At 49.7% G+C, this 46,830-nt stretch carries 41 protein-coding genes and 1 pseudogene (1 of these 42 only partly in view); 25 read left to right on the top strand and 17 right to left on the bottom strand.

Features of this window, described 5'->3' with window-relative positions:
* On the top strand, nucleotides 1-1,384 hold a 1,384-nt coding region (locus H6750_14240; GenBank protein ID MCB9775467.1), incomplete at its 5' end, for an amidohydrolase family protein.
* Nucleotides 1,385-1,388: 4 nt separating this feature from the next.
* Here H6750_14240 and H6750_14235 read toward each other — a convergent pair.
* On the bottom strand, nucleotides 1,389-1,760 hold the full coding sequence (locus H6750_14235; GenBank protein MCB9775466.1) for a hypothetical protein: 372 nt from the start codon (nucleotides 1,758-1,760) through the stop codon (nucleotides 1,389-1,391).
* A 170-nt stretch (nucleotides 1,761-1,930) separates the two neighbouring features.
* Here H6750_14235 and H6750_14230 point away from each other — a divergent pair, with 170 nt between their 5' ends.
* A complete protein-coding gene (locus H6750_14230; GenBank protein MCB9775465.1) occupies nucleotides 1,931-3,103 on the top strand; it encodes an ISL3 family transposase in 1,173 nt (390 codons plus the stop codon).
* Between the two features lie 184 nt (nucleotides 3,104-3,287).
* Here H6750_14230 and H6750_14225 read toward each other — a convergent pair whose 3' ends face one another.
* Nucleotides 3,288-4,574 carry an AAA family ATPase gene (locus H6750_14225; GenBank protein MCB9775464.1) on the bottom strand — a complete coding sequence of 429 codons (1,287 nt, stop codon included), beginning with the start codon at nucleotides 4,572-4,574 and terminating at the stop codon, nucleotides 3,288-3,290.
* A 620-nt stretch (nucleotides 4,575-5,194) separates the two neighbouring features.
* Here H6750_14225 and H6750_14220 point away from each other — a divergent pair.
* On the top strand, nucleotides 5,195-5,641 hold the full coding sequence (locus H6750_14220; protein MCB9775463.1) for a hypothetical protein: 447 nt from the start codon (nucleotides 5,195-5,197) through the stop codon (nucleotides 5,639-5,641).
* A 759-nt stretch (nucleotides 5,642-6,400) separates the two neighbouring features.
* Here the strand turns inward: H6750_14220 and H6750_14215 are convergent.
* The 5 genes from H6750_14215 to H6750_14195 all read right to left on the bottom strand — a co-directional run bounded on the left by H6750_14215 (nucleotide 6,401) and on the right by H6750_14195 (nucleotide 13,232).
* Nucleotides 6,401-7,372: a DUF2971 domain-containing protein gene (locus tag H6750_14215; GenBank protein ID MCB9775462.1), complete on the bottom strand. Its 972-nt coding sequence runs from the start codon at nucleotides 7,370-7,372 to the stop codon at nucleotides 6,401-6,403.
* 252 nt (nucleotides 7,373-7,624) lie between these two features.
* Nucleotides 7,625-8,062: a DUF5069 domain-containing protein gene (locus tag H6750_14210; protein MCB9775461.1), complete on the bottom strand. Its 438-nt coding sequence runs from the start codon at nucleotides 8,060-8,062 to the stop codon at nucleotides 7,625-7,627.
* 343 nt (nucleotides 8,063-8,405) lie between these two features.
* On the bottom strand, nucleotides 8,406-10,610 hold the full coding sequence (locus tag H6750_14205; protein ID MCB9775460.1) for a radical SAM protein: 2,205 nt from the start codon (nucleotides 10,608-10,610) through the stop codon (nucleotides 8,406-8,408).
* 195 nt (nucleotides 10,611-10,805) lie between these two features.
* Entirely contained in the window at nucleotides 10,806-11,795 is a 990-nt protein-coding gene (locus tag H6750_14200) for an alpha-E domain-containing protein (GenBank protein ID MCB9775459.1), read from the bottom strand.
* Nucleotides 11,796-11,798: 3 nt separating this feature from the next.
* Entirely contained in the window at nucleotides 11,799-13,232 is a 1,434-nt protein-coding gene (locus H6750_14195) for a circularly permuted type 2 ATP-grasp protein (GenBank protein MCB9775458.1), read from the bottom strand.
* Nucleotides 13,233-13,559: 327 nt separating this feature from the next.
* On the opposite strand from H6750_14195, the gene H6750_14190 reads away from it, so the two are divergent.
* From H6750_14190 to H6750_14180, 3 genes are all read left to right on the top strand, one after another.
* Nucleotides 13,560-16,892 (top strand): transglutaminase family protein, encoded by a 3,333-nt coding sequence (locus H6750_14190; GenBank protein MCB9775457.1) that lies wholly within the window; start codon nucleotides 13,560-13,562, stop codon nucleotides 16,890-16,892.
* Between the two features lie 283 nt (nucleotides 16,893-17,175).
* Complete coding sequence (locus H6750_14185; protein ID MCB9775456.1) at nucleotides 17,176-19,761, top strand: circularly permuted type 2 ATP-grasp protein; 2,586 nt, start codon at nucleotides 17,176-17,178, stop codon at nucleotides 19,759-19,761.
* The gene (locus H6750_14180; GenBank protein ID MCB9775455.1) at nucleotides 19,758-20,648 is read left to right on the top strand and encodes a transglutaminase family protein; all 891 of its coding nucleotides are present in this window, start codon (nucleotides 19,758-19,760) and stop codon (nucleotides 20,646-20,648) included. Before H6750_14185 ends, H6750_14180 begins: the two co-directional genes overlap by 4 nt.
* 290 nt (nucleotides 20,649-20,938) lie before the next feature.
* On the opposite strand, the gene H6750_14175 is transcribed toward H6750_14180, so the two are convergent.
* A complete protein-coding gene (locus tag H6750_14175; protein MCB9775454.1) occupies nucleotides 20,939-21,985 on the bottom strand; it encodes a phosphate ABC transporter substrate-binding protein in 1,047 nt (348 codons plus the stop codon).
* 376 nt (nucleotides 21,986-22,361) lie between these two features.
* Here H6750_14175 and H6750_14170 point away from each other — a divergent pair, with 376 nt between their 5' ends.
* The 8 genes from H6750_14170 (at nucleotide 22,362) to H6750_14135 (ending at nucleotide 29,875) form a co-directional block, all read left to right on the top strand.
* A complete protein-coding gene (locus H6750_14170) occupies nucleotides 22,362-22,661 on the top strand; it encodes a winged helix-turn-helix transcriptional regulator (protein MCB9775453.1) in 300 nt (99 codons plus the stop codon).
* Between the two features lie 45 nt (nucleotides 22,662-22,706).
* Nucleotides 22,707-23,534, top strand: coding sequence for a phosphate ABC transporter substrate-binding protein (locus H6750_14165; GenBank protein ID MCB9775452.1), 828 nt, complete (start codon nucleotides 22,707-22,709; stop codon nucleotides 23,532-23,534).
* Nucleotides 23,491-24,378, top strand: coding sequence for a phosphate ABC transporter permease subunit PstC (pstC, locus tag H6750_14160; GenBank protein MCB9775451.1), 888 nt, complete (start codon nucleotides 23,491-23,493; stop codon nucleotides 24,376-24,378). Before H6750_14165 ends, pstC begins: the two co-directional genes overlap by 44 nt.
* Nucleotides 24,362-25,216: a phosphate ABC transporter permease PstA gene (gene pstA / locus H6750_14155; protein ID MCB9775450.1), complete on the top strand. Its 855-nt coding sequence runs from the start codon at nucleotides 24,362-24,364 to the stop codon at nucleotides 25,214-25,216. Before pstC ends, pstA begins: the two co-directional genes overlap by 17 nt.
* Nucleotides 25,213-26,055 carry a phosphate ABC transporter ATP-binding protein gene (locus H6750_14150; protein ID MCB9775449.1) on the top strand — a complete coding sequence of 281 codons (843 nt, stop codon included), beginning with the start codon at nucleotides 25,213-25,215 and terminating at the stop codon, nucleotides 26,053-26,055. Before pstA ends, H6750_14150 begins: the two co-directional genes overlap by 4 nt.
* 85 nt (nucleotides 26,056-26,140) lie before the next feature.
* Nucleotides 26,141-27,523 carry a porin gene (locus H6750_14145; GenBank protein MCB9775448.1) on the top strand — a complete coding sequence of 461 codons (1,383 nt, stop codon included), beginning with the start codon at nucleotides 26,141-26,143 and terminating at the stop codon, nucleotides 27,521-27,523.
* Nucleotides 27,524-27,824: 301 nt separating this feature from the next.
* Nucleotides 27,825-29,171, top strand: coding sequence for a porin (locus H6750_14140; protein ID MCB9775447.1), 1,347 nt, complete (start codon nucleotides 27,825-27,827; stop codon nucleotides 29,169-29,171).
* 353 nt (nucleotides 29,172-29,524) lie between these two features.
* Nucleotides 29,525-29,875, top strand: coding sequence for a hypothetical protein (locus H6750_14135; protein ID MCB9775446.1), 351 nt, complete (start codon nucleotides 29,525-29,527; stop codon nucleotides 29,873-29,875).
* A 112-nt stretch (nucleotides 29,876-29,987) separates the two neighbouring features.
* Here the strand turns inward: H6750_14135 and H6750_14130 are convergent, their stop codons facing one another.
* Complete coding sequence (locus H6750_14130) at nucleotides 29,988-30,704, bottom strand: hypothetical protein (protein MCB9775445.1); 717 nt, start codon at nucleotides 30,702-30,704, stop codon at nucleotides 29,988-29,990.
* A 185-nt stretch (nucleotides 30,705-30,889) separates the two neighbouring features.
* Between H6750_14130 and H6750_14125 the strand changes: the two genes are divergently transcribed.
* From H6750_14125 to H6750_14110, 4 genes are all read left to right on the top strand, one after another.
* A complete protein-coding gene (locus H6750_14125) occupies nucleotides 30,890-31,273 on the top strand; it encodes a CBS domain-containing protein (GenBank protein ID MCB9775444.1) in 384 nt (127 codons plus the stop codon).
* 4 nt (nucleotides 31,274-31,277) lie between these two features.
* Nucleotides 31,278-31,805, top strand: a complete 528-nt coding sequence (locus tag H6750_14120; protein ID MCB9775443.1) for a phosphate-starvation-inducible PsiE family protein — start codon at nucleotides 31,278-31,280, stop codon at nucleotides 31,803-31,805.
* Nucleotides 31,806-32,280: 475 nt separating this feature from the next.
* A complete protein-coding gene (locus tag H6750_14115; protein MCB9775442.1) occupies nucleotides 32,281-32,436 on the top strand; it encodes a hypothetical protein in 156 nt (51 codons plus the stop codon).
* A gap of 73 nt (nucleotides 32,437-32,509) precedes the next feature.
* Nucleotides 32,510-32,893 (top strand): CBS domain-containing protein, encoded by a 384-nt coding sequence (locus tag H6750_14110; GenBank protein ID MCB9775441.1) that lies wholly within the window; start codon nucleotides 32,510-32,512, stop codon nucleotides 32,891-32,893.
* A gap of 582 nt (nucleotides 32,894-33,475) precedes the next feature.
* Here H6750_14110 and H6750_14105 read toward each other — a convergent pair.
* Together H6750_14105 and H6750_14100 are read right to left on the bottom strand one after the other, a co-directional pair.
* The gene (locus H6750_14105; protein ID MCB9775440.1) at nucleotides 33,476-33,793 is read right to left on the bottom strand and encodes a YtxH domain-containing protein; all 318 of its coding nucleotides are present in this window, start codon (nucleotides 33,791-33,793) and stop codon (nucleotides 33,476-33,478) included.
* Nucleotides 33,794-34,007: 214 nt separating this feature from the next.
* Entirely contained in the window at nucleotides 34,008-34,964 is a 957-nt protein-coding gene (locus H6750_14100) for a CHAD domain-containing protein (protein ID MCB9775439.1), read from the bottom strand.
* 490 nt (nucleotides 34,965-35,454) lie between these two features.
* Between H6750_14100 and H6750_14095 the strand changes: the two genes are divergently transcribed.
* Nucleotides 35,455-35,760, top strand: a complete 306-nt coding sequence (locus tag H6750_14095) for a hypothetical protein (GenBank protein MCB9775438.1) — start codon at nucleotides 35,455-35,457, stop codon at nucleotides 35,758-35,760.
* 116 nt (nucleotides 35,761-35,876) lie between these two features.
* Here the strand turns inward: H6750_14095 and H6750_14090 are convergent, their stop codons facing one another.
* Both H6750_14090 and H6750_14085 read right to left on the bottom strand, forming a co-directional pair.
* Nucleotides 35,877-36,278 carry a TraR/DksA family transcriptional regulator gene (locus H6750_14090; protein MCB9775437.1) on the bottom strand — a complete coding sequence of 134 codons (402 nt, stop codon included), beginning with the start codon at nucleotides 36,276-36,278 and terminating at the stop codon, nucleotides 35,877-35,879.
* 366 nt (nucleotides 36,279-36,644) lie between these two features.
* Nucleotides 36,645-38,443: pseudogene (locus H6750_14085) on the bottom strand (glycoside hydrolase family 15 protein).
* 507 nt (nucleotides 38,444-38,950) lie between these two features.
* Between H6750_14085 and H6750_14080 the strand changes: the two are divergent.
* Together H6750_14080 and H6750_14075 are read left to right on the top strand one after the other, a co-directional pair.
* Nucleotides 38,951-39,193, top strand: coding sequence for a hypothetical protein (locus H6750_14080; protein ID MCB9775436.1), 243 nt, complete (start codon nucleotides 38,951-38,953; stop codon nucleotides 39,191-39,193).
* Between the two features lie 559 nt (nucleotides 39,194-39,752).
* Nucleotides 39,753-40,016: a hypothetical protein gene (locus H6750_14075; GenBank protein ID MCB9775435.1), complete on the top strand. Its 264-nt coding sequence runs from the start codon at nucleotides 39,753-39,755 to the stop codon at nucleotides 40,014-40,016.
* Between the two features lie 900 nt (nucleotides 40,017-40,916).
* On the opposite strand, the gene H6750_14070 is transcribed toward H6750_14075, so the two are convergent.
* Entirely contained in the window at nucleotides 40,917-41,252 is a 336-nt protein-coding gene (locus H6750_14070) for a hypothetical protein (protein ID MCB9775434.1), read from the bottom strand.
* A gap of 377 nt (nucleotides 41,253-41,629) precedes the next feature.
* Here H6750_14070 and H6750_14065 point away from each other — a divergent pair, with 377 nt between their 5' ends.
* A complete protein-coding gene (locus H6750_14065) occupies nucleotides 41,630-41,926 on the top strand; it encodes a PepSY domain-containing protein (GenBank protein ID MCB9775433.1) in 297 nt (98 codons plus the stop codon).
* Nucleotides 41,927-42,383: 457 nt separating this feature from the next.
* Complete coding sequence (locus H6750_14060) at nucleotides 42,384-43,043, top strand: response regulator transcription factor (protein MCB9775432.1); 660 nt, start codon at nucleotides 42,384-42,386, stop codon at nucleotides 43,041-43,043.
* Between the two features lie 99 nt (nucleotides 43,044-43,142).
* Here the strand turns inward: H6750_14060 and H6750_14055 are convergent, their stop codons facing one another.
* Together H6750_14055 and H6750_14050 are read right to left on the bottom strand one after the other, a co-directional pair.
* Nucleotides 43,143-43,796 (bottom strand): response regulator transcription factor, encoded by a 654-nt coding sequence (locus H6750_14055; GenBank protein ID MCB9775431.1) that lies wholly within the window; start codon nucleotides 43,794-43,796, stop codon nucleotides 43,143-43,145.
* 407 nt (nucleotides 43,797-44,203) lie between these two features.
* Nucleotides 44,204-44,815: a superoxide dismutase gene (locus H6750_14050; protein ID MCB9775430.1), complete on the bottom strand. Its 612-nt coding sequence runs from the start codon at nucleotides 44,813-44,815 to the stop codon at nucleotides 44,204-44,206.
* A 234-nt stretch (nucleotides 44,816-45,049) separates the two neighbouring features.
* Between H6750_14050 and H6750_14045 the strand changes: the two genes are divergently transcribed.
* Together H6750_14045 and H6750_14040 are read left to right on the top strand one after the other, a co-directional pair.
* Nucleotides 45,050-45,544, top strand: coding sequence for a hypothetical protein (locus H6750_14045; GenBank protein MCB9775429.1), 495 nt, complete (start codon nucleotides 45,050-45,052; stop codon nucleotides 45,542-45,544).
* Nucleotides 45,545-45,878: 334 nt separating this feature from the next.
* Nucleotides 45,879-46,454, top strand: coding sequence for a BON domain-containing protein (locus H6750_14040; protein ID MCB9775428.1), 576 nt, complete (start codon nucleotides 45,879-45,881; stop codon nucleotides 46,452-46,454).
* A 177-nt stretch (nucleotides 46,455-46,631) separates the two neighbouring features.
* Here the strand turns inward: H6750_14040 and H6750_14035 are convergent, their stop codons facing one another.
* Nucleotides 46,632-46,830: the end of a hypothetical protein gene (locus tag H6750_14035; GenBank protein ID MCB9775427.1), read on the bottom strand. 200 nt of this gene lie beyond the right edge of the window; the window shows 199 of its 399 coding nt (coding positions 201-399); its start codon lies beyond the right edge, outside the window; it ends in the stop codon at nucleotides 46,632-46,634.

The following is a 46,830-nucleotide window of genomic DNA, read 5'->3' as shown; positions in this document are numbered from 1 at the left end:
TTCCAGCGAAGAATTTCTACCGCCCCCACAATCCATCAAACAAAGCCAGGTCGAGTGGCTGATCCACCAAAGCAGCAACCGGCTGAGCAGCCGCCTCGGCATGAACCGGCGGGATTTCCTCAAAACCACCGGTGGAATGGCACTGGCTTTTTTGGCCATGAATCAGGTGTTTGGAAAATTTTTCGATGTGCTTGACGTTGAAGCGGCGGAACCCCAAGCGGTTCAGGCACGCAAAGGGAACGTCCCGTTCATCTTCGATGTACAAACGCACTACGTCAGTTCCTCCTTCAACCAGCCGGGCTGGAAAGAAGGACTCCTGGGCCTGCGACGGCGGGCAAAAGAGATGGGCCTGAATCCCAAGGTCTCCGGCGATCGTGGAACGATGGAAGACCTGAGCCTGGAAAACTACATCAAAGAAGTCTTTCTGGACAGCGACACTTCCATCGGGCTCATCAGCACCCCGCCTGGACCCTATCCATGGGAAGCCGTCGTCCCGCCCAAAGAAATGACGCACATCCGTGATGAAATCAATCGTCTCACCGCTTCCCAACGCATGCTCGCCCATGGGCTTGTCATGCCCCAGTTAGGCAAGGTCGACCTTGATTACATGGATCAGCAAGCGGAGACGTTCAAGGTCGATGCCTGGAAATGTTATACCGGCTCGCCGCCGAAAGGCTTCGAGCACGGCTGGTGGCTGAGCGATGAAAAGATCGCCTACCCCATGCTGGAAAAAGCGAAGGCCCTCAACATCACCAACGTTTGCGCGCACAAAGGTCTGCCGCTCGGCCCGGTTCCCGATTACAACCATCCACGCGACATCCTGCAGGCTGCGAAAGATTTCCCCAAACTGAATTTCCTGATCTATCATTCCGGATTTCTAGGCACATCCCGCATTAATCTTGACGAAGCCAAAAAAGGTGAGATTCCCTGGACCAGCGAATTGTGCCGTTTAAAACAGAAGCAACCGAAACTCAACAATGTGTATATGGAACTGGGCTCGACCTTCGGGCAACTCGTCATCACCGAACCCGTCGTCTGCGCCCACCTGCTCGGACAGATTCTTTTGGCATTCGGACAAGATCATCTTCTCTGGGGAACGGATTCCATTTGGTATGGCACGCCCCAATGGCAGATCGAAGCCTTCCGGCGGTTTCAAATTCCAGAAGAACTCCAGGAAAAATTCCACTACCCTGCCTTAACCAAGGATCTCAAAGCGAAAGTCTTTGGGCTCAATGCGGCGAAATTATTTAAGGTGGATATCGACGCGAATCGGAAAGATGTGCCGGCGGATTATCTCAGCCATATTAAAATGGCCTATCAGGATGAAGGCCCATCCCCCAGCCACCACGCGTATGGATGGGTTACGAAATCAATTAAAGTTTAAAATTTCAATCCAACCTCTGCATTACATATCTAAAAGAGGCATTTCTTTTCATTGCCTCACTGTAAGAATACCCATCCAATATTTCCTTCATTGAAGTTAATCTGGTTTGATTTTTCCGCAAAATTTTCCTGTTAAATTCTTCTTTTCCAATGCACTCTGTATTTTCCATTGGCTTGATGCCAAACCCTTTGCTCCTTCTATCAGTGAGACCAGCTAAATACCAACTTTCAATCTCCTTTTTAACGATCAATATGCACTTTCTATCGATAAAGGGATACTTTTTAAAAATAAGGTTTTTTTTGCTTGAGATACAAGGCATCTCATCCAGGTCTGCCGAAAAATAGAATTCTGCCCCGATTTGCTTAATCGAACGCACATATCTTTTCAGGGTCTTCTCCCAAACGAGTGGGTAAAAGTTAGACCGTAGCGGCTGGGAAAGGCGAGTAGGGCAAGGGGATACAGTGTTTTAAACACGAGAAAAATCTGTCATGATCACCGGATGTCAACGAGCAAGAGCCTGCTGGACACATACCGTTTCCCTGGGTTTTGTCCAAGAGCCACGATCAAGGGAATATTCGGCGATCCGCAGGCCCGGATTATTCGGCTGGGGCGGCGTCAAAAAAAACCGCGTGTGGATGTTGTGGGACCCTCCATCGGAGTTTCTACGATCGCAGGGTCCGGCACATTCGGGACCTGTCCTGTGGGGAGCTGCGCATCTACCTGGAAGTGGAGGTCCGCCGGGTTCGATGTCGCCGGTGTGGCAAGGTGAAGCAGGAAACGTTTCCCTGGCTGGCGACCAACCCGTTTTACACGAAGCGATTTGCCTGGTATGTGGGGCGCCGCTGTCGGGAAACGGCCGTCAAGGACGTGGCCAGGGAGCTCAAGCTCGATTGGAAGACCGTGAAGAGCTTGGAGAAGGAGTATATGCAGGAGCAGCTCCGGCGCACAGGGACGCCGGGCCCCAAGGCCATTGGCATTGACGAGCTCTCCATCAAAAAGGGGCAGACCTACCGGATTGTGGTCAGCGATCTGGTGAGGCGGCGGCCGATCTGGTTCGGAGGCGTCGATCGCTCCGAAGAGAGCCTGGATCGGTTCTACGAGGGGTTGGAAGCCAAGAAAGTGGCTGGCATTCAGTTGGCGGTGATGGATATGTGGCGGGCCTTCGAGAGTTCGACCGTGAAGCATGCGCCTCAGGCCGCGATCTTGTATGACAAATTTCACGTGATGCGGCATCTCGGTCAGGCGCTCGATACGGTGCGCAAACAGGAATACAAGCGGCTGACGGAGAGGGACCGGTCGTTTATCAAGGGGCAAAAGTATACCCTCCTGTCACGAAAGGAGAATCTGACCCTTGAGGGACGACAGGCGCTGAAAAAGCTCCTCGATGCGAACAAGCGACTCCACACGGCCTATGTGCTGAAGGAATCCTTCGGCCAGTTATGGGAGTACCAGACCGAAGGCTGGGCGCGGAGGTTTTTCGAGAACTGGAAAGCCGCATTGAAGAGGCAGCGCCTGAAACCCTTCGAAGACTTTGCGGAGATGATCGAGCGGCACTGGGATGGGATTGCCGCCTATGCCAAGGCTGAGAATAAAGTTTCGCTTGGGTTCGTGGAGGGACTCAACAATAAGATCCGGGTGATTCAACGCCGGGCGTATGGGTTACGCGATGAGGAGTATCTCCGCCTGAAAGTCTTGACCTGTATGCTCAAGCCCATCTGAAAAACAACCCAAAATCACCCACTCACTTTGGAGAAGAGCCTCTTTTCATTTTACTATTATTCAGATGTGCATATGAGCGAATTTCTACAATTCTAGGTTCCAACTTCGGCTTTATTATTTTCTCAAAGAACCTTTCGTCATCTGCCCCTTCAACAAATATTACTATACGGCTCCTATTCATTTTTTAAAAACTCAAAAGATTTTGGACAAACAATTCATCTACACCAATTTGGTTTTTCAGAAAAACCTTTACATCTCTATCATCCTTCGGTCTATTTACAAGAGAAAACCCGCTTTCGTCTCGTGAGATGAGGTATAAGTTTTCAATGCCAGCATGCTTAACTATTTCTGGATTATGAGTGGAAACAATGATTTGCTTCCGAGAGGATGAGTCTCGCATAAGTTCAACAACTTTGGACATAAGATAAGGGTGTATGTTTCTTTCAGGCTCTTCAATGATCAAAAGATTTGAATCTTCAAAATACAATGCAATTATTAAAGCAATTACATTAATAGTGCCGTCAGATATTAATGAAGCCGGCAAATAGTGCTTTTTTGAATACGCCTCACGCAATTTAAATAAAATAGATTTATCTGCATATTTTTCTACACATACATCCTTAATCAACGGAATCAAGTCTTCCAATAAACTCAAAAACTTTTTCTTTTTCACACCATCTTCAATGATATTTTGAACGACGATGGCTAAATTACCACCGTCTTCTTCGAGGTCAGACTTTCCAGTTATAGGGGAAGCTTTTTTGGGCAATTTAGGATCAAAATCATAAATAGATATGGAGGAAAATTGCTTTCCAATTACAGGAGAGAAAATGGGAAACGCTAAAACACTAAAACTTTCGGGAAGTTCCAGATTTTGAAAAAAGTCAGGAACAAAATCTTGTAGCTCAAGATCGAAGCTGCCTTCTTTTTCGAATCCAAAGTCTGGTTTTCCTTCCTTTCTTGATTGCACTACAGAAACCTGGCCTAATTGTTCTTTTTCTTTGAAATTACCCTCACCACCGCTTTTTACCCTGGCTTTTTTTTGCCCCTTTGTCCTCTCTAATCGATATACCAATCCATGATGTTTCAATTCCTCCTTCATTATTGTGTACCCATTCCGACTTTTTTTAAATTTAATTACAAGATTATAACCCCCACTAGAAAATCGAATTCCAAATAGCTGCTCCTTCTTCTTAAGTAAGATACCCTTATTTGCGAGATCAAACTCAACCTTCAGGCATAACTCCTCACAATTCGATTGGTTGATGTTTCGAAGATACTGAACTCCTCCTTGCAAAGAAATTGCATTATTAATATCTTTAGTAGCTATATCTTTTAGAAATTGAAAGATTTGCAAAAAATTTGATTTTCCCGAAGCATTGGCTCCAACAATGACATTGAAATTTCCTAGCCTTAGATTTAACTCTTTAAAGCTTCTAAAATTGCTAGCTTCAATAATATTAATCGCCATTTAATTCCTCGAGTATTATCCTAAAAGTATTTTTTCGACTAAAACAATAAAGAAGTTGTAAGCTGTCCCAACTATAAGCATTCGCTTTGGTAGAATTTCTTTTGTTTTAAGGAGAATAACATTTAATCATGATTAAGCGAACCAGAAGCCCTTTTCATATGGTTAAATTCCTGGAATGCGATTAATTCCCCCTTCTTTCCCATTTTGGTCAGGCAAATCATTCATTGTTTTTTGCCATCCTGATTTTTAAGAGGTCAACTTTTCTGATCAATCCTTCTAATACCATACATCCGGTCTTCGCCGTGTTCGATGAGATAGAGCCAAGCTCTCATCATATTGAGAAGCTGATCGACTGACACACCCCGATTTTTGACAACCTCAGCATTATAGCCATTATATACTTTCTGCACCTATTCATTGTTGGGACCAATGGTGACCACTCCTTCGTTCTATCCCTCAAGCAATCATGAGTGCTAATTTTAGGATGCCCTGGTTCTTGCGAACGTTTCACATTCCAACTCAAGCCAACCATAAAATTCCGGCATTTGTGAATCATCTCTGCTTATGATTAAATTAAACAGTCGGAGATGTCATTCTTCCTCTCACCTGTGAGGTTACCCATGACGACACGACGCTTCTCACCATTTGCTGGTCTCCTTCCCTTAAGCTTTGCCGCCTGCCTGGGATTGGGATTGACGGCTGGCATCGCTCAGGCACAGCTCGAAACTGAACCTCATCCGCTGGACACCTTCATAAAAGGGATCACTAATTTTTCTCAACCCACGGCTATCCGGGGCACCGTCCGATATATCGAAAAGGACCGGCAGACCCTCTGGTTAAATTGGGAACAACGATCAGATGAAAGACCGTTGTTTGAATCAGGATGGAAGCTCGTCCCCGGGGATGCCACCTTAGCGGTCCAACCCAGGGATTCCGAGCAATGGGAAAAACTGTCAAATCTTTCGAAAGGGCTGCCTCTGGAACTGATCGTCCAGGACGACGGAAAAGGTCACCGCCATATTCTCTCCTTCGAGGATATTTCCGGCCCGCCGAAAATCCCGCTCTGACTCCGAATGTATCCCTCTTAGGATCATTCAGAATTATGTGGCTCCTCGCTCTTTCATGTAAGTGCCTGAAAGTTTCGGCTCCCTGGTCCGACGCCTGCCGCCCGGACAAAGGGAGGGACGCTCTCATCCGCTGGCGGGCCTTGTATGAGTGGAGCGAGTTGGTCCGCCCTCCTAAGTCTGGCGTCCCTCCTTTTTTTTATTGAGGCCGGACGGGGCGCCATTGGTTTTTGGGCCTTTTGCCGAAACAAAAGGGCCTCGCCAGCCGGGGCGAAACCCGGCAACACGGAAAATCACGTTGACACGAAAGTTAGGTACAAAAGTCCGATGTGCACACCTGCCAGCGCTTTTTTTCTGGCATCCCCCAAGGATTCCCGATACGCATTGTAAAGCTATAGGGCTAGAACCATAAATTCTGTATGATCCTCTTCTTACCCCGCGCATTATTTCTCTGCCAAATATTCAACCTTTGGGTAGCAGGTGGCGTCTACCCGTGCCAATTGGAGAGTATGGGGAAAAATTCAAAGAGGCGGAAGAGTCTTTTTTTTCGTGTTGACGAGAAAGTTACGGAGCGCCGCTTGGAATTGCGGAGCCCACAATCTGTCCGCTTCTGAAAAACTGACACATGCAGAAGAGGGATTTAATCCTCAGCAGCTGAGCTAAACTTGTTCTGTCAACGTACTAGTTAGAGGGTGCAGTAAAAATTTTACTGTAACGGCAAAAGAAGGATCCCGACCACTAACTCTCACAAGTACAGAATGCCTACTTTCCACGAAATGGCGTATCTGACACAGATACTTCTGCGTTGACACCGTGGTTGCGCAGGAGAATTTCCACGGCCTTTTCTCGTTGCTGCTTTTCTGGGTGAGGCCCTATAATAACGCGTCGGATTGGCAAAGCATTAGATGTCTGATCCTCAAAAAGATGGATGCAGGGCACAACTGCACCGTCGCGAAGATAGCTGTGCGCTCTACGATATGACTTTCCGCTTTGATTCGAGGGGTCTGGGCCGACTTCGACTGAAGGTTCGCTGACTACTATTCGAACCTCCTTCTCCTCAGCAAAACCTCTGTGTTTGCACAATTCTGACAGAATGGTGATCCTTTCGAATGCAGGAATGAATCTCTCAATGTCTCCTGTTTCGAGGTGGGCTAAGAACGCCTCCCTTACATACTGGATACACTCCAGGACTTTTTTGTCTTGAACTTTGGACAACTCTGCCATGTCATATTGCACATCACCAACGAGGATAGTCTCCTCATGATAGATCCGGCCTTCTGCAGTAAGAAGTGAGGCTAGCTCCTTCGTATCAAAAATAATGGCATAGCCCCCATCTGGTCCATATCCACGCCACTGGCTTAACAGGCCGTGTTCGGATATCCATGGATCATCGGTTGTGCAAAAAGAGGTGACGTAGTGGTCCTGGGCCCTACGCTCCGCCTCCGTCAATCCGTCAACCATCTTTCTGAACCAAGAGTCCTGTAAATCTATTCCCCACTGACGTGCGGTCCGGACAAGCGTGGAAAGTTCTGCAGAGCTCTCAACATACCTTTCAAATTCCGGTTGCAGGATGTTTGGGAGTACGCGGTTTAAGAATCCTACAATCTCCTCTGAATCATTCAAAAAAGAGGTGTGGCTGGCCCAAAGCGTTTTGCTTGTGACAATGCCCAAAAGCCCAGATTCATTCGTATAGAGCATTAGGTTTTTGTGCTCTTCATGTAATTTCTTACACATATGGCTCTTCGCTTAAGAGAGAATTGATATAAGGCCGCCATGTCCATCACCCTCACATCGCCGGATCGACCAGGCCTCCGTCGCGCAAAGCCAGATCGCTGACAGGCACCACCGGCATCCCTAACCTCTCCATGGTTGTTCGGGTGATGATGGCGCTACTGCGCTTACTTCAAGTCTGTGATTCCAGAACTCGTGTTTTCCACAAAACCTCGGGCACCAATATGGGGGAGAGTATCTGATTCCAACGGTTGGCTACATCCGGGCTTCGTCGTGTTCGATGAGACTGAACCACGTGGTGATATGGGAAAGGGACTCCACCGACACACCCCGTTTTTTCGCCAGACCGGCTTTATATTCGTCAAAGGCTTTCTGCGCCATTGGAGCTTTCGGGCCGAATGTCAGCACCATATCATTCCATTCGGCTTTTTCCGCATCGCTCAGGCTTTTCCCGTTAGATCTCACCCAGTCGGCAATCTCTGCGTCCGTCCCGCCTTGCAGCACGCGCTTTTCAAAATCCTCTCCTTTGATTTCCAATTTATCCAACAAATATTTATCGAAGCCGACGGTGAGATAATTGTAGTCTTGAATCTGTCCGGCATTCCGCATCCGGACTTTGTCGATGAGTCGTCCGAGATGGCAAAGCCCGCCGACTTGTTCTTTGGGACTGCGTGGATACTGTGCTGTGGTCATGATGCCTCCTGATAATAATAGTGTGTAGAAATAGTCTACCGAAATGCTGATTGGACTGGTTATACCTTGTGAAAGGGACAAAACGAAATAGCCAATGATTTTTGTCCCGGGCTCACCCCTAGTGAACCCTCGGCATCTAGGCCAGTCTTTGGGGAAGCTGGATGCTGCGCCTTGCCTACCCTGAGCGCGGTCGAATGGGCTCAGCATGATAAGAAAGGCGGCACCTGCCTCAGTTATCTGTTTATTATCCTGAGAGAATCGAAGGATCTGTTTCCAATCCGACTGACAAATGCCTGTCGCCATCACTCTCTTATCAAGGAAATCTCCATGAGACGCCGGGAACTTACACTAGCAGCAGGCCGACGGCTCTGGCTTTGTGGGCAGAGGCGGACTGCCACCACTTATCAAACCCCTTGGGTCCGCCAAACGGAAAGCCCGCCCGAACTTCTTTATAAATAGGATACCGATGTCCCCCGGCTTGATGCACCGGCACGGCACGTTCGATCAGATTCAGAAACCATTCCCCTTGGCCTCGCTTCAGCCTCACTTCTTCATCTGTTGTTCGGTTCGGCAAAATGATTTTGTATTGTTCGCCACTTCCTCGATCAACATCCGGCTGCCCGCCGATCCAGACGAATCTTCGCTCTAACCTGGAATGGTCTTCCCGCTCTTCGCTCTCCAAGACCTGCTTGACCCAGGTACGTTTAACCTTGGGTTTCGGGACGCGCTCCGGAAACCATTCACGGACATCCCGGGTCAATTCCAACCCTTCTTTGTAATGCCAAAGCGCCGCTCGCAGACCCTCTCCGATCCATTCCGGCATTGATGCCAGATCATCCACATGAACCAGATCATTTTCCGCGAACCCTCCGAATGCCGGTCCGACGAGGTGAATGCCATAGGCTTGGGGATGTAAGCCGATCGGACTGTGGGCAGTGGTGGTAAACCGATGCCAGAAGGCCGATTGAATGAGGTCATGCGCAAACAATTGGCGTACCCGTTCGAGGCTTTCAATCGTTTCCCCGATTGTCTCACTGGGAAGCCCATACATCAGATAGGCATGAACCAGAATCCCCGCGTCCCGGCAGGCCTGAACGACCCGAACAGTTTGGTCGACGGTAATACCTTTTTTGACCAAGGCCAGCAGACGATCACACGCCGCTTCCAAACCGGCGCTCAAGGCAATGCAGCCGGAGGCGGCCAGCAGACGACACAGGTCCGGCGTAAACGCCGGTTCAAACCGGACGTTTCCCCACCAGGAAATGGTGACCTCCCGTTCGAGCAGAGATAGCGCCAGATTTTTCAATCCCGCCGGCGGAGCGGCCTCATCCACGAAGTGAAACCCGCAACGTCCCGTTTCGGCGATAAGGGCTTCGATCCGATCCACCAACACTTCGCCCGGAGAGACTTCATACCGGCCGATGTAATCCAGCCCCACATCGCAGAACGTACATTGCTTCCAGTAACATCCATGGGCCACCGTTAACTTATTCCAATGTCCATCGGACCAGAGCCGATGCATGGGATTCAACGTATCCAGCACGGAAATATACTGATTGAGAGGTAATCCGTCGTAGGTTGGGGTTCCCAGTTCGACCTGCGAAAGGTCCGGTTCGCCGGCTCCGTTCTGCCAGACGACATTTTGCCCTGAACGAAGAAACGTCCGGCACAGATCGGGCTCTCTCCGTTTTCCTTCCAGGTATTTCAACAGACAGAGGAAGGGCCGCTCCCCATCGTCAAGGGTCACGAAATCAACGACTTCAAACAGACGAGGGTCCCGTATCCGGCGCAACTCCGTATTGGGATACCCTCCCCCAAGCACGACTTTGATTTCCGGCCTTCTGCCACGCAATTGTTGCCCCATCCGAAGAGCGCCATACAGATTGCCTGGAAACGGCACCGAAAATCCGACGACAGCGGGTTGATGCCGGTCCACATGCCGCCAGAGCGCATCCACCATCCACTCGTCAGTGAGACTCATGGGTTGGGCTAGGGCTTCCTCAAGACGATCATAGGAATTCGCCTGCATGGCAATGGATTCGGCATAGCGACTCAACGCAAAGTGGGGCGTAATGGTGGCCTGAACCAGGTCGGCGAGATCTTCAAGATACAAGGTTGCCAGATGCTTGGCCTGGTCGGCTTGATTGTATGCACGATGTTTCCCATCTTGGTTTTCTGAACTCTTTAAGGAAAAGCGTGGACCCTGGGGAAGGAAGGTGCCCTGACAAATGCGCGAAGCCAAGGTGGGATTTCGACCCTGCAAAAAGCTAATCACCGGATCAATCGTCTCGACATACGCCCGCTCCAGACTCAGCATTTGCCGCGCCTCACCAGGCAGTTCATCAAGGGACGTCTTCCGGATTTCGGCAAAGACCCGGCTCAGGCCGCCACGGGAGAACAGGGCCAACACCATTTCAATGCCCACATCAGCCTGATGGGTGCGATACCCTTGTGACCGCAAGAACCCCGTCAAATAGGCCGTGGACGGATATGGCGTATTGAGTTGAGTCAGAGGAGGGATCACCAACAGGATAGATAAATCAGACATGGTATGGTGAGATTCTGGGGGAACAACACGAATACTAATGATTCGCTATTCGCCTATGTATGAGAGTGGCAAGACCTTGTCAAGGAAACGCGGAAAGCTTACCCCAGTTCGACCTGGACTACAACAGAGAACAGAAGAGGCTATCGGGGGAATTCTCAAGGGAGATTCGAGGACCTCCCCGCAAGGAAACCGCTTTTATACGGTTTGAGATTGGGTTTGGGATTGAGAAGCGGTGGAATAACCACTCGTGCGGAAAAATGCCAGGGCGATCAGGTTCGAAAGTTGGTCAAAATGCTCAAGCACCTGGGTTAGAAAATGCGATAAGCCTGTGGAATAGACCTCTTGCAGACTGCCGAATTCCAGATCCGCCGCCAAGGCCCCACTTAATCTGATCGCCTGACGGGTTTCAGCCCTTCGACTACTTCCCGCCAACCGTTCCACGACTTTACTGATTTGCGCCGTCGTATACCGGACCGATCGAGGAAATTTACCATGAAAAAGGAGAAATTCCACGATTCGTTTCGGCACCAACTGTGTGGAATAAAATTTCCGATAGGCCTCGAAGGCACTGGCCGATTTCAACGCGGCCAAACACTGATGGTATTCGGAAATTCTCCTGGGTTCCGTCGTAGGATCACTGAGGACAGGAATATCAATGAGTCGAGCGGTCCGTCCACCCCGCTCAATATTCAGTCCCAACCGGTAAAAATTCCATCCCTCGTCGTGGACCATCGTGCTGCCGACAACCCCGTCCAACGTGTAGCAGGTATTCCGCACATATCTGAGCAAATCGTGTGTATCCGACCACAGATCAAATTCGGTCTTTCCCTTGAGGCTGAGATAAAAATCATTCATGAAATGCCAGACTTCACTGGACAACTGGTCCTGGATCCCGCGGGCGCTGTTTCTGGCCGCCGCAATAAGATTCGTCAGCGAATTCGGATTGTCCCGGCAGAGCGTGACAAATTCCATAACCGGTCTGGTCTGAACTGCCCCAAAAATTTTGGTATAGGCTTCCAGTTCACCGGTGTCTTCCAAATATCGAGTCCAAATATTGGCCTGGTCTTCCTGGGTCGCAATCTCCGTCAGCAAATGAAAATGCACATCCACGAACCTGGCCGTATATTCCGCCCGCTCCACCGAGCGCCCGATCCAGAAAAACGATTCTGCCGTTCGGCTTAACATGGCCTATTCATCTCCATAGAGCACCCATGTATCCTTGCTTCCCCCGCCTTGCGAAGAATTCACGACAAGAGAGCCTTCCTTCAAGGCGACACGGGTCAATCCTCCCAACGACAAGGAAATCTCTTCCCCCCAGAGCACAAACGGCCGAAGATCGACATGCCGCCCGACCAATCGCATATTCTCTTCTCCATCCACGACACACGGATGATGCGAGAGAGTCACCACCGGCTGAGCAATGTAACTTCGCGGGTCCCTCTCTATTTTCTTCCGAAACTCCTCCTGTTCGGCTTTGGTCGAACTGGGTCCCATCAACATCCCATATCCGCCTGATTCCGCCACGGCTTTCACAACCAACGATCCCAGGTGTTCCAATACGTATTTCCGATCTTCCGGATTGCCGCACAAATAGGTGGGCACATTTTGCAGAATAGGTTTCTCGCTTAAATAGTAGTCGATCATTTTCGGCACAAAGGTATACACCGCTTTATCGTCGGCGATCCCGTTCCCGATGCCATTGGCCAGGCCCACATTCCCCGCTCGATAGGCCCGGACCAGGCCGGGAACGCCTAACACGGAATCTTTTCGAAACACTTCAGGATCGAGGAAGGCATCATCCACCCGGCGATAAATCACATCCACCTGTTCAAGACCCTGGGTCGTCTTCATATAGACCTTATCATCCGATTCCACCACCAGATCCCGGCCTTCCACCATTTGAATCCCCATTTGTAACGATAAAAAGCAATGTTCAAAGTAGGCGGAGTTAAATACACCGGGAGTCAGAAGGACGACGGTCGGATTTTCTTTACTCAGGGGAGCCAGCCACTTGAGATTCTCCAGGAGTTGTGTCGGATATTGATCGACAGGCCGGACTTGCATGTCGGCAAACAGGTTGGGAAACAGTTGCTTCATGACCAGTCGGTTTTCGAGAACGTACGACACGCCTGATGGTGTCCGGAGATTATCCTCCAGGACATAGTATTGGCCTTCATGGTTCCGGACCAAATCAATTCCCGACACATGGATGAACACCTCTTTGGGAGGACAAAATCCCACTAAATCTTTCTGAAAATGCACGGAACTTTCTATGAGGTCACGAGGCACCACGTGATCGTTAAGGATCCGTTGCTCGCTATATAAGTCCACTAAAAACATATTCAGGGCCATGACGCGCTGACGGATTCCCTCTTCAATGACTCGCCATTCGAGATCCGGGATGATTCGCGGCATCAGATCAAAAGGAAAAATCTTCTCCGTTTGCTGGAGATCGCCATAGACGGTAAACGTAATCCCCTGCCTCAAAAACGCCTGATCGGCCTGACGCCGTTTCAATTCCAGATCCTTCGAAGAAAAATTCCGTAGCCGTTCCACGAGACGCCGGTAATGACGGCGTGGAACACCGGCCGACTCGAACATTTCATCGAATCCCGGCTTCATTTGATAGTGGTCAAATAACGATTTCACAACCCTATCCTTTAATCTTTGGCCTCTGGACAATCAATAAGACGATCTCACCGAAAATTTCGGTGTAAAGTGTACCATAGGCGACCGACACGATAGCAATGTCCAAAAGAGAACCAGCCTCATGCAGGGCTTGTCCCGACGTGGTGATTGGATCTTTTTAGGAATGCGTAAGGGTGAGGAGAATGATGCAAAGAACGAAGGAGAGTGCTAAGATCCGTTGACCCATCATGTGAAAATGGTCATTTTATTTTTCCGCTTTTCTTGTAGCAAGACAGGCATTCCCTGGGCTATTGATTTTTCATGGCACTCCACGTCGCACTCAATCACCAAACGCATTATCACTACGATCGCCGCGTTCAGATGGGACCTCACGTCATCCGATTGCGGCCGGCTCCCCATAGCCGGACTCCCATTCTAAGTTACGCACTCAAGATTGAGCCCAGCGGTTATTTCCTGAACTGGCAACAGGATCCTCACGGTAACTATCTGGCACGGATTATTTATCCTGAAAAGGTTCAAGAATTTCATGTGGAAGTCGACCTCGTGGCCGACATGGTCATCTATAATCCCTTTGATTTTTTTCTGGAGCCGGACGCCGAGACACTCCCCTTCAACTATGATCCCCTGGTCAAAGAGGACCTGCTGCCGTATTTGGCCAAAGAACCACTAGGCCCGCGACTGCAAGAATGGCTGCGTCAGTTCACCGCGCCACACGATGATCCGACCGTTCCCTTTTTAATGAGTCTCAATCAGCAACTGAAGTCTCAAATCGACTATGTCGTCCGCATGGAACCCGGTGTGCAAACTCCTGATGAAACATTGGAACTGGGACGTGGATCGTGCCGGGACACCGGTTGGCTCCTCGTGCAGATCCTTCGCCACCTGGGCATTGCCAGTCGATTCGTCTCCGGCTATTTAATCCAACTTGTTGCCGACGTGAAATCCTTGGACGGTCCGTCCGGTACCGATCGGGACTTTACAGACCTTCACGCCTGGGTGGAAGCTTATCTGCCTGGGGCCGGATGGGTGGGATTGGATGCCACGTCCGGCCTGTTGGCTGGAGAAGGTCACATCCCGCTGGCCTGCACACCTCACCCTCTGACCGCTGCGCCGATTAGTGGAGCGATGGAGATTTGTGCAACGACGTTTTCTCATGAAATGTCGGTCACCCGTATTGTGGAAACGCCACGGGTGACCAAGCCCTACACAGAAGAACAATGGCAGGCGATTGATCATTTTGGACAACGACTGGACCAGGAATTAGCAGCCAACGATGTCCGGCTCACGATCGGAGGAGAACCCACCTTTATCTCCATTGATCATCCCGATGCTCCCGAATGGAATACCGAGGCTGTCGGTGAGACGAAACGACCATTGGCGGCGAATCTCATCAAACGCTTACGGGAGCGTTTCGCCCCTGGAGGACTTCTGCACTTTGGCCAAGGGAAATGGTATCCCGGCGAACCCTTGCCCCGCTGGGCCTTTAGCCTCTTTTGGCGGCAGGATGGAAAACCGATCTGGCAGGAAGACCAACTCTTTGCGGAGGAAAATCAGGCCTCAAACATTTCCGCCGATGATGCTAACCACTTCATTCAGGGAATCGCTAAGCGGGTAGAGGTGGGCACCAAGACCATTCAACCCGTCTATGAAGATCCCTGGCATTTCATCGGTCAGGAACGCAAGCTGCCGGAAAATCTCGAACCGGCCACCAATAATCTCGACGACCCCATGGCTCGTGCCCGGCTCGCTAAGGTGTATGAACGCGGTCTGGGCAAACCGGCAGGCTATGTTCTGCCATTGCAACGCTGGAATGCCAAAGACGGACAACGTCGCTGGGTCACCGCGGCGTGGACCACACGCAGTCAGCACCTGTTTTTGGTTCCGGGTGACTCGCCGATCGGTTTTCGACTGCCCCTGCCATCATTACCGGTCATTGATCCCAAAGACTATCCTTACATTATTCCAACGGACCCATTCGACATTCGAGGACCCTTACCCGATCCGATTCAGGAATCCTCCCTTCAGGAACACCGGCTTCAGAAACTACAGGGAGAAGGGGGGCAGCATGATCCGGCTCAAGTGATCATGGGGCAGAAGAGCGGGATCGGCGCAGGAGGTGTGGTTCGCGCATCGCTCACAGTGGAACCTCGAAACGGGCACCTCTGCGTATTCATGCCGCCTCTGGAATCGGCAGAAGATTACCTTGATCTGGTCGCCGTCATTAAGGACACGGCTGCGGAATTAAACCAGCCAATTCACTTGGAAGGCTACACGCCCCCCTATGACCCTCGTATCAACGTTTTGAAAATCACTCCTGATCCTGGAGTGCTCGAGGTGAACATCCACCCCGCGAAAAATTGGGCGGACATGGTCGCGATTACCACGGCCATCTATGAAGAAGCGAGACTCTGCCGATTAGGCACGGAAAAGTTCATGCTGGATGGACGACACACGGGAACCGGGGGAGGCAATCATGTGGTCATGGGAGGCAACACCCCGGCCGACAGTCCTTTTCTGCGTCGGCCCGATCTCCTGCGCAGCATGATCGCTTACTGGCAACGGCATCCTTCCCTCTCCTATGTGTTTTCCGGTCTCTTCATCGGCCCGACCAGTCAGGCTCCTCGCATCGATGAAGCCCGTCATGATTCCTTGTACGAGCTGGAACTGGGATTTGCGCAGGTCCCCGCTCCCAACGTCGGGACACCACCACCTCCATGGTTGGTCGATCGGATCTTTCGAAATTTGCTCATTGATGTCACAGGGAATACCCATCGGACGGAAATTTGTATCGACAAACTCTACTCTCCGGATGGCCCGACCGGCCGACTCGGACTGGTAGAATTCCGGGCCTTCGAAATGCCGCCCCACGAACGCATGAGTCTGGCTCAACAGGTTCTGCTCCTGGCCCTCGTTGCGCGTTTCTGGAAAACTCCGGACCAGGGAAACCTCGTTCGATGGGGAACCCAACTTCATGATCGTTTTATGCTACCCCACTTTCTCGCTCAGGATCTCCATGAAGTCATCCAGGATATGAATCGCGCCGGGTACGAACTGCAGGACGACTGGTTCGCGCCTCACCTGGAGTTCCGTTTTCCCCTCTTTGGTTCAATCAACTATGGCAGTCTGGTGATGGAAGTTCGGCAGGCTCTGGAACCCTGGCATGTGATGGGAGAGCAAGGGGCACCCGGCGGCACAGTCCGATATGTGGATTCCTCGGTCGAACGTCTACAGATCAAATTGTCCGGCTTAACTGAAAACCGTTATATTATCACCTGCAATGGCAAACGCGTGCCCATGATACCAACCGGACGGCAAGGAGAGGCAGTCGGCGGCGTGCGATATCGAGCCTGGCAGCCTCCGAACTGTTTGCATCCGAAGATCGGAATTGACGCCCCGTTAACTTTTGATATTTACGATCAATGGGCCGGGCGGGCGGTTGCCGGATGCACCTATCACGTGGCTCACCCGGGCGGAAGAAACTTTGAACATTTCCCCGTCAACGCCTATGAAGCCGAAAGCCGTCGGTTGGCCAGGTTTCATACCTTTGGTCATACCGCCGGACCCTATGCCGAACCACCGGATACCTCTCGCCCGGAATTTCCTTGCACACTTGACCTCCGATGGCCTGCCTAATCACATACAGTGGACAGTGTATCCAGGAAACGGTAAGGTAATTTTGATTAACCCTCGACGAGAAACACCCTGATGGGACTGTTGAATATTTTTAAAATTTGCCTGTTCGGCAGCATATGATCGGCAGAAACCCGCATGGGAAACATGAGAGAGTATTCAAAAAGACTCGTCCGGCAAGACTGCAGCCCTTTGGGCAGGCGGAGCATACGGAGGAGTACGTGAGCACGGCCAAGCGGCGAGAACGCCGCTGGCTGGATTTTTCAACACTCCCTTGATGAATTCCATGGCGGCATTCCCTTTTCCCGAACCACCGGACTCCCTCTCCCAACCCAACACCATGTACCCGCCTCAACAGGACACCTTTGATGAACTCGTGGCGTCGGACGGGTCTGTTCGTCCGCATTGGCAAAATCTGTTGAAACAATTCGAGAGCCTGGACGCTACCCAACGCCGTCTGGCTCATGAAACCGCCGCGCGAATGTTGAAAGATGACGGCGTGACCTATCTTGCCAGTCAGAGTGAACGACAACGGGACAGACCCTGGCAGCTTGACTTATTCCCACTGTTAATCAGCCAGGAGGAATGGCAACATCTTGAAGCAGGCCTGATTCAACGAGCCCGTCTCCTCAACCATATCTTGAGCGATTTGTATGGCCCGCAACAATTGCTGAAAAACGGAACCTTACCCCCTGCTGTGGTGTTCGGGAATCCCCAGTTTTTGCAGCCCTGCCATGGCGTCCCTGTGGCAGGAGGCACCTATTTACATTTTCTGGCATTCGATGTGGCGAGAGCCCCCGACGGGAAATGGTGGGTCTTGCGTGATCGCACCGAAGCACCCACCGGTGCCGGATTTGCTCTCGAAAATCGCATTATTGTCTCACGGTCTTTACCCAACCTGTTTGCCCGAACACAGGTCCAACGACTTTCTTCTTTTTTCCAGACCTTCAGCGAGAGTTTTCTCCAGTTCTCCCAACGGGAAGATCCCCTGGCGGTAGTGCTCTCGCCGGGCCCGGGAAATATGGCGTATTTTGAGCACGCCTATCTGGCCCGGTATCTGGGATACCCGATCGTCGAAGGCTCGGACATGACCGTACGCGATGAACGGCTGTTCCTGAAAACGGTCGATGGTCTGAAGCCCGTTGATCTGGTCTTACGCCGGATTTATTCGGACTTGTGCGACCCCCTGGAATTGATGACCGAATCCCTAACGGGTATCCCAGGATTGCTCCAAGCCATTCGAGCCGGACACGTCACATTAGCCAATGCGCTCGGAAGTGGATTGATCGAAAGCGAGGTCATCTTAAGCTTTCTACCGACATTATCCAAATTCTTTTTTGGTGAAGGACTTAAAATTCCCAGTGTTGCCACCTGGTGGTGTGGACAGGCCAACGAGCGCGCCTATGTGCTCGATAATATGAACCGATTATTAATTCGTCGTGTCTTGACACCCAAGCGTGGCCTCACGCACGACCGTCTCTCCTCCTTCGGGCCTGACTTGACCGAGGAAGACCGTGGAGCCCTGGCTCAAGCCATTGCCCGGCGTGGACATGAATACGTGGGACGGGAAATCGTTTCGCCCTCCACGACTCCCTTTTGGACATCTCAGGATGAGCTCAAACCGGTCCCAATGACTGTCCGCATCTATCTGACAGCCACGAAGGACGGCTATACCGTCATGCCTGGTGGACTCGCTCGCGTGTCGGTTCGATCGGATCCCCGTGGGCACTGGCATGAACCCGGTGATTTCAGTAAAGACACCTGGGTGCAGTCGAATGGTCCTCTTGATATTCCGGCAGCCGTCACGCTGCCCCATCATACGCTTCGGCTTCGGCGGGGAGGACGGGATTTACCCAGCCGAACCGCTGACAATCTCTTCTGGCTGGGACGTTACACCGAACGCGCTGAAGGCGCGATCCGTTTATTACGAAGCCTGGTGTCACGCCTGAGCGGAGAGGCGGGAATCGGAGATGATCCTGAGACCCTGCATCGCTTGGTCTCACTACTCGTGATGCAGAAACATTTATCGCCCCGTCGCGCCAAACGGGCCGTGGAAGGGGGAGCCGGCGCGGTGGAGGCGGAACTTCGGACAATTTTATTTGACCCGGATTCGCCGGACGGCTTGGCAACCATTCTCCAGAATGTGCGACGCACCGCAGAATTGGTTCGCCACCGGTTATCCCTCGACACCTGGAATATTCTCATGGAGCTCACCAGCGTGCCAAAGGATTGGGCTCAGACAAAAGGACAAAGCATCGACGATGCGATTCGACTGTTGAGCCGGATGATTCAACATCTGGCAGCGCTCAACGGCATGGTCATGGAAAATATGACCCGCAGCTATGCCTGGCGTTTTCTGGAAATGGGACGGCGGCTGGAACGCGTGAGACATTTATCCAAACTCATCCGTCATCTAACATCACGGGGCACGCCGGAAACGACCGGCGCCCTCAATCTGCTGCTGGAATTAGCCGACGCCTCCATTACCTACCGAACCCGATACAAGGCTGAAGCCAAACTGGCTGCAGTCTTGGATTTACTTTTGGCGGATGATACCAACCCTCGTTCAATTATCTTCCAGTTATTGACGGTCGAGTCACACATCAACGCATTGCCTCGAGAGGAAGCCTCTGCTTCCATCAACCCGGCACAGCGGATTACCACACGCGGATGCACGGATATTCGACTGGCCGACATGATGGAACTTGCTCAATTCACGACCAAAACCGGCGTGCGAGTCAATCTTGAACGACTACTCAAGCAACTGGATCAACATGTGCACCAACTCTCCGATGTGGTGGCTCACACCTTTTTCAGTCATTCATTGGCCCAACGGATTTCAGGACCTCAATGGCTTGAGGGCATTCCATGATGTATCAGGTTACACATCGGACCACCTTCTCCTACACCCAGCCGGTTGCCATTTCTCATCATGTCTTGCGTCTCACTCCACGGACCCATCCTCGACAACATTGCCTTCGATCCACCGTGACATTGGATCCCACGCCATCGGTCCGTTCAGAAGGTGAGGATTATTTTGGCAATCCCATGACTCACCTGACCATTCAAACCCCTCATCCCCAATTGATCGTCGAAGCCAAAACCGTCGTGGAGGTCCTCAAGCCGGAGCCGATACCGTTGGATCAAAGTCCGCCTTGGGAGCAAGTCGTCCAACAACTCCAAAATCCCTTGGATTCACCGAATCTGGAAGCCCAACAATTTATGTATGATTCCCCCTACATCACCATTGACGATGCCACGTATGATTTTGTTCGTGAATGCTTTCCATCCGGGCGTCCGCTTCTGGCCGGGGTGATGGAATTAACCAGCCGAATTTTTGAGGAATTCACCTACGAAGGAGGTGTGACCGAAGTGTCCACCCCGGTTCAAGATGTTCTCACCTCACGGAAGGGCGTTTGCCAGGACTTTGCGCATTTGGAAATTGCCGCACTCCGCAGCCTGGGTTTGCCCGCACGCTATATTAGTGGATACCTTCTGACGCATCCACCTGAAGGACAGGAAAAACTGGTGGGCGCCGATGCCTCACATGCCTGGGTAGCCGCATGGAGTCCCGGCCTCGGTTGGGTCGACTTTGATCCCACCAACAATATCATTCCCGGCGATGAACACATCACCTTGGCCTGGGGAAGAGACTATGGGGATGTCAGTCCGATTAATGGCTTCATGGTTGGGGGCGGACAGCATACGCTCGCCGTATCCGTGGACGTCAGCCCCGCTCCACATCCTTCACTCGTGTAATCCCGAATTTACAACAATAAGGATTTCATTTTTATTCCTGAATCCCTGCCTCAGTTGCTGCCAGCGTTTGCACTCCGTTCCCTGTCGACAAAAAAGATGTCACCAGCACCTGCCCGTAATGAGGAAAGACCTTCTCATTCTATTGAACGAAATCGTCATGAATTGTATGCTGCCTGCCACCCGGCTCCTTGTCAGAAATTGACTCCCGGCTTCCAGGTGTGAAGCCATGCAAGCATATGAGAGGAAGTCTGGCATTCTTCCTGCCGGCAATTTTCCCGAACACGGTCGGACTATTTAAGATCCTTCGGTCCCTTCGCGTTAGAGACCGAAGCCATCGGCCTGGACCAGGTAGCGGACAAAGCCATGAGGTCTTTGGTAGGAAGCGGAAAAAAGCCCGATTTAGCAACCACTTGTTGGCCTTCCAGACTCACCGCAAATTTAATGATTTCGGAGAAGAGAGGAGCATGTTCCATATCTGGGGGTTCATTCACATAGAGATATAACACTCGACGAAGGGGATAGGACCCATTGCTTGCGGATTCAAATGTCGGCTCGACAAATGGATCGCCATCACCGGCAGCCACAGGTAAGGGTTTCACGGAATTGGTGCGATAGCCGATTCCACTATAGCCGACGGCATAAGGATCATTCATGACGGCATGCACAATGGAGGCGGCACCAGGTTGAACCACACTCGTCTCTTTGTCTTTCCCATCCAACAAAACGAATTCCCTGAAAAACTGTCCGGTCCCTGATTTCGCATCCCGTATGTGAGGAACAATGGAAGATTTTTCCCATACCCCGGAAAGGCCCAACTGACCCCACGTGTCGATGGACTCCGGAGCCCCTCGGCGCCTGTCCGAGGAGAACAACGCATCCAATTGTTGGAATGTAATGTGGTCAAGTGGGTTATCCTTATGAACAAAGATAGCAAACGCATCGACAGCAACGGGGATCGCCGTGGGTACGTAACCTACCTGTTTGGTGAATTTCTCGATTTCTTGATTCGTCATCGGACGAGACATGGCCGCAATCTTTGTTTTCCCGCTCATCAATGATTCAACGCCCGTGTTGGATCCCTCCGTCTTCAGACTGATCTCCAAATCAGGATGAATTTTCTCCAGCTTGTCCTTCCATGTTTCCAAAATCGTTTTCATGGTATTGGACCCGTCGATTTCGACTTTTCCCGACACACGGCTATGTGGGGAATATCGAGGCACCTGTTGGTCCACACTGGGAAATAAGTCGTCTGCTGCTGTGGCAAAAGAACTCAGCACTATGAATATCAACCCAAACAGCATCGCACCCCTAAGAAATTTGCTTTTCTTCAATCTCATATTCGCTCCTTGTTGAATGATTGTCCCGTCTGATTAGCGGTGATGCCGCCCAGATTCATGTGACATCAGGAAAAGCGGCATTCGTCCCTCCTTCCCCATCCCCTTAGGCCAAATTTTACCGTTGACTTATGTCGGCCAAATTTCATGCATGTTACAAATAAGTTAATTTTTACTCTGGAACCACATTGTTCACAACGAGAGAAGTTTACGACCCAGTCCACTCAGGTCATTCAGAATGCATTCGGACGAAAAACAAACCCTGCCAAACCTACCGTGCTAATTGATCTTGACTCTTAACGACCGTTTATATTAAATACGGTTCATATGAATAGATATTCATATCATTTAGATATTCAATAAACAATTTTCCTGCGCAATGAAAATCAAAAACACGTCTTCTTCCTGTGCAAGCAAGCTCAAGGTACTATCAGACCCAACACGCCTGGCGGTTCTTGAATCCCTCATGTCCGGACAAAAAAATGTCGGGGAATTGATGGAACAATTGAACGTGGAACAAAGCTTATTATCCCATCATTTAAGTGTGTTGCGGGATAACGACCTGGTGGAAGCCTTACGGGAGGGAAAAACCGTGATCTACAAACTCCCGGAAAATGTTGCAGATTCTACGAGTGGAAAAGCCATCAACCTTGGATGCTGCAAAATCTCTTTTGATTAAGATCGTCCAATGTTTTCTTAAAAAACCAATATTGAAAAATTTTGTATGCCTGTCTCTCTTCTTGAAATCATAGGCGTCATCGTACTCTGCACGATATGTTCATTAGATGCCTCGCTTGCGCAAGCTGATGGACACAAGCTGGTCATCACCGGATCCAGCACCATGGCCCCCCTGGTCGCGGAAATCGGCAAACGATTTGAGACACGTCATCCCGGAATCCGAATAGACGTCCAAACGGGAGGTTCTTCACGCGGCATTGCTGATGTCATCAATGGAGTCGCTGACATTGGGATGGCATCTCGTGCTCTGAAATCTCAAGAACAGCATCTGCATGGATCCGTCATTGCCCAAGATGGGATTACCATCATCCTGCATCGATCAAATCCTGTTCAGGAATTAACCGATGATCAAATCAGAGCTATCTATACCGGAGGAATCACCCATTGGAACCAGGTTGGCGGGCCTGATGCACCCATTACCGTCGTGAATAAAGCGGAAGGGCGTTCCACCCTGGAATTATTTCTGACCTATTTCCAAGCATCCAATCGCGACATTCACGCTCATGTGGTTATCGGAGACAATGAACAAGGCATTAAAACCGTGGCCGGCAACCCCCACGCGATTGGATACGTCTCCATTGGCACGGCACAGTATGATGCCACCCACGGCATTCCGATCCGACTATTACCGTTGCAACACATTCCCGCCACGATTGAGACGGTCCGGGAAGGTACGTTTCCCCTCTCGCGTCCCCTGACACTTGTAACAAAGTCTCCTCCAGCAGGACTCATTAAAGACTTCATTGATTTTGCGCGATCCTCTGAGGCCAATGATCTCATCCTCAAACAATATTTCGTCCCGCTCCAAGGGTGATTTCCTGTTGTCGTGGAGCGTGCGCCTCCTCGCATTGATGGCTGGTGGGCTCTTGCTACTGGTCATATCTTTTCTCATTCGTGAATCCTGGCCGGCACTACAGCATATTGGGCTTGCCCGTTTTTTCCACGACCCCGATTGGTACCCTCTCGATGAATCGTATCGGCTGACGGCTATGATATGGGGAACCCTCTTGGCGACCGCGGGGGCGATCCTCCTTTCAGCTCCACTTGGCATTCTGTCAGCTATCTTTTGTCATTTTTATGCGCCCCCTCTGCTCAGCCGATGGTACCGACGCATGGTCGAACTCCTGGCAGGAATTCCTTCAGTCGTGTTCGGCTTCTGGGGTCTCGTGGTTCTGGTCCCGATCATCGGCCGCTGGCATCCTCCAGGAACAAGCCTGCTGGCCGGCATCCTCATCCTGACGCTCATGATCATACCCACGATCATGTTAGTAGCCCACGCAAGCATGGCCCACGTTCCCATCGCCTATATTCATAGTGCCTCAGCCTTAGGATTCAGTCGAGGGTCATTGATTTGGCATGTGGTGATTCCCACATCAAAAGTCGGACTCTTCACCGGTATCCTGTTGGGATTGGCACGGGCGTTGGGAGAAACCATGGCCGTTCTCATGGTCTGTGGAAACGTCGTCCAAACCCCGTCCCATGTGTTTGATCCGATCAGAACCCTGACAGCAAACATTGCCCTGGAAATGTCCTATGCGTTGGCCGATCACCGGGCCGCATTATTCGTCAGTGGTCTCTTCCTCATGGGACTCGTCATCCTGATTGTCAGCCTGGCAGAAGGCTTGCGACATGGGAATATCTATGTCCCGACAAAGTAGATACGTCCAAGAATCTGCCACAACCGCGATCATATGGATAGCGGCCATCCTGGTCGCCGTACCCTTTTTCTGCTTGATGGGTGATTTACTCTGGAACGGGTTGAACCATCTGTCATTCAGCTTCGTGTTCTCGGCTCCACAGAATGCGGGGCGGGAAGGCGGAATCGGCCCCATCCTCATATCCACGCTGTTAATTCTCGGAGTGTGCATGGGAGTAGCCTTACCGATGGGTTTGGGGACCGCACTGTTTCTTGCCGAATACACCCGTCATGATCATATTCTGGGCCGCCTGATCCGAGGCTCACTGGATGTGCTGGCAGGCGTGCCCTCCATTGTCTTCGGACTGTTTGGCAACGCCCTATTCTGCCAAACCCTCGGATTAGGATTTTCTATTTTGTCGGGAGGTCTCACCCTAGCCTGCATGGTGTTACCGATTTTGATTCGCACGGTAGAAGAAAGTTTTCGCGCCATTTCCATTGAACAACGATTATCCGCAGCGGCCCTTGGCCTCTCAAAGCCGACCACGGTTCGAACCATTCTCCTCCCTGCGGCCCTGCCCGGCCTTCTCGTCGGAGTCATCCTCGGACTCGGACGAGCCATTGCAGAAAGCGCGGCCTTGATTTTTACCAGTGGGTACGTGGATCGCATGCCGGAATCGCTGATGGACTCAGGACGATCTCTTGCTGTGCACATTTACGATCTTGCCATGAATGTGGCCGGGGGCAACCCTCACGCCTATGCCACCGCTCTCATTCTGGTGGGCCTCCTGTATATCATTAATTTTTCCTCTTCCCGTATTGCCACACGATGGATAACACTCAATCAACTCCACGCATGATCCCTGATCCCGAGAACCGGTCAGGGTGGAGAGCATGGCTTCCCTACCCATCTACGGAACCCTGCTGTGAACCGGTTCCCCATATTCGCGCAAATAATCTTTCCATCGCCTATCAGGGTCATCAGGCGCTTCGAAATGTCACGATGGAAATTCATCGGGGATGCATTACGGCGTTAGTGGGACCTTCAGGTTGCGGGAAAACCAGTTTTCTCACAAGTCTCAATCGCTTAACGGATTTGATACCGGGTTGCCAGGTCTCGGGGAATCTGCACATGCATGAACTGGATATCCTGGCCCCGACGACCGATGTCCTCCAATTGCGTCGTACCGTGGGAATGATTTTTCAAAAACCCACCGTCTTTCCTTTTTCGGTCCGCAAAAATCTGGAACTCCCCCTCCGTGAACACGGAACGTGTGATCGCACGCTCTTGGCCTCCGCCATGGAAAAAGTCCTCCAGCAGGTTGGTCTCTGGGATGAAGTCAAAGACCGGCTCGACCATCCCGCTCAAGCCTTGTCGGGAGGACAACAACAGAGACTCTGCCTGGCAAGAGCACTCGTGTTGGCGCCAGATGTTCTTCTGCTTGATGAGCCCTGCAGTGCGCTGGACCCGCTATCCAGTGGAATCGTTGAAGATCTGATCGTCACCTTGCGAGGTCAGGTTACCCTCATTATTGTCACTCACAACTTGGCTCAGGCCCGGCGCATTGCCGACCACATCGCATTTTTCTGGTCATGTGACGGGGTTGGCCAACTCATCGAATATGACACCGCCCAGGCCATATTTGAGACTCCCGCACATGAACTTACCGCAGCCTATATTTCCGGTGCCAGAGGATAAGTCTCTTGTGTCACACCTGTTAATATTGTAATTTCTCACTTCAATTTCCAACGCCTGCCGTCACGACTCAGTGGAGAGCATAAGCATGAAATACCTGTTTCTGGCATTGGTCTGTTGCGGGCTGTTAGCCCAAACCCAAGCCTGGGCCGTGGACCCTCTCTATGAGGACAGTCTGGAGAATGTGTTACTGGAAAAAGGAATCATTACCAAGGAAGATTGGATCCGCATTCAAGCCGAGCGAGAAAAAAGAGAGCAAGAACTTAATACCCGTATGGATCAAGAGTTTCCCGTTACGGTGGGATATGGAAGAAGAGGGTTTGAATTTGCAACGAAGGATGGTAAGTTTGCCACACAGATTCAATGGCGGTTCCAAGGTCGCTGGTCCTATCCCACAGACTCCGATCCTATCTCTGCCGCAGACTTTAATGAAGACCCGCAAAGTACCTTTCAACTTCGGCGGGTTCGAATGAAAATCGGTGGGCATGGCTATCAACCCTGGATTAAATATTATTTTGAGATGAATTGGCAGTCCACTTCGAATGCCGGCAGTTCCGGCATAAGTCCCCAATTGCTTGATTGGCGGATCTCGCTTGAAAAATTTTCGTTCCTTTCCCTGCAACTCGGCCAATGGAAAGTCGATTATAACCGGGAACGGAGAGACTCCTCCGGCAACCAGCAGTTCGTCGAACGGTCCATCGTCAATGAGATCTTTACCATCGACCGACAGGTCGGAGCCATGCTGTATGGCCATGTGGCCCCCGGGACGGCCTTTGACTCCCGGTATTATGCCGGCGTCTTTACCGGATCCGGCCGGGGAGAAGCCAACGACGACGCCAACATGATGTATTTCGGACGATACCAATGGAACTTCCTTGGACGCGATCTGAAATGGTCACAAAGTGACGTGGAGTTTCATGAACTCCCCACGGGAAGCGTGGCCTTCGGGGCTTATACCACCGTCGGCAAATGTACCCGATGGTCATCCAGTGGTTGCGGCACCTTACCCGAAGACAATTCGGCCGGTGTGCCCTACACCTCTGATTCGGCTGCGACAGCAGGACAATATCGGGTGCAAGGCATGGTGGAGGAGTTCGCCTTCAAATGGCGGGGGCTGTCTATTCAACATGAATATCATTGGAAAGAGGTCAAGGATGACAGCTATCCGGAAGGTGCACCGGGCTATAAGACCAACATGATGGGGAGTTATTCGCAGATCGGGTATTTCCCTCACTATCTCATTCCGGCGGTGCCCAAACCCTTGGAAGTGGCCTTTCGGTATGCCTTCGTCGACCCCAACATTTCCGCACCCAATGACCGGCGGCAGGAATACACCACCGCCATCAATTGGTTTTTTGCCGGACACAGAAACAAGATCACTCTTGATGGCTCCTGGCTGACGCTGGCCCAGCCGGCAGGTCAAAACCAGCATGAGCAGCGGGTCCGCCTGCAATGGGACGTCTCGTTTTAAATTATTCGTTCGCCTCTCCTCCTTCCACTTCTTTGCTTTCTCACTTCCTTTGTCTTCTTGGTTCTTTCTGCTGAACCCATTCTTCCTCAAAACGGCTCATTGAAGTTGATCCCATTCAATAGACCGGCAGACTGATCACACTCCTTTTTACCTCTCCTTGACCTTAACTTAACGCTCTCGTAACAACCTCGGGGTACTCTCCCCCCAGGATGAATGCAATTTTCCACTCGATTACAAACCATAGGAGCTTACTTTTTAAGGGGAGGTCGTTTGCATGAAAGTTTTTTGGTTGTTCACGACAATGGCGTGCCTAAGCTTGTTTCTGCTGCCGGATGTCCAGGCAAGTGATGCACTGGTCGATGTGTTGCGCGAAAAAGAGGTACTCACGAAAGAAGATTGGATCAGGATTGAGGCGGCAGAAGAGAAAAAAGCTGTGGAGCAGCAAAAAGCGTTTGACGATAAATTTCCTGTTGAAGTCGGTTGGGGCAACAAAGGGTTTGAATTTAGAACGAAAGACGGCAAATTTGCGACACAAATTCAGTGGCGGTTCCAGGGTCGCTTTACATATCCCACAAATGGAGATCCGATATCAGCCGCAGATTTCAATGAGGGTCCTCAAAGCACTCTGGAACTTCGGCGGGTTCGGATGAAAATCGGCGGGCATGGCTATCAACCCTGGATCAAGTATTATTTCGAGTTGGACTTGCAATCCACTTCCAACTCCGGTGGGTCACCGGGATCGACCCGATTAATCGACTGGCGGATTAGCTTGGAAAAGTTTAAATTTCTGTCGCTGCAACTCGGCCAATGGAAAGTCGATTATAACCGGGAACGGAGAGACTCGTCCGGTGCTCAGCAGTTCGTGGAGCGGTCCATCGTCAATGAAATCTTTACTATCGACCGACAGGTCGGAGCCATGCTGTATGGCCATGTGGCTCCCGGGACGGCTTTTGACTCCCGGTATTATGCCGGCGTCTTTACCGGATCCGGCCGGGGAGAAGCCAACGACGACGCCAACATGATGTATTTCGGACGATACCAATGGAACTTCCTTGGACGCGATCTGAAATGGTCACAAAGTGACGTGGAGTTTCATGAACTCCCCACGGGAAGCGTGGCCTTCGGGGCTTATACCACCGTCGGCAAATGTACCCGATGGTCATCCAGTGGTTGCGGCACCTTACCCGAAGACAATTCGGCCGGTGTGCCCTACACCTCTGATTCGGCTGCGACAGCAGGACAATATCGGGTGCAAGGCATGGTGGAGGAGTTCGCCTTCAAATGGCGGGGGCTGTCTATTCAACATGAATATCATTGGAAAGAGGTCAAGGATGACAGCTATCCGGAAGGTGCACCGGGCTATAAGACCAACATGATGGGGAGTTATTCGCAGATCGGGTATTTCCCTCACTATCTCATTCCGGCGGTGCCCAAACCCTTGGAAGTGGCCTTTCGGTATGCCTTCGTCGACCCCAACATTTCCGCACCCAATGACCGGCGGCAGGAATACACCACCGCCATCAATTGGTTTTTTGCCGGACACAGAAACAAGATCACTCTTGATGGCTCCTGGCTGACGCTGGCCCAGCCGGCAGGTCAAAACCAGCATGAGCAGCGGGTCCGCCTGCAATGGGACGTCTCATTCTAAATTCTGGGACGCAAAGGCACTCCTCCTCTCGTCCCACAAACAGGCCTCTGTCGGTTCTCATCCGGTAGAGGCCTGTTTTTCCGTTGTATCTATCGATGTAAAAACGCGCGCGATCTCCTACGACCAGCCTCCAAGCATCCCAAAAATATAAAATGACCTAGTCAGATACGCCCCAGTAGCATTTAATCTTTTGGGAAGACCGCATTATGAGCTTCTCATCTCATCCTCAGATAGTCGAAAGGTGAATCATTCAAGGTTTTTTATTTGCGCCAATTTCCTTTCTTACACTGCCCCATACGGAGATTTTCCATGAAAACCCCAAATCACTTTGTTATGACGGCCATCGCGATCCGATGGCCGAGGCGATGGCTGACGACCTGAGAGCCATTCTGGCGGCTTCTTGCATCGCGATCCATTTGGAGCGAATCGGGAATTACGCGGAAAATACCGCCAAACGCAGCCGGCATTTGGCACAACCCATCTCTGCCGAATTGGACACAGTCTACACCAACCTGTTTCAGCATCTGTTCCGCACGATGAGCAAGGAAACCAGAAACATTGCAGGCGGGACCCAACAATTATTAATCGCTAAAAGGTTGAAACGTGCCGACGATCATGTGACCGACATTGCGGAGGAAATTTATTTGATGGTCACGGGAATTCCCCTGCAAGGCCCCCGTCCTCAAATCAGTGAACTGTCTTAGCGAACGGGGGCGCACACCATCCCATACTCTCTCTCGGCCTCGGAATCAGGCTGAAGGCTTCCCTCACCTATGCCGCAGTCAAGTGTGAGGGAAGACCTTAGTCGGGTTCCCGTTAATTCTTTTGTGTCTGTGGAGCAACGGAATGGCTTAAAAACTCCCGATACCGGATGGCGGCTTGCCAGGGCTTACCTTTTAAAAAACCTCCGATTTCTCCATCGGAAGACTCCACCAAAAACTCCCGGGGCTCAAAGACCAGCAGACCGGGCTGAGGTTTTAATTGCTCAAGAGAATTGGTGCGAACGGCGTCTACGTCATAACTCGATCTCTGCGCATCCTGCCAGAGGGGAGTTTTAACGGAAAAATTGCTCACCACAACGTGAAAATTCCCCCCCGCTACATAGAATCCCCCCGAGGTGGTGATTTGAAAATTCTTTTCAAGGTCATCCGTTTCAATTTCAGCAGTTTCAAAGAAGGTGACCATTTCTTCCGGAGTGGCTTGACTCAATCCTTTAACAATCAGGGGAGCAAAAAATTGAATTTCTGATTGACTGAAGACCGGATGCGTCGAAGGACTCCCGGAGGACGAACTACTATATAGCCCTGTTTTTTCCGCCCGGATGCCCTGCAAAATTTGCATCATTTCCTCGTTCGTGAAAGACACTGGATGATCATAGCCTTTTCCACCATAGGCATCCCGCATAACCTGCAATGCCACCACACGATTGGGACTATGGAAAATTTTCAATGTTTGAAACTGGGGCGTCTGACACCCTCCCAGAAAGATACCCACCACCACCATCAATCCCATCAATCTTGCCGATCGTTTCATACCGATATGCCTCCAATCAAAACGAATCTTACCCCTGCCTTTCCGAGTCATTCTACCCTAGACTTCCACCGCAAAAGGAGTAGAGCAGACGAAATGTTACACATGCGTCACATACTTGCGATGCAGATTTAATACCAAGCCGATACATTCCATCATGAACCTTCATATTAACAAAGGAGAAGAACATGGTACGAGTTGAACAGTTAATGACGAGAGAACTGGCTTGCGTGGAGATCACCCAGGCGGTATCCGTCGCCGCCAACCTGATGCGAATTCGCAAAATCGGAAGCCTGTTGGTGAAACGTGGGGAAGAGTTAGTGGGCATTGTGACGGAAAGCGATATCGTGAGAAAAGTTGTAGCCTTTCATTTCCCTTCAGAGTATATCCAGGTCGGAGATATTATGAGCAGCCCTCTCCTCTCCATTGATGAATCGGAGTCGATTTTTGAGGCTGCCGGGATCATGCAGGCAGCTCATACGAGACATTTAGTGGTAGGCAACCAGTCCCACGTGCTCGGGATGCTGTCGGTTCGGGATTTATTAGCTCCCGTTGCAAAGGATGAATTATAAATCCATGAAATCCACGATACCGTCCACCGATCCTTCCTTCTTCAATAGCTCTTTTCAACAGTCATCTGCGTGGCTGACCAAAGCGTTGGAAGCCGACCTGACTCATTTCTGGATGAAAGGCATCAAAGCCGTCCTGAGTTTATTGATTGTTACCATCCTCGTAGGGCTCGCTGGAGGAGTCCTAAGAATTTTTCTGAATTTGGAAGCCCTTTTCACAGAACCCCTTGAACAGGTCTTTCGTCAACTCATCGTGGACACGTTGATTATTCTCGCGATTGTTGAGGTATTTAAAACCACGGTCACCTATTTTTCCGAGGGACGAGTCAAAGTCACATTCATTGTTGATACGATTCTCGTGGTCATGCTTACCGAAATTATCTCGAAATGGTTTTCGGAAGCCCACCTGGAGCAATGGATGATCTTGGGTGGAATATTGGTGGTATTGGCCATTATCCGGGTGGTCGCCGTTCAATGGTCACCGACCCGAGCCGAAAATGCCCCGGAATGGACGACAACCCCAAAATCACACTAATTTCATGCAAGCATGACGATATTTTCCACTCCCTTCACAACCGTCCACCATGCATCGCTATCCAGTCCTATCCCAATACGGTTTTCACCCATTTGCTCAAGTAATGCCATGGGTTCCCTTTTTTGCCAATCAATGAAAAATGCAAAAACGAAACCAGACTTTGAATCGCCTTATCCAACAGTACAAAACCCCTTAAGGTCAAATTTTCATGATATCCAACCCGTGGAGCATGCAAGTCCATGGCATTCACAACCTCTTGAGACAAATGAGAGTCGTACTCTTTTCTCCAAATCGTTTTCCCGAGGGTTGTTGCTTTTCCCTTTGATGAGATAACGCCCGCTAGCACCGGTTTACCAGGACATTATGAAATGTTACCCGCTGCTTACGGTTCTGAAACTCCATGGTAACAGCACTCTGTGATGATATTGGAAGAAGCGACCACCCATGACACACCACATTCAGCAGGAGACACAGCATGAAACTCATGGTCATTACTCTGGGAATACTGATCCTCCTTCAGCCGCTCCTTTACGGCATTCGCACCCTGCTCCATCTTCCCAGAAGCCCCCGCCTCTGCTATCCGATTTTGCATGGGAAGGGTCCGAAGGGGAAATTCTCCCTGGTAGCCTAACCATCGTTTTTCAGTAAGACGCGGAAATTTAAATCTTCCTATTAATGGATGTGATAACAAAAGGAGCATACCTATGATTCGAGTGGGAAAACTCATGAAACAGGATCTCGCATCAGTAAATTGCGGAGACCTCGTGTCTCTTGCAGCGACCTTAATGCGGATTCGCGGCATCGGTAGTGTGTTCGTTAAACAAGACGGACATATTGTGGGCATCGTTACCGAATCCGACATTGTTCGAAAAGTGGTCTCGACCCACCGGTCGCCTGACCGGACCACGGTTGAAACCATTATGACGGCTCCCGTCATCAGCATTGACCAAGACGCGCCGATATTTGAAGCGGCGGATGTGATGGATCGTTCCGGCATCCGCCATCTGGCCGTCACCAACCAACTTGACATTGTCGGGATCGTGTCGGTACGCGACCTCCTACACCCAGTGGCCATCGATGAATTCTAAAATTCCCCTACCGACGCTGGGGATCCACACCTTCAGGAATCACACACTGGAACCAGATCCAACAGGAATGTGCAAGAGTGTCAAACAGCCCCTCACGGACACAGCCTTCGAGTACAGGAGAAAGGGCGACACAATCATGCCCAATTTGAGGTGAATGTTCCTGAAGGTCAGGAGAACTGGAGATGATCAGGACCGGCAGCCCTCAAGTGGGTATATCGACAAATGCGCTATTTCTGATCGCAACACCTGCCTTGGGACTCCCTACGTCGCGCTGACAGGGTGTTTCATTGAACGAGTGGGATAAACCGAGTCATGTTTTTCGGCATATTGGAGGACAACGGGACTTCATGGGGGACTGGTGGGTTTCCGACCTGGGCCGAGACGACCTGCAGCGGACCGAACCAATATTCCGGGTCGTGCAGGCTTTCAACAATCCAACGGGATTGCCTTCCGGTTTGACGGATTTACATGGGTGGGGAAACCCCACACGCAAGGCAACCCCGTTTTTTTTATCGAATACACCCCTTATCACAATGGGCCATCTCAGAAAATTTGCATGCACACAACTCTCTTACGCCTGCGCTATACCTTGCTTCTGATGTCGTTCAACTCCTTACGAAATTCTTCCATTCCAGCATGTACTGCTTCTTTAATCCCCTCTTGAATATCTTTCAACTCCCTTCGAGTCCCGGATACTATGTCCTGGTACGTCTCAACGGTTCTATCCTGGAAATCGCTCAAATCTTCCCCTTTTCGGCGGACATAATCACGAATTTGACCACGTGATTCCCGCCCGGATTGCGGGCAAAGCAAAAACGTTGCCACAGTTCCAATGACTATCCCCGTGATGAACACGCCGACCATTTTTCCTGGAGTGGCATCTCTGTCGTACTGTTTCATGGAGTCTCCTTGGTTAAATAAAGAAATTTTTTGTGGATAAAAAAAGATCGTGATACCAAAATCTCCGAACGGTTTGTATTGGAACCATATGCTCTACGTATTAACTATCATGAGGAAACTTTTCTGTGAACGGACAAATCCAGTTGGATCTTCAGGAAGAAGTCTAGAGAAGTTTTCTCCGCCAAAATATTGGTCACAGAGCCCCGAAGACATGTCATGACCTTCCCAGGTAACACGTTGGCCGGCCTAGATTCACTGGTGTTTCCTGGATCCATACCTTCCAGTACGCACAGATTCGTTTGCTGAAGTCCTTCGGGGATTCGACAAAGAGACGGCATCCTAATGGGCGGACAGCCGTTCGCAACATCTGCTTTCGTTGATGAATCACTCCTATGAGGTTGGCATACGACCAGTCTGAAGAACGGGAGGTTTCACGTGATTCCGTGAACCATCTTTCGAAGACGCTTAAATCATGATCTTCTCCGAGATACTCCTCCAAACGATGGAGTTCAGAGGATCGTCCCGAGAAGACAGGATCCCAGACGTCCCTTACCAAACGGCAATGATACCAGTGATACTTGACATGCTTCCGCCAATCATGAAACCCCTCATCGGTCGGCTGAGTGAATACCTCTGTCTTCGCCCGTGAAGCTTTAGCATACGTTGTTTTCAATCCTTCATACATGGCGGATTTACGGCAGTTATTGAGCAGGGCATCAGAAATATGTTGTTGACTTTTTAGCAAACTGGCTTGAATGTCTTGAAACGACTGCTCGAGGGAAGCCCTCTCGTGTAATAAACTTTCAAAACGGGAGGAAAACCGTCGACGGATTGGACCGAATTCCCGCCGGTCCATCTCCGGACTTTGAAGTGCCATCAAATGATCATAGGTATTGATCATAACCTGAGCGTCGCGGATGTCGGATATCATGCGGGCCGCATCTCTTAAACGTGTATTTTCCTGTTGATACGTTTTTCCATTTTTCATCCCGGCCTTCGCTAAACGAATAAGTGCTCTGATTTTTTCACATTGCTTTCGCACCTGATGTGGCACAGTGATCGGATCGATAGGACGCCGATCCAGTTCCTCCGACGCCAGGTCAATTTGTTCATTCACAATTCGCGTAATGCCTTGAATGAACGATTCCGAGCGGGCAAATTGAAAAGCCATCTCCGTAACACCACCTCATCAAATAGGGGGCTGAAAAGTTCCATTGCTACACAGGCACAAATCATTCTAGTAAGACGGAATCTGAACTGGTGGATAAACCGGATTTGAGAGAAGTGACCGGAAACAGGTCTGAACCTGTATCATCAACACAGCGCCGGGAAAAACTGCAAGGACCATTGTAGAAGGACGAGAGGGAAAAGATCGATTGGCGTTAAACATAAAGTATTGGATGAGATTTCACCAGTCAGGAAAGGGACGCTCTAAGGTCCCGTCAGGACAGACCGGTGTTTTCTTCCCCCAGGAAACCAGCATTTTTCCCACCAGGCGGAATTTCAATTTGGAATTATTACCCAAGAACCAGGGATCTATACAGTTGTCATGACGGTAATCCCACTTTAGGGTGAAACCAGATATACAACCCACTCGCCGACTCTATGTCCTTGAGAATCCATCCCCCTACCCATGTGCTTAACAAGAGAGGAGGTGTGTTATGCCACAGACGACCAAAAAACCCACTCGTGCTGCCAATACCATCGAGGTTGAAATTGCCCACATGATGAATCAATCCTCCTGTGATCGATGTGGAGGTCTCCTGATTAAGGGACATTGTTTGGATGTAGCCAACCCCGAAGGAGAATTGTGGATTACCACCAAACACTGCATACAATGCGGCAATGTGATTGATCCGGTGATCTTAAAAAACCAGAAAGAGGTATTGGATCCGCTTCCCCAAACTGAGCGGGTGCCTCGTCCCCGGCCGACCTTTGGGGTGGCCCTCCAGAGACGGAACCGCTAAATCATAAACTTCCCACATAATTTTCCAGAAAGGTTCATTCAGGGATATCCCTGAACACTGCTGCAGTTTCATCCGGCTAGCACTCATCTCCTCGCTTCCTGCTAAAAGGGCATCCCCTAACTTCGTGCGACCTTTTCAAGTTCCTCAATCACATTTTGACAATCAAAACAGGTTTTCGCGAAAGGTAATGCCTTGAGGCGGGCATTACTGACCGGCGCTCCACACTCATGACAAAATCCGTAGGTTCCTTCCCGAAGGCGAGTCAATGCTTCGTCAAGGGTCACACGCATCCGGTGACGGATTTCCAGTAAGGAAAGGAGTTGATCGGCTGAACTATCGCGGCAAGCCATATCCTGATTATCCATGGCCGGTTCCCCACGCCACCGCTCCTGTTCTTCACGACGCTGGAGAATCAAATCATCAATTTGTTTTTGAACCTCATTTTTCTTCTCTAACAACATTTGCCTTAGTCCTTCGTTACGACCTTCAGAAATAACTTCGTGAGCCATCTTACTCATAACAGTAACTCCTTGCCGGCATGTGATTAGTGATTGGCGATGCCACCGTACCTTCCATCCGATTTATTCCATTAACCACTTGAACCATATAATTTATTGAGCATTCAAAAACTCTACTGGAATGTAATGGTGTTCTGTTCCCGCGAACACTGGAAGGAACCCTGGAATATCATTAAAAATACACTTGAGTCCCCTTCGAATTGTCTTGCTCAATTCGTATGAAATGGACAGAGGCGAACAGCGTTCTGCTACCTGGCTGTGAACAAGAACTCCTCTCCGGATCGTTCGTTATGCCAGATTAGGGGGGGGGAAGAGCCGGGCCATGTTCATTCAACCCAATAGCGGCCTAGCAGGAAACGAGACAGGTCATTGCATGCGCCGATTCAGATCATATGCCGCGCTGATTAAGGCCAAATGAGTCAAAGCTTGAGGAAAATTGCCCAAATGCGCCAGGCCGGGACCTAAGCCTTCGCCGAATAATCCGAGATGATTGGCATGGCCCAACATTTTATCAAACAGAAAGTGGGCCTTTTTGACATCTCCGGCGCGAGATAAACACTCGATGTACCAAAACGTACACATCGAAAAACTTCCATTCTCCGTTGAAAGATCATCCATAACTTGATTCTTTTCGCGAAAACGATAGACAAGCGAATCTTCGACAAGATGGGATTCGATAGACTTCAACGTCATCAACCAACGGGGATCGGTCGGACTGACAAATTTGACTAATGGCATCACCAGACTTGACGCATCCAAAATTTGACTGCCCTTATATTGAACGAAGGATTTCAATTCGGGATTCCAGAAGTCCCGCATCACTTCTTGATAAATATCGTCACGAACCTGTTCCCAACGTCTGATCGGTCCAGGTAAAGATCGTTTTTTCGCCAACCGTATTCCCCGGTCCACAGCCACCCAACAGAACAACCGGGAATACAAAAACTCACGAGATTGCCCGCGAAATTCCCATACACCATGGTCAGGAACCTGCCAGTTATCACAGACCCAATCAACCAGCTGCGCGAGACTTCTCCAAAAGTCATAAGAGATCAGTCTCCCATATTTATTGGATAAATAGATGGAATCCATGAGGGCCCCCAATCCATCGAGTTGAAGTTGTTCATGGGCGGCATTGCCGATCCTGACGGGCGAAGACCCTTTATACCCGGCCAAGTTTGGTAGGGTCTGTTCGAGTAGATCCTTACTACCATCAATCCGATACATGACCTGGAGAGGATGCTGTCCGTTCATATGGCTAAAGCGATCTTCCACCCATTCGTTAAAAGCAACGGCCTCTTTGGTAAACCCCAGGCGCAAAAACGCATACACGGTAAAAGCGGCATCCCGAATCCAGGTGTACCGATAATCCCAATTTCTTTCTCCACCGATGATTTCAGGAAGCCCAAATGTGGGGGAAGCCACAATCGCTCCGTTCGGACGAAAGGTCAACAATTTCAGCATTAAAGCGGAACGATGGATGGTTTCTCGCCAGCGCCCTTCATACCGGCAGGAGCCCAACCAGTTCTGCCAAAAGTTCATTGTGGCTTTAAAAACATCCGACACATCCTCCGGATTGGACGCAACAGACTGGTCACTATTGCCGGCATCCTCCAGAATGAAGGTGGCATGGTCCCCGGCTTTGAGCGTGAATTGCGCAATGACATCCTGATCGATCACCTGAAGAGGAACGGACGCGCGAAGTCGTAAGCGTGTCTGATCCGGACTATGGGAAATAAACACCACTTCTTTGGCATGATGCTGTTCAATGGTATGAGATGCGCTGGCATAATTGAACCTTGGGGCGCAACGCATGCGGTATTGCATTTCTCCCCGCACGGTTTTCACACGACGAATCACGTTATGAATCTGCCCGGCCTCTTCAATAGGCATAAAATCCGAAATTTCGCCCATCCCTTCTTCGGCATACAATTGCGTCAGGAGAATATTGGTGTCGGTCAAGTAAAGTTGCTTTTGTTGGCCGGTCCCACGAAGGGCAAAGATAGAAAATTCTCCCCCATCCTGTTGATCCAGCAAGGAGCCAAAATGGTGGGGGAATCAAAACGTGGGAAACACATGAAATCGATCGAACCGTTCGTCCCCACTAGCGCCACCGTATGTAGGTCCCCGATCACGCCATGCTGTTCGATAGGCGGGTAATGCATCAATGCTCGTTCTCTCCCTTCTCCGGATCATGCTAGATTCACAGGAATGCTCAACGTCGTGCTCGCCTGTCACAAATGGATAGACCAAAAATAAAGAACTTGACCTCAATGGCGAGAAGGTTGTGAATTTTTCCCTTCGTCCATCCGCTTGAAATGAGTGAGGGCTCATTGCCCAGGGATCTACAGAACTCACCCATCAGGGAACCATTCCCTTCCAAGAAGGCTCGCATCCATACATTCATGATCTGCTCATCTTTTAAAAGGTATGCTACCAGGAAATAGTGTCTCCCCTACTGGCAGAAACCCTGGATCAAGCCTCACGAGTCAGAGGTTTGTTCAAGATTATTATCATGTAAGGGAAAATTCCTGTGTCGAACACACGATTTCACCATGTATGGATTCGCCTGATAAGATACAAATAGGACCTGAACAGGGAGAATGTTTAATATCGGATCGGCCAAGCATCGTAGATGGCTGGAAATTTACTAACAGAGAAGGAGGGAATTGATGACCCATTTCTTGAATATCGAACAATTGGAGGAGGAGATTTTATATCTCCAGGAACAAAATCGAAAACTTATCAAGGAACTTTCTCAAGTGGTGGAGGAAAATCTTCGGCTCCGGGAAGGCCTCATCCATGAAAAATACCCGTCCGAAGACCATGGGGAAGACGAAAAAGGGGGGACACGGTCGGCAAGTAAAGGGAACCGGCAAAAAAACAAGGAAGAGGAAGGGTTGTGCTTAAATTAATACAGAATCACAAGTGACGCGGATGGAGACTGTCCTTCAGCTCTTCAAACATCAGGCGAAAATACAAACATCTGATGTAAAAAGTTGCGCAATCTATTTAACCGGTGCTTCCTCCTGGGGTTGGCCTACAAAACTTGACATCATGCCCCTTGGACGGGAAACCGGTCTTTTACCTGCCCACTGCTCCTTCTCCTCTCCCCCGGAACGGTGAATCGAGAGTGCTCTGTCTATGGAAAATATTTACGCCTACCCGATTCTTTTGGATATTTCACTATTCACGAAAGGGCATGTCCATGCAGGCCTTATAATATCCATGCAATAATTTAAGCAGTACAAGTGAAAATAAACATACACATCATGGCAAAAAGCATTAAATCCAGGAGCCCATTATGGTGGCGAAATGCGCGGCCTTCACCAGGATCCTAGCAGGAAGAAACGGTGCTACAGAAAAATGCCCGGCTACCCGCCAGAGCCGTGTTGAGTAACGGATTCATCTTTCAATCCTAGTGAAGAAAATATAGTAGGTTGGATTATGCTAATAACTTTAGAAACAGTCCATTTGCGTAAATGGAAAATGGTGGGGGTCTTTCTGTTTTTACAGTTTGTATTCTTTGGCTGTCGAAGCAACCCTCCGGAACCTCAGGTGCATGCACCGGGACAAAATCTACAACCGTCTTCAATGAAGAAAGCGGATCTAGCCGGAACATGGGAATACCGTGATGAAAACGGTGCTTACTGCTTAACTCTTAATCGGGAAGGCCACGGCGCCTATGAATGGCAAGGGGAACGATTGTTGACGACGAAACTCGATAATGGCTGGTAGCAAGGCACATGGTATCAACAAAAAACGATCGCGAAGGTGAGTTTGATCTTTGCTTGTCATCGTCCGAAAAACAGGCAGAAGGCCGATGGTGGTATACACGTATAGCAGACAACCAATTTTCAACTCAATCGGGAGGCCGCTTTGCACTGTTCCAAATGCCTTGTTCGCCTCAGGTCGAACACAAAATCCCCTCACCTCCTCCGCTAGAAGATCAAAGACACCCCCAATCCTCCGCCACATTCGCGGCTCCAGAATAGAATACGTAATACCTTAGCGAAGGGGTCATCCTAACCTGGGCGGGTGCGGAATACTTGCGATCTCCTGATGGATTGTTGGTGATATCGGAGGCTCTCTTGTTGTTCTTAAAATAGCCATCAGCCCTGTGCGAGGAATTGATTCCTAATTGAGGAAAGAATTACGACGGTGATCGGACTGCCCGGACAACGTCATGGGGCAATGGTGTTGTGCACGGGATTTGTTGATGTAGGCCCTGTTGTTACTTCCGGACTATCGAATATTGGTGATTTTCCCAGCCTTCAATCCTATCATTGGCCCTAAGGCTCTCTTGCGGAAATAGAATCAAGCTTTTGAATGACTAGGCTTCCCCCGGGTTTAGCAAACCTGAAAAATTTTCAGGTACCGGCATCTCGATATTTCAAATAACCTTCACAACTCTCATGACCACACCGACACTTTCCTACAGGCGCGGTAATCACATTGGCACATTCTTCCGAACAGTATTCCTCACCCTCGGCATTCTGGCATGAACATGGGGGATGGGCGCAGACGGCATTCATCAGAAAACCTCACTTTCTTCCTGATAACGGAGTTCATCGGCTTCTCCAGCACTCCGCCAATATTTTCTTGACCCGATTATTCAGATCCCCCCTATTATGGCTTTCAGTTTTCCGTTTTCGCAACCTTTCTGACAGAAGTCGTTATTCCTTCAGGAGATATGGCTACCTCGATGTAATCTCCTTTTTCAAAGTCGGTTGAAGATTCCCCGCTTTTTCCGGGCATGGGAACGCGAACCACTTCACCGTTTGCTTTTTCGATCACAAGAGTCAACTGTTCTACTTCAATCACCCGGCCTTCAATGACCCCGGACCCCACAGGCGCAATTTCCTTTTGGTCCCGTTCAGAGGCATGGATTTGATTAGGCATCACTCCCGATGCCGCCACAAACAGGATCGTCGCTACCATCACACATGAATTGCACAAGTTCTGTCTTTGCATAACCTCCTCCTTTCGATTTCTTCAATCACCCATTGCCGTTAAAGGTACGTTCAATTATGAACGGGAATCGGTCCTTCCTCACTAGATAAACTTTCCATTTGCCACGGCCATATATCCATGCAGGGAGGGATCATCTGAACAATGAGGTCTTCGAAAGAACGGCCTAACCTCTCTCACCGTCAAATAGTTCATTATGAATACCCGGTCTATTCCAGGCTTCTGATTTTCGGCTTCCCGCTATCCCTCGGCTTTGAAAGACAACATCAGGGTGGGTCGCGACCTTTTGTCTAATGCGACAGGCGCTCGAGTAGGGGCATACTGACCTTACGTTCAGCGATAGGAAAATGACCGTCATTTTTACAACAAAGGAGTCTGCTATGAAGAATCGTCTAATTCCCTGTCTGGTGATGACCACGTGTATTCTGCCGGTAAGTTCGGCTTTGGCCTTATTTGAAGATGATAAAGCCGAATTATTGAAGGGCACTCAAATCACGCTCGTCGAGGCTGTGGAAAAAGCCCTGACAACGGTGAAGGGCAAAGCCGTGGATGCTGAATTGGAAAATGAACACGGCAAAACCGTATTTGAAGTTAAGATCGTTGATGAACGTGAAACCACCAAAGAAGTCTATGTTGATGCTCATTCAGGAGAAGTCGTGAAGATTGAAAAGGATTAAATTTGTTTCCCATTGTTAAGAAGGGAATCATCACGCTCCAATAGTATCCTCATAAAGCGAAACATGGAGGGGAAACCCCTCCATGTTCGCTTCATTCCCCCGGTGTAGCAAGAGTACTGACTCTTCTGCAAAGGCAAACCTTGAGAAGGTCCACCCTGAGGCGGCATAGCTATAATTTTTGCCGATACAGCATGCCGACCATAGACAAATCGGCGGGACTTTCGCATCTCCACATTCAGCAATTCTGTAATAATTCAGGCAATTATCCAAGGGTTTTGTCCAGTTGGCCGATGCGCTAACCCTGGCTATAGTAAAGACAACCGCTTATCGGAATGAAGGGGATGGAGAGGAGCCTATAAGGACGTGTTAAAGTGGAATGTTCCGCAAACAAATTCGGGGTCTTCAATCCAAATGAGATCTAATTGAGAGAAATGTCATTTCCCAGATTTTTTATCGTATGAATACTATCAAGCGCGCACGATTATTCCTTGTTGACGATCATATTCTTGTTTTGGAGAGTTGCAAAAAACTGCTAGAACCCCATCATGACATCGTTGGGGAAGCCCATAGTGCAAACGATTTGGTCGGTCAAATCCGGCAAACCAAGCCCGATATTCTCCTGATGGACATCTCAATGCCGGATCAAAACGGGTACGAAGCCGCTCGAATCTTAAAAACGATATGCCCATCCGTAAAAATAATTTTTGTTTCTATGCATTTAGAGCCGACTTTCATTATGGAGGCGTTTCGTAGCGGCGGAGAAGGGTATGTCCCGAAGCAAACCGCAGGAAACGAATTATTAACAGCGATTCAACACGTTCAGGAAAAACAGAGATACCTCTCTCCCCTCATTCCGGAGGAGGTACAGAATGCGGTTTTTGCCCAAATGGATGGTATGCCGGGCACAGAACTTTCCGGAAAATTAACTCCCAGGCAACAGGAGGTGTTAAGGCTTGTGGCTCAAGGATTCTCTGCGAAAGACATAGCCAACGTGTTGACGATATCCCAAAGCACGGTTGCGTTCCATAAAATGCAAATTGTGCAGGCCCTGGGTCTTCATTCCAAGGCCGATCTCACGAAATTCGCCGTCAAGTTAGGAATTTCCCCCCTTGAATAGGGTTTTGAGCTCAGCCCCATACTGGAAGGAAATTTATCATAGCTGGGAAACTTCTGAAAAAATAAACATTATAGTTGTGAGATCGGAGAACCCGGCCCATTATAGGGAAATAATACCATTGGCAATGGCATATTTCGTGAGTTCAGAGGCCGTTTTGAGTCCCAATACTTGCATGACCCGCGTTTTGTGAAATTCCACAGTCTTGACGGCCAGATTCAAAATGACCGCAATTTCTTTATTGGATTTTCCTTCAGCAACCAATTGAAGGATTTCCACCTGTCGTTGAGTCAATGCGGGAGTTTCCGTCTCAGAGGCTTTTTTCGAATTCGAAGACGGGTTCAATGCTTGACTGACGAGACCCTGGGCAATTGAAGGAGAAACGTAGGTGCGTCCCTGATATACTTCCTTAATAGCAAATACTAATTCCGCCGTCGCGGATTGTTTTAAAATATACCCCACACCACCGGCCTTGAAGGCCTCATGGACAAAATGCTCCTCGGAATGCATAGTGAGAAAAATTAATTTGGTTTGGGGTTCACATTTTTTTATTTGTCTGGCAGCTTCCAACCCATTCAATAGCGGCAATGAAATATCAATGATCGCAATGTCCGGTGTATGTTTCTTGACGGCTTGAACTAATGCATGACCGTCTACAACAGTTCCCACCAATGTGAAATCCGTTTCCAGCAGTTTGGTCAGCCCTTCACTAACTAGGACGTGATCCTCAGCTAGGAGTACCCGAGGTTTGCTCATGGCAGAAAAGAGTGAACTATAAATTGTTAGAATAAAAATAAATTTAGGAAAGGCATTATGAAAGAATCACTCGAATAAGTCTACAATGAACATTTCAATTGTTTCCACATTGGCCAAATTCTAAAGTTTACCATGGAGCCTTGACACCTCCAGCCCAACTAGGGGATCAGGACAGACAAAACCTTCAATAAAATATTGATCTTAATGAGGATAGGGAAACCCTTGAATTTTTGGGATGGGGGGACGTATTGGAGGAGGAGTGGGTGGGCGCGGTGGATCAGGAGTAGGGTTCGGAAGGGGTTCAGGATTCGGGAATGGGTCCGGGTTAGGATCGGGTTTGGGGATTGGAAAGGTCCATCGAACATCAACACTTGGTAGGCACCAGCCATGGTATATGGCATTGTTCATCATCGCCCCTCTAGGCGTTTGGCAACAACGTCCCAATTTACTTGGGAAAGAAAATGGTTAATGTATTCGCCCCGTTCCGACGGCTGAAAATCCAACAAATACGCATGTTCCCACACGTCCATCACTAATACAGGACGAAACCCAGCAATATTGCCGAATTCATGAAGGCTGATCCAATGATTTGAGAGCCTGCCGTTTTCCGGATTGAGATTGCATACAGCCCAACCGACTCCCCGCATCTTCCCCACGCTTGAGAAGTCGGTTTTCCAGATCTCAAAACTCCCAAAACTGCCTCCAAACGCTTTTTGCAGGGAATCCTGACCTTGGGGTGATTGGGACGCTCGGGAGGTCATATTTTCAAAATACAATTCATGGAGGACCATGCCATTATATTCAAATCCCAGCCGCCGGGTGAGTTCAGAATAGGCCGGCATTTCCTCTTGATCTACCTGTCCATCAATCAAAAATTCTCCAATTTGCCTGGTGAGGGAATTGGTGGCTTTCACGTAGCCTTCATAGAGTTTAAAATGCATCTCTAACGTCTTATCTGAAATACCGTTCAATCCCTTGAGATTAAAATCTTTGACTGGGTAATCTTTCCAGGGCTTCATGCGCATATGTCCCCCACTCTACTCCAACTATCGTTCAAGCTACTTTTTCCCGCACCATGTTCTAAAAAGCGAATATATGACGGAATGAGAAAAGACGTAACTGGCAAAAACCCTTGAACCGTCAACATCATGATGCATCAAAAGAAAAGCGCTCTGGCCAGGGTTTTGCCCAGTCGACCTCCTCGAATAAATTCAAGTAAATTCTCTTATAGCAAATTAGGTGCGATGTGTTACATGAATATCCAATTCACCATAACCGATGAAATGAGCAAAGAGGTCATGGCTCTTCAATCTACACTCGGAATGAAAACCGTTGAAGATCTCGCAATTCATGCGTGGAAGGTATTGCGGTTTCTACTTGAAACCATTCGCCACGATCGTTGCATTCTCTCTCCTGAGGCGATTCACTGGATTTCCCAATCGCCAAAGACCTCTCCTACCGCCAAAACGGAGAAAGACCTCCCCTTTACGGAAATCGATACAGAAATTCTTCAGGAAATCCATCGGTTGCTCGACGATAATCAGCTTGATCAGGCATTAAAAGCCACCCATATCCTCAAACTCCTCAAGTCTCACACAAAACAGGGTGTAAACAGTCAATTGGTACAATCCGAGATGCTCCTTACCGCCGCGGAAACATTTGCGGTGGAAAGTGATCCCGAAAAAGCAGTTCAGCTTATTCATGCCACCCACGAAACCACCGAAAACCCGGCTGATGGAGATAATTAAAGACCTAGCTGGTATTTTGAAGTGTACAGTGACCACTCTGGCACCCGGAACAATTTCTGACCACTCGATATTCAAACGGGCAGAGAATTCTGCATTGGTGAACGAATGATTCCGCTTCGTGGAACTATTTTCTTTGAATCTTTTTCCGGCAGAGGGACGCGTATCTCCCTCATTATCCCCGGAGTTCCCCTTCTCCTGATCTTTGCTTGAATACCCGGGGTTTCGACCGGATTTCTCAATTAGATTGGGAGCTTTCCTGGCCAATCTCTGAGGATGGCAAAACGTTCTAAAGGTGCCTATGAATTCTCCATTCAAACGTTTTTTCATATGTGGGATGTGTTTATTACTCATCGCAGCCATGATGAAACATACCAATGGCCAGATCCTGTCTGTCCCTGCAGTAGGATTTGACGAAGCCATTTCTCCTGGTGCAAATGATCCGCTATCCGCCGACGAGACCTCTTTGCTATCAGACGAAGAGATACAATATCGAATTCAACAGCGTTTGGAAGTCAGTCCATATGAGAATGGTGAGATCACGGTTCACGTGGGAAATGGCGAAACGGTTCTCTCAGGATATGTCGAGGATCAGGATGCCTTGCTGGATCTGGTTAAAATCGCCTATGACGCCGGAGCCACAAATATCGACAATCAACTCCGCATCAATAATCAAGACCCTCCATGGAGAAAAATGACCGATCGGGAATTGAAAGAAGCGGTCGAAGAGGAGTTGTATTGGAGCCCGTTTGTGAATTCGGTTCCCATTCGTGTTGAGGCTCAAAACGGGATCGTCACTCTCTCTGGAAGAGTCGAAAATCGAGGGGAAATTGTGGATGCGGTGGAAAACGCCTACGAAGCCGGAGCGAAAAATGTCCGCATCCGTTTATGGATTGATCCCACATTAGATTAGATTGGGAATATCAAAATCTTTCCCCTCTATACGAAACGTTCTCAATATCCTCAGCACATAGGGAATCAGTTGTCTCTTATTGTTTTTCCTATGAGAATATGAAAACGGAAAACGGTTTCACAATTATCAAAAAGAAAGGGCCTTCCTCCCGACACACAGACAATACTCAAAAGTGTCTTATTTTTCTGGCGTCTTTTGAAACTGGTCCGGTTGTCCTAACGGCTCACTCTCTTTGACCGGGGCCTTTTCCGGAATCGAGGGATGCATGGGAACTGGGGAGACATCCGGAAGAATGGGGGGTTCGTCTGTGGGTGATTCGCTTCGAATCGCAGGGGTGGAAGATGCCGTACCTGAAGCTCCAATGTCGGGGGGCGTC

Source organism: Nitrospiraceae bacterium, from assembly GCA_020632595.1.
Classification (GTDB): domain Bacteria; phylum Nitrospirota; class Nitrospiria; order Nitrospirales; family UBA8639; genus Nitrospira_E.
This window is presented reverse-complemented; position numbering and strand designations above follow the sequence as displayed.

Coding starts and splice junctions, on each gene's coding strand:
- H6750_14125 (MCB9775444.1), top strand. CDS start 30,890: ATGGTACGAGTTGAACAGTTAATGACGAGAGAACTGGCTTGCGTGGAG.
- H6750_14175 (MCB9775454.1), bottom strand. CDS start 21,985: ATGAGATTGAAGAAAAGCAAATTTCTTAGGGGTGCGATGCTGTTTGGG.
- H6750_14165 (MCB9775452.1), top strand. CDS start 22,707: ATGCCTGTCTCTCTTCTTGAAATCATAGGCGTCATCGTACTCTGCACG.
- H6750_14120 (MCB9775443.1), top strand. CDS start 31,278: ATGAAATCCACGATACCGTCCACCGATCCTTCCTTCTTCAATAGCTCT.
- H6750_14100 (MCB9775439.1), bottom strand. CDS start 34,964: ATGGCTTTTCAATTTGCCCGCTCGGAATCGTTCATTCAAGGCATTACG.
- H6750_14130 (MCB9775445.1), bottom strand. CDS start 30,704: ATGAAACGATCGGCAAGATTGATGGGATTGATGGTGGTGGTGGGTATC.
- H6750_14040 (MCB9775428.1), top strand. CDS start 45,879: ATGTGTTTATTACTCATCGCAGCCATGATGAAACATACCAATGGCCAG.
- H6750_14140 (MCB9775447.1), top strand. CDS start 27,825: ATGGCGTGCCTAAGCTTGTTTCTGCTGCCGGATGTCCAGGCAAGTGAT.
- H6750_14050 (MCB9775430.1), bottom strand. CDS start 44,815: ATGAAGCCCTGGAAAGATTACCCAGTCAAAGATTTTAATCTCAAGGGA.
- H6750_14060 (MCB9775432.1), top strand. CDS start 42,384: ATGAATACTATCAAGCGCGCACGATTATTCCTTGTTGACGATCATATT.
- H6750_14180 (MCB9775455.1), top strand. CDS start 19,758: ATGATGTATCAGGTTACACATCGGACCACCTTCTCCTACACCCAGCCG.
- H6750_14090 (MCB9775437.1), bottom strand. CDS start 36,278: ATGAGTAAGATGGCTCACGAAGTTATTTCTGAAGGTCGTAACGAAGGA.
- H6750_14105 (MCB9775440.1), bottom strand. CDS start 33,793: ATGAAACAGTACGACAGAGATGCCACTCCAGGAAAAATGGTCGGCGTG.
- H6750_14145 (MCB9775448.1), top strand. CDS start 26,141: ATGAAATACCTGTTTCTGGCATTGGTCTGTTGCGGGCTGTTAGCCCAA.
- H6750_14225 (MCB9775464.1), bottom strand. CDS start 4,574: ATGGCGATTAATATTATTGAAGCTAGCAATTTTAGAAGCTTTAAAGAG.
- pstA (MCB9775450.1), top strand. CDS start 24,362: ATGTCCCGACAAAGTAGATACGTCCAAGAATCTGCCACAACCGCGATC.
- H6750_14110 (MCB9775441.1), top strand. CDS start 32,510: ATGATTCGAGTGGGAAAACTCATGAAACAGGATCTCGCATCAGTAAAT.
- H6750_14095 (MCB9775438.1), top strand. CDS start 35,455: ATGCCACAGACGACCAAAAAACCCACTCGTGCTGCCAATACCATCGAG.
- H6750_14045 (MCB9775429.1), top strand. CDS start 45,050: ATGAATATCCAATTCACCATAACCGATGAAATGAGCAAAGAGGTCATG.
- H6750_14055 (MCB9775431.1), bottom strand. CDS start 43,796: ATGAGCAAACCTCGGGTACTCCTAGCTGAGGATCACGTCCTAGTTAGT.
- H6750_14205 (MCB9775460.1), bottom strand. CDS start 10,610: ATGTCTGATTTATCTATCCTGTTGGTGATCCCTCCTCTGACTCAACTC.
- H6750_14170 (MCB9775453.1), top strand. CDS start 22,362: ATGAAAATCAAAAACACGTCTTCTTCCTGTGCAAGCAAGCTCAAGGTA.
- H6750_14185 (MCB9775456.1), top strand. CDS start 17,176: ATGGCGGCATTCCCTTTTCCCGAACCACCGGACTCCCTCTCCCAACCC.
- H6750_14070 (MCB9775434.1), bottom strand. CDS start 41,252: ATGCAAAGACAGAACTTGTGCAATTCATGTGTGATGGTAGCGACGATC.
- H6750_14135 (MCB9775446.1), top strand. CDS start 29,525: ATGGCCGAGGCGATGGCTGACGACCTGAGAGCCATTCTGGCGGCTTCT.
- H6750_14150 (MCB9775449.1), top strand. CDS start 25,213: ATGATCCCTGATCCCGAGAACCGGTCAGGGTGGAGAGCATGGCTTCCC.
- H6750_14115 (MCB9775442.1), top strand. CDS start 32,281: ATGAAACTCATGGTCATTACTCTGGGAATACTGATCCTCCTTCAGCCG.
- pstC (MCB9775451.1), top strand. CDS start 23,491: ATGATCTCATCCTCAAACAATATTTCGTCCCGCTCCAAGGGTGATTTC.
- H6750_14210 (MCB9775461.1), bottom strand. CDS start 8,062: ATGACCACAGCACAGTATCCACGCAGTCCCAAAGAACAAGTCGGCGGG.
- H6750_14190 (MCB9775457.1), top strand. CDS start 13,560: ATGGCACTCCACGTCGCACTCAATCACCAAACGCATTATCACTACGAT.
- H6750_14215 (MCB9775462.1), bottom strand. CDS start 7,372: ATGTGTAAGAAATTACATGAAGAGCACAAAAACCTAATGCTCTATACG.
- H6750_14195 (MCB9775458.1), bottom strand. CDS start 13,232: ATGAAGCCGGGATTCGATGAAATGTTCGAGTCGGCCGGTGTTCCACGC.
- H6750_14080 (MCB9775436.1), top strand. CDS start 38,951: ATGACCCATTTCTTGAATATCGAACAATTGGAGGAGGAGATTTTATAT.
- H6750_14200 (MCB9775459.1), bottom strand. CDS start 11,795: ATGTTAAGCCGAACGGCAGAATCGTTTTTCTGGATCGGGCGCTCGGTG.
- H6750_14065 (MCB9775433.1), top strand. CDS start 41,630: ATGAAGAATCGTCTAATTCCCTGTCTGGTGATGACCACGTGTATTCTG.
- H6750_14220 (MCB9775463.1), top strand. CDS start 5,195: ATGACGACACGACGCTTCTCACCATTTGCTGGTCTCCTTCCCTTAAGC.